This window comes from Pseudomonas sp. VD-NE ins (assembly GCF_031882575.1).
GTDB classification, from domain to species: Bacteria; Pseudomonadota; Gammaproteobacteria; order Pseudomonadales; family Pseudomonadaceae; genus Aquipseudomonas; species Aquipseudomonas fluorescens_BZ.
Window position 1 is genome coordinate 6,588,996 of sequence record NZ_CP134772.1, and the last position, 57,671, is coordinate 6,646,666.

The following is a 57,671-nucleotide window of genomic DNA, read 5'->3' on the forward strand; positions in this document are numbered from 1 at the left end:
CCGGTTTGACCCGTTCGGCCAATTGCTTGAGTTGGTTGAGATAGTCAGGGTCGAGGGCATGCGGCCCGCCGATGGACAGGGATACGCCGTGCATCACCAGCGGGTAGCGTTCGGCAATGGCGTCGAGGTAATACAGGGCCTTGCCGCCCTGCACCATGAAATTTTCCGAAACCACTTCGAACCAGTCGACGTCCGGCGACTGCTCAAGGATCTGCTGGTAATAAGCGCTGCGTAAACCCAGGCCATAACCCAGAAAAGGAAGAGAAACAGACATGTGCGGACTCCTGATAAAAAGTGGCCGCAGTGGCGCAAACCACTGCGGCTACACTTGCCGGTCAGTTATTCGCCGACCTTGCCACCGGCTTTTTCGCACGCCGCCTGAGTCATCGCCTTGAAGCCCTGGCCTTTGCAGGAACCCATGCCTTTGCAGGCGTGGTCTTTGGTTTTGCAGTCGTTCTGGCCTTTGCAGCCGTTCACGCCGTAGCAGTGAACGTTGGCATCGGCGGCCATCGCGTTGGAGGCAACACCGGCGAACATTGTCGCGGCGGCCAAAGCGAGAGCGGCACCAGCAGCAGCGGTCTTGATGGTCATTTTTCTTATCCTCGGTAATCGTCAGGGGTGTCGGCTGGAAGGTTGTTCAGTCCCGACATAGCACTAGAGAGAGCGGCCCCGACGGCGTTACAGAGGATCGAAAAATAATTTCAAAGGTCTTTCCGGAGCTTGAGCAACGGCTCTTGAAAGCGCAGCAAGCGCCCGGCATTACCGAGCACCAGCAACGTGCTGAGGTTATGCAGCAGCGCGGCAATCATCGCCCCGGCGGCACCCAGCCAGCCGAATGCAGCGAACACGACGATGGCCAGCGTCCAGCTCAGGCCGATGATCACGTTGACCTGCAACGTCCTTCGGCACTGACGGCTGAGCCGCACACAAGTACCGAGTCGGCGCAGGTCGCTGCCGATCAAGACGATGTCGGCCGAGGCCAGCGCGATATCCGCACCACCGGCCCCCATCGCCACACCGACCACGCCCGCCTTCAGCGCGAGCGAATCATTGATGCCGTCACCGACCACCATCGGCCGGAAACCATTGTCGATTTCCTTGAGCACACGATTGAGTTTGTCTTCGGGCAGGGCCTGGGCTTCAACCTCATGCAAACCGACCTCTTTGGCCAGCGACTGAGCCACGCTTTGGCGGTCGCCGGTCAGCAGCAATTGCCGGCCGAGACCCAGCTCGCGCAATTCGTCGAGGGCGAAACGGGCTTCCGGTTTAACCGTATCGGCGAGCAACAACCAGGCGAGGAACTCACCGTTCAATGCCAACCCGGCGATAGGCCCATCGTGATCGGGAACCGTTGTCGTGGTGATGCCCAGTTGCGCGAACAACTCCGGGCGGCCCAGCGCGGCTTCGCCCTGTGCGGTCATGGCTACCACGCCGAGGCCTTGGCGCTCGTGGATATCACTCAGGGGTAATGACTCTTCCTGACTGACCAACCCGGCGAGCGCACGACTGACCGGATGGCTGCTCGCCGCGCCAAGGCTGGCAGCGAGCGCAATGATCAAGGATGACTCTGCGCGCGGGTTATTGATCGACCGCAGGCGCAGGGTGCCGAAAGTCAGGGTGCCGGTCTTGTCGACCACCAGCGAGGTCAAATCGGCCAGCTCCTCAAGGAACGCCGAGCTGCGGATCAGAATGCCGTGGCGTGCGGCCACTGCCACACCGGCAATCGCCGTGGCCGGAGCCGACAGCACCAAGGCACACGGACAGGCGGCAACCAATACCGCGAGCATCGCTTGCGCATCGTGAGTGATAAACCAGGTCACCGCCGCCAACAGCAACACCAGCACCATGTAGCTGCCGGCATAGCGTTCGAGCAATCGCGTGATCGGTGGCTTCGAGCGCTCGGCGTTCTGCATCAACGCGATGACCTTGCCCAGCGTCGACTCGCCACCGGTGCGCGTCACCTCAATACGCAGCAGGCCGTCGAGGTTGATCGCCCCGCCGAACACCGACATGCCGACGCCCGCCTCGACCGGCACCGATTCACCAGTAATCGAAGCGGTGTCGAGACTGGCTTGGCCGGATAGCACTCGACCATCGGCGGGAATACGATCACCGGCGCGCACTTCAACGGTGTCGCCTGCTTTCAGCGTGCCGTTGTCCACTTCGATGATCGAGCCGTCAGCCTGAACCTTACGTGCATGGCTGCGCGTCAGTTGGCCAAGGGCATGGATCGCCTCCTGCGAACCGATGACGCTACGCTCTTCCAGGACATGACCGAAGATCATGATGATCGGCAGCAGCGCGGCCGTCAGCAGGTCACCCGTCGCCCAGGCGCCAAGCATGGCCAGGGCAATCAGTTGATCGGTAATGCCGTGCAGACTTGGATAGCGAAGGCTGTACCACGCCGAGCGCATCACCGGCACGGCGACCAACAAAGAAGCAACACCCAACAGCAACTGGCTGACCCCGGTTTGCTCCGGCACCAGCCAACGCCAGATCAGACCGAGACCAAGAAGGCCCAGCGCGAGCATGGCTAACGTCAATTGACGTGCAGCGCGGCGTTGTTCGGCCGAGGACAACAAGCTCGGTGCGGCGGTCGTCGCAGTCATTTACTGGCTCCCTGAATGATCAGGCGGGAATCGTCTTTCGGGTCGACCGTGGTGACCGATCCGGCCTGACCGAGAATCTTCGGCATGCGCTCGCGGTAAAGGCGCAGGAGCAATTGCGGATCGGTAGTTTTGGCCAGGCTCGACACTGTGGCCGTGTCGGCCGAGGCTTTGGCCAAGCGCTCACCAGCCTGCGCGTGAGCTACCTGCAACGTGCGGTCGGCTTGTTCGTTGGCAGTCTGGGTAAGTTTCTCGGCGTCGGTGCGTGCATTGGCCACCGCTTTGTCGGCCTGCTGACTGGCGGTCAGCACCGCATTAAAAGCGCTGACCGCCGGATCCGGCAGACTCGATTGCACATCGACTCGCGCCACTTCGATGCCGATGCCCTGCCCGCTTGCCTTCAGCGCGGCCAAGCGTTTGTTGATGCCCTGGACCAGATCACCACGAAGTTTTTCACGACGTTCAGCGGCCTGGTTGTCAGCGCCGATCAACTCCGGGCGAGCAACCAGAATGGTGTCCAGATCACGTGAGGCCGTCAGTGCCACCGCACTGCGGGTGACCAATCGGTCCAATGCCGGCAACACATGATCGCCTTGCAACACGAAATCGTAAGGGTCGGTGACTTTGTAGAACACCCGTACATCCAGTTGTACGACGCCGGCATCACCGGTCAATAAATAACCAGATCCGGCCAAGGCATCGCTCAGCGGTGTGGCGAAGGAAGCGACCCGATCCGCCTTCAGCGCCTCATCGCTGCGCAACAGATTATCGACGCGACGCTCGATCACCCGATCAGCTGCGGGCAGCAAAATCACCTGCTCGAATGGCTGCGGCCAGGCCAACAGCAGACCGGCATTCTGGATGCGATCCAGCGCGCCGAAATGCAACACCACCGCGCGATTCTGCGGATCAATTTGCCGAACATTGGAAAACACCCAAGCCAATGCGGCGAGGATCGTCACCGCGTACAAGGCAAAGAATGCCAACCGCCCAGCCTGAATCCACGGACTGTTCAGCGCATGTGTTCCACGTGGAACTTCTTCACTCATGGTTGCGATCCGGTTTTGCTGTCGAGTGTCGGCGGGCCATCGACCAATACGCGGAATGGCGCGGCGTCGGTACGCAGAATCAGTTTGGTGTCAGGCGTGACGATGGTGCCGAGGGTGTCCAGCGAACGCAGCAAGTTGTAGAGCTGCGGTGAACTGGCGTATGCACGACCATAAATCTGCGCCGCTTCGACGCGCGATTGCGCTTCGATTTCTGCCGCTTTTACCGTCGCGTCAGCCTGCACGATTCGCGCATCGCGCTCGGCTGCGGAACGGATTTGCGCGGCCTCACGTTTGCCGATGGCCGTGCGTTCAGTGGCGATTGTTTCACGCTCGGCGCGCATGCGATCGACCGTGGCAGTGAGCGTCACCGACGGCAAGGTCAAACGCTCTATGCCGACTTGCACAACCCGCACGCCATATGTCGCGAGCAATTGCTGATCGATCTGTTGACGTAGCTGCGCTTCAAAATCGGCGATACGCACCTGACGGGCATCAGTGTTCACCAGATTCGCCAGATCAAAACTGCTCGCGGTGGTTTCCAGCGCCGAACCGACAAAAGTACGAATCTGCCGCGCCGCTTCGTCCGGTTGATTCTGCACGGCGCGCATAAAACGCTGCACATTGTCCGCGTCGCCCTGCACCTGCCACGCCACGTAGGCCTGCACAATGATGCGCAATCCATCACGGGTGCCGACATCCTGCAAGCCACTGGACGTCGTGCGCAGACGCAGGTCCACCGGAATCGCCGCCTCGAACGGCGCCGGCCAGCGCCAGCTCAAACCCGGATCAAGCAACACCCGCGCTGGGTTACCAAACCGCGTAATAACTGTGGCTTCACCGGAGCGAACCTGCACCAGGCTCGCCGCCGCAATGGCAAACACCACCAACAAGACTGCCCAGCCCATCCGCCGCCAAGGAAAAGGCCCGGCCTCTTCCGGCGCACCGTGATGATGTCCGTGGTGATGGTGATGCCCGCCGTGACCGTGATCGTGGCCGCTGTGGTCATGATGATCGTGTGTGTGCGACTGGCTCAATGGGCGACTCCTGGTTGAGCGTTGGTGCGCGCGGGCGTCGGGTCAGCCGGCAGCGTGAACGTACGCAGGTCAATGGTCGGTGCATTGCTGCTGCCGCCCAGACGGTGGTCGAGGATCAACAATTTGGCTTTGCTCAGGCCTTGGCTGAGCTCGCCGAGGTATTGCTCCAGCACAAAGGCCTGGCCGGCGCTGGCGTAGGCTTTTTGCTCGGCGCCGAATCGCAGATCCGCTGCTTGCGCCGTGGCACGGGTTTCCCGCGCATTGGCGCTGGCCTGATCGCGAGCCAGGCTGGCCTGCAATTGCGCCTGATTACTCGCTTCAGCTGCCGCACCACGCTCGCGGGAAATCAATGCCTGCGCGCCGATCTGCGCGGCTTGCACACCGTGATAGGCATTGGCGGCACCGGCCGGGGGATGAATGGCCTCGACGACCGTGGCAAGGATCTCCACGCCGCTGTTAAGTTTTTCCAGATCACTCTGCACCGCGCGACCAATCTCCTCGCCCAGCCCTACCCGGTCTTGGCCGAGTAAACCGTCCAGCGTGCGCGAGGCGAAGTCATGTACCAGAATTCGGCTGGCGGTGCTGCGGATCAGCGTCGGCACATCCGCACTGTTGTACGTCGCGGCCAGTGCGGCCAGATCGCTCAGGCCGATGCGATAGACGAAACGCACGTCCATGTTGACGATCTGGAAGCTCTGCTGGTCGCCACGGCTGCTGGCAATAACTTGCGATTTGTCGTTGACGTGACTGGCGTCCCACAGACGGTTGGCGGTCACTGGTGCCGGGCCTTCAGCAGGGTCGGCTTGCAGCGGTATCGCATTCTCGCCGACGCTGGTGGCCAGTTCATGCACCACGCCATTTTCAACGATCAACACCCGCCCCAGCGGCCAAGGCAAACCGCTGTGCAACCCCGGACCGAATACCTGAACCGGTTTTCCAAAGCGCTCATAAATTCCTCGGCCCTGCAGCGGAATTTCATGAATACCGGTGAGCAACCAGCCCACTGCCGCGACCAGCGCCAACACCGGTAAAAAGGCGCGGCGCATGTAACTGAACGCCCAGATCTGGCGCAGATCGATGCCAAAACGGTTGCGCAATTCATGCTGCAGCGCGAGTAAAGGTTGTGGTGGCCAACGCAGCATATCGGCGACAAAACTGCGCGCCAGCAGTGTCGGCTCAAGCAGTTCACGGCGAGGACTGAAAATGGAAAGAACGGCGCGCAATAGCAACTCGATCGCAACCAATCCCGGCAAGATACCGATCAACACAGCAACGCGAACTGGCCATATGGCGTTGTCGCCAGCGAACAGCAAACACAGCGCGCCCAGCACCAGACTGATGATCGCCACACGCGTCAGTTGCGCGAGTGAACCCGCTTCGGGCCATTGCGCCGGGTTTTCCTGGGCCAGTTGCCGCTCCAACACCAGCAAGCCGAACGCCAGCAACAACGCTAACGCTGCACCCACCGTAGCGGATAAACCCATGGCGGCGGCCGGCAACGCCAGATTCCACGCCTGGTCGATACTCAGCACCACCAAAAGCGCCCAGCCACCCAACCACAGCGTCGCCGCACCGATCTGGCCGAGCAGGTGCAGGCTGCGTTGGCTCAAACGGTCCAGCAGCCGCTCATACCAACCCTGCGGCGCAGAATGTTCTTCCACGGCAAGCGGTGCCGGCGCAACAGGATTGATCACCTGCACCCGCCAACGCGTCACCCACCGCGCCGATTGCAGCCCGGCCACCAGCACCAGCAATGCCGCACTCTGATTGACCAACAGCGGCAGCCACAATGACTGCGGGGCAAACAGCCCGACAAAAAATGCCAGCACCCAGCCTGCCCCGGCCAATCCGCCGAAGCCGATTGCCCATCGTCGCAGACGACGGCTCTGCGCGGCCGCCTGCTGAAAGCGCGGCAGTGCGGTCACTTGCGTGCCATCCACTTCCAGATCGACTTGCATATCACCCCAAATTCATCAGCCCACACTGCATAGCGTTACGATATAACGAAAAGCGTGAAATATTCGTACACAATTGCGCTTATTCAAAGACGCCGATCCTGTCGCTTGCCTGAAGCCTTGACCGAAAAGCCGTGAAACGCACATATTACGTTCGTAATTTTCATCCGGAACTACTTTTAGCGATCCGCACTCTTCAATCAGGAGCAAGCGCATGAGCAACTATGACGTGATCATTCTGGGCGGTGGCCCCGGTGGTTATAACGCGGCGATCCGCGCCGGCCAGTTGGGCCTCAAGGCCGCTTGCGTCGAAGGCCGGGCGACCCTCGGCGGCACCTGCCTGAACGTCGGCTGCATGCCGTCAAAAGCGTTGTTGCATGCTTCAGAGCTTTACGATGCGGCGATGGGGGCGGAGTTCGCCAACCTCGGCATCGAGGTCAAACCGACGCTCAACCTCGCGCAAATGATGAAACAGAAAGACGAGAGCGTGGCCGGCCTGACCAAAGGCATCGAGTTTCTGTTTCGCAAGAACAAGGTCGACTGGATCAAGGGCTGGGGCCATATCGACGGCCCCGGCAAGGTCACGGTGACCGACGATCAGGGTGGCAAAGTCAAGCTGACCGCCAAGGACATCATCATCGCCACCGGCTCTGAACCCACTCCCCTGCCCGGCGTCGAGATCGACAACAAACGTATCCTCGATTCGACCGGCGCGCTTTCCCTGAGCGAGGTGCCAAAGCATCTGGTGGTGATCGGCGCGGGCGTGATCGGTCTGGAATTGGGCTCGGTATGGCGGCGGCTCGGCGCGCAGGTCACCGTGGTCGAATACCTCGACCGCATCTGCCCGGGCGTCGATGGCGAGGCCGGCAAAACCCTGCAACGCGCGCTGAGCAAACAGGGCATCGCCTTCAAGCTGAGTTCGAAAGTCACCAGCGCCACTTCTTCCGTCAACGGTGTACAGCTCAGCGTCGAGCCGGCCGCTGGCGGCACTGCCGAGTTGCTGGAAGCCGATTACGTGCTGGTAGCCATCGGCCGCCGCCCGTACACCCAGGGCCTCGGTCTGGAGAACGTCGGCCTGAGCACCGACAAACGCGGCATGCTCGCCAACAAACAGCACCGTACCGAAGCCGCTGGGGTCTGGGTAATCGGCGACGTGACCTCCGGGCCGATGCTCGCGCACAAGGCCGAAGACGAAGCGATGGCCTGCGTCGAGCAAATCCACGGCAAGGCCGGCGAGGTCAATTACGAGCTGATCCCCAACGTGATCTACACCCGACCGGAGCTGGCCAGCGTCGGCAAGACTGAAGAACAACTCAAGGCTGAAGGACGCGCCTACAAGGTCGGCAAATTCCCCTTCACCGCCAACAGCCGGGCGAAGATCAACCACGAGACCGAGGGGTTCGCCAAAGTCCTCGCTGATGAGCGCACCGATGAAGTCCTCGGCGTGCATCTTGTGGGGCCGAGCGTGAGTGAAATGATTGGCGAGTTTTGTGTGGCGATGGAATTCAGTGCGTCGGCGGAGGACATCGCGCTGACTTGCCATCCACATCCAACGCGGTCAGAGGCGTTGCGCCAGGCGGCGATGAATGTCGAGGGGATGGCGACGCAGATGTAGGGTTCGGAATTTTTATTGGCTGCCCCAGCGCTTTCGCGAGCAGGCTCGCTCCCACAGTTGACCGTGTTCCTTCTGAAGGACTGCGGTCGAATGTGGGAGCGAGCCTGCTCGCGAATGCGGACTACCCGATTTCAAGCGGGGAGATGCCCCAGCGGCAAGGCCCCCGGCGTCTTCACCGTGTGAATCGCAAAGTTGCTGCGAATATCGCTCACCCCCGGCAGCTTCAACAGGCAACCGCTAAGAAAGCGGTCATACGCGCGTAAATCCGGCACCACCACCTGCAGTAAAAAGTCGGATTCCCCCGACACCAGAAACGCAGAAATCACTTCCGGCAACGCCGTCACCGCAGCATAAAACGCCTCGGCCTGTTCATCGTTGTGGCGCTCGACCTTGACCCCGACAAACACCGTCAGCCCCAGCCCGACTTCATCGCGATCGAGATTGGCCTGATAACCGCGAATGACCCCGGCATCCTCGAGCATCCGCACCCGGCGCAGGCACGGTGAGGCCGACAAGCCGATTTCATCCGCCAGCTCGACATTGCTCAGGCGTCCGTTGCGTTGCAGCGCCGCGAGAATCTTGCGGTCGAAGGCGTCGAGTTTCATGGTTGGCAGATCCCGATAGTCATGGCACTGAGAACCAGCAGATTATGCCAATCCGGCGTGTTTTTGAAGCTGACTACACAAGCACCTGCCCTACCCTTCGGCTCTAGACTTGGCGCACCGAATCGACAACGAAAGGGCTGCAACATGGCGAGTCTCTGGCTGTTTTTCCTGGCATTGGCAGTGGTCTATCTGTTGCCTGGCCCGGACATGATCCTGCTGCTGCAAACCGGTGCCCGGCAGGGACGCGGCGCGGCGCTGGCCACCGCTGTTGGCTTGGGCATTGCCCGCGGTTGTCACGTGGCCTTGGCGGCATTGGGGCTGGCGGCGCTGTTCAAAGCGGCGCCGTGGACATTCGAGGTGGTGCGATTGGCGGGGGCGACGTATCTGCTGTGGATTGGCATTCAATGCCTGCGCAGCACGCTGCTGCCGAACCTGAATACGGGTGAGGCTGGTGAGGCGCACGGGCAATGGCGCGAAGCCGTCCGACGCGGTTTGCTGACCAACCTGCTCAACCCCAAAGCGTTGCTGTTCTGCTCGGTGCTGCTGCCGCAATTCATCGTCAATGACGGCGCACCGGTGCTGAGCCAGTTCGCCGTGCTCGGCATGTTGCTGGTCGGCGTCGGCCTGCTGTTTGACAGCGCCTACGCCCTCACCGGCGCCGCGCTGGGTCGTTGGCTGCAACACAGTCCAACGGCCCAGCGCGTACAACAATGGCTGTTCGGCAGCCTGTTGATCGGTTTCGCCGTGCGCCTGACGTTCGTCCAGCAGGCTTAGCCCTTGCGGGTCTTGCGCCGGCGACGGCTGATGAGCAGCAACGCGCCGGCCGTGAGCAGCACAATCGCGCCGATCTGCACCGGCGATTTGTACGGCCGCAACGACGAGCGCACAGCATCGGTGACCTGGGTGACGTAACGTTTGTCGGCGTTTTCGAAATCCGGGTACGGGCACTGATTGCCGAAATCCACCGCCCACGGTACGAATGGTCCTTCCTTGATGTAACGCTGATACAGCACGCTCTGATCTTCCAGGCTGCTGTTCCAGCCGGCGGCGTTGCACAACACAGCGGCAAACGCCTGGCTGGTGTGCGGCAGATTGTCTGCGGCGCGCCCGGCCAACTCGGTGGCGACAAAACGGTAGTGATAGCGCTGATCCGGTTTCGCTTCACTGGCGACCTGCCGTTGCACTTCGGCCTCACTCACCAGCGGGCCGACTTTCAGCTCCATGCTTTCCAGACTGTAATTGCCACCGAACGTGGCGTAGTCCGGCGACATCTCGTAACCGAGAATATCCATGCCCCACTCGCGGGCCGTCCACGCAGCGTTGTACAAGGCACTCGCGCGCTTGGTCGGCCACCACGCGGCATCGGCTTTCAGCCGTTGTTCGCCGTAGAGTCGAGCTTTGTTTTGCAGGTCGGGATTATCGAAATAAGCGACCGCATCGGCGTAATGCCCCTCACGCAGCAAGCGCCGACCAAGCAGATTGCGCAGGCTGGCGGCGACCGGCAGCGGCACGTAGTTATCGCGCTGCTGCTGGGTCAACACTGGCGGTGCCGGCACGTTTTCATCGACGTAGCGTTTTAGTTCCTCAACCGTCAGCACACGCTCGGCCACGGTTGCGGCGTCGAACCAATAGGTGCTGTTGCTGCGATACAACTGCACGAAAGCTTGCAGATATTCCCCTCGCTGCAACGCGAGAATCGCACTTTCACCTTCAACCCGGCATTTCGGCTGAACGCTTTCAAACGCCCAGTCTGGCGTACGGCGGTAACCCCAGTCTTCGCTCTGCGGGAAGGCCTGCGCGGCCTTGGAATAGGCCGCTGCGGCAGCGCTCTTATCGCCGTCACGCACCGCCAGCTTCGCCCGCAGCCACCACGCCAGCCCGCCATCACCGGCGTTTTCCAGGAAGGCTTTGGCACCGGCGTAGTCACCTTGTTGATAACTCATCGCCGCCAGACGATCGGCATTTTCGAGGCTGCCACGGGTGCTGTTTTGCAACAACTTGACGAGCTTTTTCTCGCTCGGTGGTTCATCGCCATACGACCAGCCTTGACGGCTGACCAGCGATGCCGTTACCAGTTGCTGCACCGCTTTGTGTTGCAGCAACTCGGCCAGTTCGGCCTCGGGCAACTCCGCCAGCTCATTCATCACTTGCTTGAGCGAGGTGTAACCCACCGCCGAGCCATGCAGGTTCTGCGCTTCATACAATTCGATGGCGCCGCTCCAGTCGCCCGCCGCGCGCAACGCCCGCGCCTCTTCACCGAGGCTGGCAACGCCCAATTCCAGCGGATCGCTGAAACCGTCGATGCTCATCTGCCGGGCCTGACGGAACGCAGCCAGCGATTGCTCCAGCGCTTCGATCGCATCGCCGCCTTCGCTGCTCATGGCAAACCACGTGCGGCCCAGCGAATACGCGGCCCAAGTGCTGCGCAACGGACGCTGTTCCACCGGCAAGGCCAGCAGCTTGTCGAAATAGGCGATGGCGAGTTGATGATCGCCCGTGGCAAACGCCACCGCACCGGCGACGTACAAACGGATTTCCGCCGGCAGACTGGCGCCTTGCGCCTCGGCCTGACGTGCGTCTGTCAGACCGCGCAATTGTTTGACCAACGCTTGCTGCTCGGCACTCAGGCCGGCTTGTTCGGCGATTTCCCGAGCCTCGGCGGCCGCGTTTTCCTCACCGTATTCGTTGGGATTGTGCGTCGCAGCGGTGACGTTCTTCAGCCCGGCAATGGTTTTGCCGAGACGACTGAGTTCGAAGTTGAAGTTGCCCTCAGGCAGATCCGCGAGGGTCTGCCCACGATTATCGAGCAGGCGCATCGGGAAATCCGGTCCGCAGGCCAGCGCCGAACCCAGCGGCAAGCAGAGGCTCAGGCAGAGCAGATGGCGGGGCCAGTTACGGGTCAACATGCGAACCTCCTTGATCAATATGTGCGCAACGCGCCCAACCGATGGCGCGTTGTCCGCCCGCCGGCAAGCGGCCGGCGCGCAGGCGGGTGAAGGTAAGCAGATCCGGGCTCTGTTGCAACGAGTAACCGGCGAGCGCATCGGCACCTTCACAGCTTTGCACCTGCAGCGTGATCCGCACCGGCCACGCACTGTCGAGATTGCCGGGGTTGTCGAGCCTGATGTCGTAGAGGCCCTCGCGTTCGCTTAACGTCACGCCGAGCTGACTGGCGAGTTGATCACCGCGGGCAACCGCCCTAAGGGTGGTCAGACTCCAGGCACGACGATCATTGGCCAGCGGCAAGCGAAACCAGATCAACCCGGCCAGATGCGCCGGCGGATCTTCGCGCAACGTCTTGCCGAGTTGGCTCAATTGCAGCGGATCGGCGAGCAGTTCCCGGCGCTCGCCACCGCGCTCAAGTTGCACCTCGCTTTCCACCACCGGCGCACCGCCGTCATCCGGCAATAGCGCGACGCCGTAAGCCGGCAGCGCGAGGTAAAAAGGTTTATCGGTGATACGCGCCCAGGCCTTGGCCCACTTCAACGCCTGATCGGAATCGAAGAGCCCTCGACGCGGGTCACTGACGGCGTGGACTTGCAACACGCTGCTGTCGACGGTTTGCAGGAGTACGGTCAATTGCGAACTATCGAGCCAGGCTGGCAGCGCGGTGATGCTTAACAGGATGTCCGTAGGCAATGCCACGCGCAGATGTTTGAGGAATTCAGCGTAAGCCGGCAAGCGTGCGTTACCGGCGTCGTGATCGATCTCGACGCCGCTCAGCGTCAGACCTTGCGCCTGCCAGTCGGCGAGCACCTGCAGAATCTGCGCGGTGACCTGATCCTGAGCCAGCGACTTGAGTTGGCCGTCGAGACGAATCACTGCAATCAACGGACGACCATCGGCTTTCAATAACGGCGCATCGATCCGCGCCCGGCTCCATCCGGCATTTGGAAAGGCTTGCAGGGCGAGGACGCGTAGCGTTGAGAAATCCTGGCGACTGTCACGCAGCGCCGCCTCGTGGGCCGGCGTCCATTGGCGTTGCCAGATGTAGAGTTGTTGGTCGAGGGGTGGCGCGTCCTGCTGCTTGCAAGCCACAAGCAAGATGCCCAAGAACAGACCGACAATAAACCGCATACCTTCCAACCCCCTGACACCACAAGGCTGCAAGGTTACACAAAAACCCTGTAGGAGCTGTCGAGTGAAACGAGGCTGCGATCTTTTGCTCTTTTTTTCAGGATCAAGATCAAAAGATCGCAGCGTGCCGCAGCTCCTACAGGGGTGCGGCGGGTTTACGGGCAATGATCACCTGGCTTTTCGCAACCACCGCATCCAGCGCCTGTTTGATCTGCGCACCACGCGGCGAGTCCAGCACCGCTTGCCAGGTGTCGGCCCAGTGATTGAGCAACGGATGATCCGGGTTGCTGAAATCGACCTTGGCTTCCCAGAACAGCAACATCCACATCGACCAGTAAAAACCGTACTGGCTGTGGCTGATGATCTCCAGCCCCGCTTCACTGACCATCGCCTTGAACTGTTCTTCGCTGATGATGCGAATGTGGTTGGGCTTCTGGAAATACTCGGCCGCGGCGATGTCTTTTTGCAGGTCTTCAGAGCTTGGATGCGGCACGCTCAGCAGGTACAGGGCCCCCGGCTTGCCGACGCGTACCAGTTCGGCAAGGAACTGCGCCGGGTCGTCGACGTGCTCGATGACTTCCGTGGAGACCACACGCGTGGCTGTGCCGTCGGCAATCGGCAGTGGATTGCAGTCGGTGACGTGGCATTCGATGTCCCGCGCTGGCGTATCGCTGAGACGCTGCCGGGTCGCTTCGACCTTCGCTCCGTCGATATCGGCAATGATGATCTTCGCCCCGCGCATGCCGCAGAAATGCACATTGCCGCCATCACCGCAGCCGACGTCGAGCAAGGTGTCGGCGGCGGTCACCGGAAAGCCTTTGAACAGCTCGCCGGTTTCCTGGTTGAACCAGCCACTGAGCATCGCATCGTGCAGGCCGAGCATGTACGGATCGGTCTTCTCGGCGACCGCCACGACAGGCTGCGCGGCGACCGGAGCAGGCGTGCCCGCCGTGAGTTTCTTCAAAAGGCTCAGCATGAGGTGGCTCCAGAGGATGGGATGGCGGTTCGGGACGTGCCGAGGCGTTTGACCAGCGCAGCGCCACGGTTGCGCATCGGCATTTCGATAAGGCGATAATTCAGTTCGCTAAGCAGTACGATCAGGCTGAACGCCAGCAGCAGTGTGACGATCGGATGCCCGGCGGGGCTGGGCAAACCGGCGCTCTGCAAACGGAAGATCAGTTCACGCACCAGTTGATAGGCCGGAATGTGGATCAGGTACATACCGTAGGAGCGACTGCCGATCCACGCCAGCACACGCTGCATAGCACCGGCAGGCATCAGGTAGTCGCGGTTGTACGAAGCGATCCACACGAGCAAGGCGCCGAGTACGGCAATCGAGCCGATGCGGTAAGGAGCGAAGGTGAAACGGTCGGTGGCCATGAAGCTCAACAGTGATCCAATGGCGATCAACGCCGAAATTCCGGCCCACGGTCGACGCAGGAAGGTCGGCTGCCAGCGTTGATAACTCGGCTGCGCGCTCCACATCGCCAACAGCACGCCGAGGGCCAGCGCGTCTGTACGCACGACCATCAGCAACGGCGTGCGCACGGTCAGAATCTGCACCGCCACCAGCGCCAGCAACGCCCAGACCAGACGCTGGCGAAACAGCAGAATCAACAGCGGGAACAGCAGATAAAACTGCTCCTCCAGCGCCAGGCTCCAGTAAACGAAACTGCTGCCGTACTCGTAATGAAAGAAGCTGTCGGCAAAACGGAAGTTCGCGTACTGCAGCACCCCGGCCAGCGTCGCTTGCAGGTTGGCGCTCAGCGTGCCGAACGCCCCGGAGCGGTTGAGAAACACGCAGGCCAGCAGCATCAGCGCCAGCCACAACCAAGCTGACGGCAACAAGCGAAACGCCCGGCGCAGCCAGAAATTGCGGGTCTCCTGCCAGTATTCCTGGCGCGTCGTACAGCCTTGCAGCGTCGGGATCAGGCTACGGGCGATGACAAACCCGGAGATAGCGAAGAACAGATCGACGCCCCACCACGGCTGCGCCCAGCCATGAATCTTCTCCAGCAACGGCACCGGGTCGGTGAACAGGCTGCCCTGCATGTGGTGGAACAACACGCCCAACACGGCAATCGCGCGCAGGACTTCAATGTCCATGATCCGTTTGCTGCTCATGCTTCGGGGGTTTCCAGGGCCATGGTGCGCTCTTCGAACAATTGCGCGAGGAACACTTGCAGACGCTGTTCCGCCACAGCCTGACTGCAGAAACCTTGCAGGCTGCTGACGGCTTGCGCCGACATCTGTGCGTAACGCGCCGGGTGGTTTTTCGCCACGTCGTAACTGGCCTTGTAGGCTTCACACAACGACGCCCAGTTGGTTACGTAACGCAAGGTGCGAAAGGCTCGACGCGGATCGTGCGGCCAGGCGGTGAGTTCATCCGTGGACTCGATCAGAAAGGCATTGTCGGCGCTCAGGTAATCGATCATCGCCGTGGTGCGCGGCGCCACCGCCGGTTTGCCGCAGGACATGAATTCCATCAGCGGCAAGCACTGGCCTTCGCCATACGAGGTGTTGACCACATAACGGGTGGCCTGCACCAGACGCTCGTAATCCGGATCAGCGAGGTAGCCATAAATCAGCACGATGCGGCAACGGTAGGACTGGTTTTTATAGAGGTGATGGAGGATGTCGCCGAGCGCTTCTTCGGCATCGTGATGGGTCAGTTTGAGGACCAGCGTGGCGTCTTCGACGTCGCGGAAACTGACACAGAAAGCGCTGAGCATGTCTTCCCAGTTCTTGCGCCCGTCGCCGGGATTGAACACCGAGGTGTACACCACGCCGTCGAGCAACAGCTCTTGTTCGGTGACCGGCGCAGTGAAATCGATGCCCTCACCACTGCGCAGATGCGCTGGACCAAAGGCATTCAAGTCGAGCTTGCGACTGTCCGCCACCAGCCCTTTGATAGTCAGGCGCAGCGGCCCCGTCGAGGTTTGCCCCTGCAACTGCGCGCCACGGGCCGCAAAGCGATCCCACACCGGTGCCGGCACCGCAACGATCGGGTAGTCATCCGTCATCGCTTCGCGCACGGCGTTGACCGTGTAATTGGAATGGGTGATCGCTGCGCCACAGGCTGCCAGCACCGTACGCCAGTCGTTGCGCGATTCACCGGCGAACGGCTCGTTGGGGATGGTGCTGAATTCCCATGCAAACACCGGCAACGTCGGACACGCCAGGTGCACCGGGGTGCGATGCGGCGGCGAGAACGACAGAAATACACACGGCTCACCACGGCTCAGGCATTCCCGGTACAGCGCATCGATCTCGGCTTGCGGATCGAGCACTTCCACCACCCGCCCGAGCCGTTCGAGCACCGGACGGTATTCCTTGAGCACGAAGTAATAGCTGTACTCCGAACGCCCGAGGTTCTGCGCGATGGTGTGCTGGTTGGTTTCTGAATGAATGATGATCAGCATGAGGCGTTATCCGTCACGGGCGCGGCATCGGCAGCCTCGGGGGCCAGCGCGAAAAAATCCGCCATGCGTTTTTGTACCGGGGCGAACGCGCAGTAATCGTGCATGCGTTCGATGGCGGCCGCCGACATCTGCTGATAATCCAGTTGCCGGGTCTTGGCCATCCGATAACTGTTTTCGTAGGCGTTTTTCAGCGAGCCCCAGTCCGGGCGATAGCGCAAAGTACGGTAGATGATGCGCGTGTCCTGCGGCCAGATTGTCAGCTCTTCGCTGGACTTGATCACGAATGCCACCGAATCATCGATGTAATCTTCCATCGCCGTGTGATCAGGGGCGATCACCGGTGTGCCGCTGGACATGAACTCCATCAGCGGCAGGCACAGGCCTTCACAGCGCGAGGCGTTCACGTAGAAACTCGCGGCCTGATACAGCCTGGCGTACTGCGCGTCGTCGAGGTAACCGTGCATCACCACCACCCGGCAGGCGAACGGTGTGAGTTGCGCAAGCAATGTCATCAACTCGCAGTAGTAGGAAGCCAGATCGTTCTGGGTAATCTTCAACACAAGCGTCGCGTCGGACGTTTCGCGAAACGCCCAACAGAATGCGGTGATCAGTTGATGCCAGTTCTTGCGGCCATCCTTGGGGTTGAACACGGTGACATAAACCACACCGTCGACCGTGGTTTCGACCACCGAAGTGGTGTCCGGCAAGCTCAGCGTCACCGGTTCGACGACGGGTACCGGCAGCGGCCCACACACCGCCGGCAAGCGTTGTTCGAGCCAGCCGTGCAGCGTGTCTGGCACCAGATCGCGAATGCCTTCCCAATACCAGTTGTAGAGAAACTTCACCCGTGGCACCGGTTCTGCCTGCTCGAGTCCTAGATCCAGCGCCCATAGACGCAGGTAATGCCGGGCAATGACAAAGCGGCGTTTGAGGGTCAGCGGTGGCGGACGCGCGGCTTCGATTTCGGCCGCCAGCGCGGCTTCTTCTTCCGGCGTGATCGGTGTCGGGATCAGTGCATCGGCGCAGAGTCCGAGGGTGCGAGTATCGAAAATGCAGCCCTTGATCGCCAGCGAGGTGCCTGGATTGACTGGCGCACCCTGTGCCTGCTGACGGATCGCCGCGAAGTTTTCCCACAGCGGCGTGGGCAATACCAACACCGGGAAGTCTTCGCCCATGGCACGACGGATGGCTCGAGCGGTGTGGCTCGACAGCGTGATAACCCGCCCATGGCGAGCGAGCATCTGCGTCCAGTCCTGACGCGGGTCGTTGTCCCACTGTTCGTCAGGAATCGAGTCGAACTCCCAGGCCACCACACACACCGTCGGGCATTCGAGGTCGACCGGGGTTTTCTGCGGCGGAGTGAACGACAGGAACAGGCTGTCTTCGCCAGCGACGAGCAGTTGTCGATACAGCGGATCGACGTCGGCGGTGGACGCGACCACGTGCACGCGCCCAAGGCTTTCCAGCACCGGGCGATAGGCCTTGAGCACGAAGTAGTAACTGTATTCCGGACGGCCGAGACTCTGGCCGATGGAACTGTCATTGACGTCCGAATAAAGAATGAAATTCATGGCATCCCACGATGAAGGCGCCATCCCGGTACCTTCATGCTATGACGGCCGTGCGCTGGATCGAGTCGGCATGGCCGGCCCTCGTCCTTCGTCATCGGGTACGTCTTCGTTCTTGTTTTAGTGGTCGGTTTCACCCTGCGTCGCGGTTCTCGAATCAAAGCCCGGGATTTGGCGACGAGGGGCATTCTAAACACATCCGTCAGGGATTCGTGAACCGCCCGGCGAGAATAAATCCGCTACGCTGACGAGAACTGACCAGTCACGGTATGGCCAGTTGAAATTGCTCGGCAATTGGCACAGATTGACAGCAAATAACTACAACAACGTTTTCGCCTGTCGTCTTAGCGGTTTTTTCCAACCGATCTGACAGACCCTTCTCTAAAGCCTGTAGGAAGTGCTGCGAAAACCAAGACCAAGGGGTCGCTGTTTGAAAAAGCGTCTGTTCGTCACGGGTCTCAGTGGATTCGTTGGACAACATATTCAGTCACGTCTGGCCTCGCCTGACTCTGCGTGGGAACTGCTGCCTGCAGCTTCACGTTACGACCTGACGGCTCCAGACAGCCTTGTCGACCTGTGGCCGCAAATGCCTGACGCGGTCATTCATCTGGCCGGCCAGACGTTCGTTCCCGAAGCCTTCCGCGACCCGGCACGTACCTTCGACATCAATCTGCTCGGTACCCTCAATCTGTTGCAGGCTCTCAAGGCCCGAGGTTTTCAGGGCACCTTCCTGTACGTCAGCTCCGGTGACGTTTACGGCCAGGTCAGCGAAAGCGATCTGCCAATCACCGAACAACAAGCGCCCTGCCCGCGCAATCCGTATGCGGTGAGCAAACTCTCGGCCGAGTTTCTCAGCCTGCAATGGGGTTTGAGTGAGGACTGGCCGGTGCTCGTCGCGCGGCCGTTCAACCACATCGGCGCAGGACAGAAAGAAGGTTTCGTCATCGCCAGTGCTGCCCGTCAGATCAATCGCATCAAACAGGGCCTGCAAGCCCCGCAACTGGAAGTCGGCGATATCGACGTCACGCGGGATTTCCTCGATGTCGGCGATGTGATTTCGGCCTATTTCGCGCTGCTGGACAAAGGTCTACCGGGACAGGTTTACAACATCTGCTCAGGGCGCGAGCAGAGCATCCGCAGTCTGATTGAACAACTGGCCGATCTGGCCGAAACGCCAGTGCAACTGGTTCAAGATCCGGCACGCATGCGCCGCGCCGACCAGCGTCGCGTTTGCGGCAGTCACACCAAGCTGACCCGGACCACCGGATGGACACCTGAAATCACAACACAACAATCCCTGCGGGCGATCCTGTCCGACTGGGAGAAGCGAGTAAAACAAGAATGACTAAAAGTGCACTGATCACAGGGATTACTGGCCAGGACGGCGCCTATCTGGCCAAACTGTTGCTCGACAAGGGCTACAAGGTTCATGGCCTGGTAGCACGACGCAGCAGCGATTCGCGCTGGCGCCTGCGCGAGATGGGTGTCGAAGCCGACATCGTTTATCTCGATGGCGACATGGCTGATGCCTGCTCGGTGCAGCGTGCAGTCATCAAGTCGGCGCCGGACGAGGTCTATAACCTCGCCGCGCAAAGCTTTGTCGCCGCCTCGTGGGATCAACCGGTGACCACCGGCATCGTCGACGGCCTGGGCGTTACCCATCTGCTTGAGGCGATCCGTCAATTCAGCCCGCACACCCGCTTCTATCAGGCTTCGACCAGTGAAATGTTCGGTCTGATCCAGGCTGAGCAGCAGGACGAAAACACACCGTTTTACCCACGCAGCCCTTACGGGGTGGCCAAGCTGTACGGCCACTGGATCACCGTCAACTACCGCGAAAGCTTCAACCTGCACGCCAGCAGCGGCATTCTTTTCAACCATGAATCGCCACTGCGCGGCATCGAGTTCGTCACCCGCAAGGTCACCGACGCCGCCGCACGCATCAAACAAGGCAAACAGCAGGAGCTGGCCTTGGGCAACATCGATGCGAAACGCGATTGGGGTTTTGCCGGTGATTACGTCGAAGCCATGTGGCTGATGCTGCAACAAGACAAGCCTGACGATTTTGTGGTCGCCACCGGCGTCACCACCACCGTACGGGAAATGTGCCGCATCGCCTTCGATCACGTCGGCCTCAACTACCGCGATTACGTGAAGATCGATCCCGCGTTCTTCCGTCCGGCCGAAGTCGAAGTGCTGCTCGGCAATCCGGCCAAGGCTCAGCGCGTGCTGGGCTGGAAGCCGAAAACCGACCTGGATACCTTGATCCGCATGATGATGGATGCGGACATGAAACGCGTCGCCAAGGAGTAGGCCATGCTGATCCCCGTGATTCTGTCCGGCGGCGCCGGCACCCGTTTGTGGCCGGTGTCCCGCGAGGGCCATCCGAAACCGTTCATGAATCTGCCCGACGGCCAATCGCTGCTGGGCAAGACCTATCAGCGTGCGGCAGCGTTGCTCGACGGCTGGGGCGACATCGTCACGGTGACCAACCGCGAGTACTACTTCCAGAGCAAGGATCACTATTGCGCCGCCCACGTGTCGCGCCATCGCGGGCACTTCCTGCTGGAGCCGACCGGGCGCAACACGGCGCCGGCCATTGCTGCTGCCGCGTTGTCGCTGCAAGCACTGCACGGTGACGACGCGATCATGGTGGTGATGCCCGCCGACCATTTGATCGTCAATCAGGACGCGCTGAAAACCGCGGTCGAGCACGCCGTCAATCTGGCCAAAGACGGTTATCTGGTGACCTTCGGTGTGATCCCGACGGCGGCGGAAACCGGCTTCGGCTACATCGAGACCGGCGCCCCGCTGGACGCCAAAGGCGCGGCGAAAGTACAGCGTTTCGTCGAGAAACCCGACCTGCAAACCGCTACGCATTATCTGGAGAGCGGCAACTTCCTGTGGAACTCAGGCATGTTCTGCTTCACCACCGCCACCGTGATTGCCGAGCTGCAATTGCACGCGCCCGAACTGCTCGAGCAGACCCGCGCCTGCCTGGCCGCCAGCGCGCCGATCGAAACCGTCGGTTGCCTGCAGCAAGAACTGTCGCCGGCGCTGTTCGCGGAAATCACCGACATTTCCATCGACTACGCACTGATGGAGCGCTCGGAAAAAGTCGTGGTCGTGCCGGCGGGTTTCGACTGGAGCGACATCGGTTCGTGGGGCGCCGTCGCGGCATTGGTGCCGGCCGACGCCGACAACAACCGCGCCAGCGGCGAAGCGATTTTCATCGACAGCCACAACAACTTCGTCCAGAGCGAAGGTCGTCTGGTGGCAACGGTGGGTGTGGATAATCTGATCGTGGTCGACACCGCCGACGCCGTGCTGGTGGCCCATGCCGACCGTGCGCAGGACGTACGCCGCGTGGCCAAGCAACTCAAGGACAAATCCCACGAAGCCTATCGGTTGCATCGTACCGTCAGCCGTCCGTGGGGTACTTACACTGTTCTCGAAGAAGGGCCGCGCTTCAAGATCAAGCGCATCGTGGTCAAGCCTGGCGGCAAGTTGTCGCTGCAAATGCACCATCACCGCAACGAACACTGGGTGGTGGTCGAAGGCATGGCCAAGGTCACCAACAATGGCAGCGGTACGACGCTGGTAGCCAAGAACGAATCGACCTTCATCGCCGCCGGCCACAAGCATCGCCTGGAAAACCCCGGGGTGATCGATCTGGTGATCATCGAAGTGCAAAGCGGCGAATACCTGGGAGAGGACGACATCGTTCGCTTCGAAGACCAATACGGCAGGACGGTTTAAATGCTGCTTTCCCTGTTCCGCTCATTGCATGGCTACCGGGGTTTCATCTTCGGCAGCGTGCAGCGAGAGTTTCAAGCGCGGTACCGCAATTCGTTGTTCGGCGCGCTGTGGCCGATCTTCAATCCGCTGTCGATGATCGTCGTTTACACCGTGATCTTTTCCCACATCATGCGCGCCCGTTTACCCGGCGTGGATGACAGCATGGCCTACAGCGTCTACCTCTGCGCCGGGCTGCTGGCGTGGGGACTGTTTTCCGAAATTACTCTGCGCAGCCAGAACATGTTTCTGGAAAACGCCAACCTGCTGAAGAAAATCAGCTTCCCGCGCATCTGTCTGCCGGTGATAGTGCTGTGCAACGCCGGGATCAACTTCGCGATCATCATCAGCCTGTTTCTCGGCTTTCTGCTGATCACCGGACGCTGGCCGGGCATGGCCTTGTTGGCGCTGATTCCATTGATCGCCCTGCAAATGATGTTCTGCGCCGGACTGGGCATGGTCCTCGGCGTATTGAACGTGTTCTTCCGCGATGTCGGTCAGCTGTTCGGCATCTGCCTGCAATTCTGGTTTTGGCTGACGCCGATCGTTTACCCGATCACGATCCTGCCGGAATGGGTACAGCGCCTGCTGCAACTCAACCCGCTGACCAACCTGTTCAGCAGTTATCAAAACCTGTTTCTCTACGGTCAGTGGCCGGTCTGGAGCTCGCTGCTGCCGATCTTCGTCACGGGTGTGCTGTTTTGTCTGATCGGTCTGCGGCTGTTTCGCCAGCGCGTCGGCGAAATGGTGGATGAACTCTGATGGGACATATTCGCGTCACCGGCCTGAGCAAGGCCTACAAACAATACCCCAACCGCTGGAGCCGACTGGCCGAGTGGCTGCTCCCGTTTTCGCCGATCCGCCACCGCCAGCACTGGGTGCTGCAAGACGTCGAATTCGAAATCGCCCCCGGTGAAGCGGTGGGCATCGTCGGCGCCAACGGCGCGGGCAAAAGCACTTTGCTGAAGATGATCACCGGCACCACCCAACCCACCACCGGCAAGATAGAACTGCAAGGCCGCGTGGCAGCACTGCTGGAACTGGGCATGGGTTTCCACCCGGATTTCACCGGTCGCCAGAACGCCATCATGGCCGGCCAGTTGCTGGGCATGCAGCTCGAAGAAATCGAAGCACTGATACCCGACATCGAGCATTTCGCCGAGATCGGCGACGCCATCGACCAACCGGTACGCACTTACTCCAGCGGCATGCAGATGCGCCTGGCGTTCAGCGTTGCCACGGCGCGGCGCCCGGACATCCTTATCGTCGACGAGGCACTGTCGGTGGGCGACGCCTACTTCCAGCACAAAAGCTTCGAACGCATCCGCAGTTTCCGCAAATCCGGGACCACGCTGCTGATCGTGTCCCACGACCGTTCGGCCATTCAATCGATCTGCGATTCGGCGATTCTGCTCAAGGATGGCCGCATGGCCATGTACGGCAAACCGGAGCCGGTGCTCGATTATTACAACGCGCTGATGGCCGAACGCGAAGGTCAGATCGTGCGACAGGAAATGCTCGCCGGCGGCGAAGTGCAAACCGTCTCCGGGACCGGCGAAGCAGCGATTCTCGGCGTGCGCCTGCTCGACGAAAACGATCGCAGCATCGACGCCGCCGAAGTCGGCCAAGCGGTGGTGCTCGAAGTGAAAGTTGAAGTGCGCAAGGACATCGAACGGCTGGTACTGGGCTTTATCCTCAAGGATCGTCTGGGCCAGATGATGTACGGCATCAACACCCATCGCCTCGACAAGGCGCTGACCGACCTGCACGCCGGCGAGCGTTTCACCTATCGCTTCGCTTTCGTCATGGGGTTGGGCAAAGGCAATTACTCCGTGTCGCTGAGCCTGTCGCGCCTGGACTCTCACCTCGATCGCAATTTCGAATGGCGCGATTACGGGCTGGTGTTCCACGTCATCAACAATCGACAGGAAGATTTCGTCGGCTGTTCATGGCTGGGTGCCAAGACCACCATCTTGCGCGACACCGAAGCCCGGCCTGTCGAGCGCTTGCCATGACCCGCTTGCTCGTCGAATGCACCCATGTGTTCAAACACCCGACCATCAACTCGGGGATTCAGCGGGTGGTGCGCAACGTCATCAAGCAACTGCCTGCCAGCGCCGCAGGCGTCGAGTGCATGCCGGTGGTGGTGCTGAATGGCGAACTCTATCGCGTACTGCAACTGGCATCGCTCGATACGCCTTTTTTCAACAGGCTGGAAACCTTCGGCGGTCGCCTGGAGCGCCTCGCCCATCGCTTCTGGCAATGGCATCAGCGTCGTGATGCGCAACTCACCTCGAAACTGGCACGGCGGATTCTGTATGTCGGCTACCGGCTGACGATCTTCGGCGCGTTCGGCCTGCCGATCCGCCTGATCCGACGAATCAATCGCAGGCAACTGCTCAAACGTTGTTCACCGTTACAACACCAGCCGGGCGATCAACTGGTGTTGCTGGATTCATCCTGGCACTCGGATTTTTTCGCCCACGTCGAGCGACTCAAACGCGACGGCGTCGGCATGATCGCGGTGATCTACGACCTGATACCGCTGACCCATCCGCAGTTTTACGACACGCGTCTGGTCGAGGTTTTCAGCGAGTGGTTCGACTGGATCACTCGCACGGCCGATGGCTACATGGCGATTTCCGCCACGGTGCGTGATCAGGTGCGTGAAGAATTGCAGCGCAGAATCGGTGTCGAGCAGACCAGCAAGCGCTGGTTCGATTTCTTTTACCTGGGTTCCGAACTGGATCTGCATACCGACCAGGCAACGGTCGAGCCGCGCCTGAAGCAATTGTTCACGACAACCGAGCCGGTTTACCTGATGGTCAGCACCATCGAGCCACGCAAAAACCATGCGTATCTGCTCGATGCCTTCGAGCGCGCCTGGGCCACTGGCTCAACGGCCCGGCTGTGCATCGCCGGGCGGATCGGCTGGAAATGCGAGGCCCTGCTCGCCCGGGTGCGCAATCATCCCGAGCTGAATCAGCGTCTGTTCATGTTCAACGACCTCAGCGACACCAGTCTTGAACACGCTTACGCTCACGCCAGTGCGCTGGTGTTCCCCTCATTCGTCGAAGGCTTTGGTTTGCCCTTGGTGGAAGCCATGCAGCGTGGCCTGCCGGCGATGGGCAGCGATATCGCGGTGTTCCGCGAAATCGGCGGCGAGTTCATGGCGTATTTTGATCTGCAGGATCCGCAAAGCCTTGCCGACCTGATCAACCAATTCCAGCGCAACGGCCAGTTCCCCGCTGCTCGCGAGGTCGCGGACTGGCAGTGGATCGGCTGGCGCGAAGCCAGTCTGCAACTGGCCGAACGCAGTGTGCGTAATGTTCTGCAAGCGCCGGCGGCGCCAGCGAGGCAACATGCGCATAGCGCTTAACGCACGCATTCTTCAGGCACCGCGCACCGGCATCGGCCATTACGTTGCCGAACTGGTCAACGCCTTGCGCAGCGAACCCGACATTGACGTGACATTGTTCCACGGCTGGGGCTGGAGCTCGGCACTGCCGGAAGCGGCGATGCCCGGTTACTCGCGCCTGACGCCACTGCTGCGGCAGATTCCCGGGGCCTATCAGGCACGTCGCTGGCTGGAGCAGAAACGCTTCGATCAGGGTCGCACGCAAGGTATCGACCTCTATCACGAACCGAGTCTGTGGCCGCTGGCCTTCGACGGCCCGACCGTGATCACCCTGCACGACCTGACTCACCTGCATTTCCCCGAAACCCAGCCACCGGCACGGCTCAAGGAAATCGAGCGGCGATTGACCGTGGGTGTGCAACAGGCGCAGGTCATTCTCACCGACTCGCAAGCGATTGCCGAAGAAGCTCAGGATTATTTCGGCCTGCCTGCCGAGCGTTTCGTCGTCGCGCCACTGGGGGTCGCCGAGCGCTTTCATCCGCGCGAGGCGAGCGCCATTGACGCGGTGCTCAAGGCGCACGCGGTTGAGGCGCGGGAGTATTTCCTTTGCGTAGGCACGCTGGAGCCGCGCAAGAACCTTGGCTTGGCCCTGCGCGCCCATGCCCTGCTGCCGGAGGCCGTGCGCCAGCGTTATCCGCTGCTGATCGTCGGCATGGCCGGCTGGGAACGCGAGCAGTTCAGCGAACCCTTGCGTCAGGCGTTGGCCAGCGGGCATGTGTGCCTGCTCGGTTATTTGCCCGATGACCAGGTGGCGCAACTGTTGGCCGGCGCCCGCGCCCTGATTTTTCCGTCGCTGTATGAAGGTTTTGGTCTGCCAGTGCTGGAGGCCATGGCCAGTGGCACACCGGTGGTGCTCACGCGTTCTTCGGCAATGCCGGAAGTCGCGGGCGCAGCGGGCAACTATATTGAAGCTGACGATGCAGAAGGCCTGCGTGATGCGCTGAGCCAACTGATCGACGATCAAGCGCATTGGCAGGCATGCCAAGAAGCCGGGTTACAGCAGTCACGGCTTTTTTCCTGGGAGCGTTGTGCACAGGCCACCGCCAGTGCCTACCGCCAGGCCATGGGAGGTTGAATGCGAGTTCTTCATTTTTTCAAGACGTACCTGCCTGACTCGGTCGGCGGCATTGAGCAAGTGATCTTCCAACTGTGCGAAAGCGGCGCCCAGCACGGTATCGACGGCCAGGTGCTGACGCTCAGTGCCGACCCGACACCGCCCGTGGTGAAATTGGGCCAGCACGAAGTGCACCGCGCCAAACTCGACATCCAGTTCGCCTCCACCGGTTTTTCCTGGAGCGTGTTCAAACAGTTTCGCGAACTGGCGGCCGAGGCCGATGTAGTCAACTACCACTTCCCGTGGCCGTTCATGGACCTGGTGCATTTCGCCAGCACGATGAATAAACCGAGTGTGGTGACTTACCACTCGGACATCATTCGCCAGAAGCACCTGCTCAAACTCTATCGCCCGTTGATGAACCGCTTCCTCGCCAGCGCCGACCGCATTGTTGCCGCTTCACCGAACTACCTGCACACCAGCGATGTGCTGCAGCAGTTCCAGGACAAGACCCGGGTGATTCCCTATGGTCTGAACAAGGCAGGTTATCCACAACCCGATACCGAGCGGATGAATCGCTGGCGCCAGCAACTTGGGGATAAGTTTTTTCTGTTTGTCGGGGTGATGCGTTACTACAAAGGCCTGCACATTCTGCTCGAGGCGCTGAAAGACGTGGATTATCCCGTCGTCATTGTCGGTGCCGGGCCATTGGAACTGGAGCTGCACGCTCAGGCACAGGCGTTGGGCCTGCGCAATATTCATTTCCTCGGCCGCCTCGGTGACGAGGACAAAGTCGCGCTGCTGCAACTGAGCTACGCGATTGTTTTCCCGTCACACCTGCGCTCCGAAGCTTTCGGCATCTCCCTGCTGGAAGGCGCGATGTACGGCAAGCCGATGATCTCCAGCGAGATCGGCACTGGCACCAGCTACATCAATATTCACAACGAAACCGGGCTGGTGGTCCCGCCCAGTCATCCACAGGCATTTCGCGAGGCGATGCGCACGCTCTGGGAAGACCCGGTGCGCGCCGCAGCGATGGGGGTGAAAGCCGAAGCGCGTTACCGCCAGCTATTCACAGCCGATGAAATGGGGCGCAAATGGACGGCGTTGTATCAGGAATTGCTGGAGGAGAAAGACCTGTCTTACGCCTGAACCCTGTTTTGGAACGTATACCAACTGTGGGAGCGAGCCTGCTCGCGAAAGCGGTCTGTCAGCAACAATGATGTTGACTGATCCGACGCATTCGCGAGCAGGCTCGCTCCCACAGGGTATTTGTGGCGGGGTCGGAATTACAGATCCAGCACTAAAGGGTGGGTACTATGTGCCGGAACCGCGCAGCAAATCAGCACATGCCCCGCTTCCGGAATATCCGCCGGCGGCTGTGGATAATTCACCGCGCCGCTGACCAGCCGGGTCTTGCAGGTACCGCACGAACCACCCCGGCAACTAAACTCCGGACGCAAACCCCGGCTTTCCGCCAGCTCCAGCAAACTCCCGCCATCAGGCTGCCAGCGCGCCTCTTTTGCCGAGCGCTCGAACACCACCGGCACCGATGTGGTCGCTGCGGGCGGTTGTTCGATCACGATCGCGTCCGGATCGGCCTGGCGTTTCAGCGTCGACGGGCCAAAGGTTTCCGCATGGATCTGCGCATCGCGCACATCCAGTTCGCGCAGGGTGTCGTAAAGCCCTTGGGTAAAACCACCGGGGCCGCAGAGCACAAAGTCGAGCTGGTCGAAATCCTCGGCATTCAGCAGGTTTCTCAGCACAGTGCCGTCGATGCGCCCACGCACATCGAAATCCTCGCCCTCTTGCAGATCGGCTTCCGGCTGGCTGAGCAAGCGCAGGACTCGCACAGAGTCGCCTGCGGTTTCGAGCAAACGATCCAGCTCCCTGCGAAACGGCTGATCGGCGAGGCTGCGCGAACTCTGCAGCAACAATGTCGGACGAATCCCCCGAGTGCGTAAGCCTTGGTACACCACTTCGCGCAACATCGACAGCAATGGCGTGATGCCTACTCCGGCCGCCAACAGCACCAACGGTCGGTGCTCCAGTGGCGCCACCGTGAAATGCCCTTGCGGTGCCCGCGCCTCCAGTACGTCACCGACGCGAATCTGCTCATGCAGATGCGAGGAAATCAACCCTTCGCGCTTGACGCTGATCCGGTAAAAACCGTCCGACGGCGCACTCGAAAGGCTGTACGTGCGGATGTGTACCTCACCGTCGAGGGTGAAACGCAGCGGCAAATGCTGACCGGCAAGAAACACCGGCAAACCGGCGCCATCGGTCGGCTCCAGATAGATCGAGCGAATGTGGCGGCTCTCCGCTTCGATCTTCGCCACCCGCAGCGGCCGCCATTGGTTGCCCAGCGCCTGCGCCTGCAAACGCGCGTCGGCTTCGGCCCAGTTACCGGTCAAAAGACTGGTCGGCGACATGCCGTCGAAGCGCCAGCGCAACGCCAGGGCGGCCGGGCGCCGCACCAGTTTTTCCACTTCAAACGTCCACAGGCGTTCCGCGCCTTGAAAGGCCTCGATCTGCGGATCATCGAGAAGAATCTCGGTGCGCCCGCTGAGTTGCAGCAGATCACCTGTGGAAAAGTCGATGAACAGCAAGCCAGCCTTGGGGTTGAGCAGCAGATTGCCAAGCGTGTTGAAGTGCAGATTGCCAGCGAAATCGGGGATGGTCAGACGATTGCCTTCTACCCGTACGAAACCGGCCTGGCCGCCACGATGAGAAACATCCACCGCGCGCTCGCCCTCGACATCCACAAAACTGGCGACAAAAAACGTATCGGCGCCAGTGATCAGCGCGATGGCCGCGTCATCGAGGCCGTTCAGATGCTCAGCCGGGCGTGTCTGCGGATCCGTCAGCGGCACGCGCTGAAACTGGCGCAGTTGAATGTATTGCGGGCAGTTGCCGAAGGCCTGATCCACGCTCACATCAAAACCGTGAGCGCTCAGATTGCCGACATGACCGTTGAGGCGATTGCGCCGACGGGTGTGCAACTCGATGCCAAGCAAGCCGATCGGTTCGCCGTTACGCAGCTGCGCAGGGTCATCGGCAGCAGGCTGACTGGCGAAATGCAGGTGCTCGGGATCCGGCGAATGGGCAAAACCCGGCGCGCCTTCGAGCACACTGGCCCACGGGCGCCCATCTGCATCGACTGCGCCGTACAACATGAAGGGTAATTGCTGATAGAACTCACGGTGCTGGTCCGGCATCCAGGTGCGAATCACCTTACGCCCGAAGGCTTCCATGCGTTCGGCAACCCCGACTTTCGCTTGCAACTGTTGCTCGCCAGCGTGCCACGGTGAACGTTCCATCACGACCTCTCCCCTGCACCCTCGGCACAGTGTGGATTGCGAAAATCAGGCGGTGGTTTGCAGACCGGCAATCGTGCGCGGCATGCCGACGAAACCAGGCAGGGCCTCGACCCGGGCCAGCCAAGCGCGGACGTTACCGTAGTCGTCCAGCGACACATTGCCTTCCGGTGCATGAGCGATGTAACTGTAGGCCGAAACGTCGGCAATGCTCGGTTCGTTGCCGGCCAGATACGGTGTTTTGCCCAACTCGATGTCCATCACCTTGAGCAGGTTGTGCGCACGGGTAATCGCTTCTTCTGCATTCAGTTGGGCACCAAACACTGTGACCAATCGCGCAGCGGCAGGGCCGAATGCAATCGGCCCGGCGGCCGCCGACAACCAGCGCTGCACACGTGCCGCACCGACCGGATCGGTTGGCAGCCAACGACCGTGGCCGTATTTCTGCGCCAGATAAACCAGAATTGCGTTGGAGTCGGCCAGCACCACGCCGCCGTCATCAATGGCCGGTACTTGGCCAAAACTGTTGATCGCCAGATACGCCGGCTGCTTGTGCTCACCTTTGGCCAGATCGACGAGGATCAGCTCGGTCGGCAGTTGCAGCAGGGACAACATCAGCTCGACACGGTGGGCGTGGCCGGAACGTGGAAAGTTGTAGAGTTTGATTGCTTGCATGGTCGACTCCGCTGAGCAGGGGCGCCGCTGCGGGGATGAGCGCGCCGATGGAGGCCATCTTGCGCTGATCGCGAAAACAACAGAATCACCAGTAAACGCAATCGATTATTTCACCGAGAGCAATAACGCTGCATTTTTCAACGCTGGATGTTCGCGCAAAGCCTCTGCCGTGAAATCGACAAAACTGCGGATCCGCGCTGGAGCCTTGCGCCCGCCCTGATACACGACATGGATCGGCAGCGGCGGCAGTTCGAATTCGGCGAGGACGATTTCCAGTGCGCCGGCGGCAACCTGGCTCGCCACTTGATAGGACAACACCCGGGTCAAACCCAAGCCTGTGCAAGCTGCTGTAATCGCAGCCTGATTGGCGGTAACGATCAGACGCGGCTCGGGACGCACACTCAGCGGTTCGCCAGCGTCGAGAAACGGCCAGGTGCGTTGCTGACCAATCGCTGAAGTCGCCACTACTGGCGCTCCCGCCAGCGCGCTGGGATGAGCCGGTCGACCATGTTTGGCAAAGTATTCAGGCGAGCCGCAAATGACTCGACGCACCTCACCCACCCGAATCGCATGCTGGCTGCTGTCCGGCAGATCACCGATGCGCACCGCCACATCGATGCCCTCCTCGACCATGTTGACGATCCGATCAACCAGCACGGCATTAATCGTGACATCCGGATACTGCGCGAGATAACTCGCCATCACCGGCGTCACAAACAAATCACCGAACAACACCGGCGCCGTCACCGTCAGTTGCCCACGCGGCTCGGCATGACTGCCCGCCGCCGAATCCTCGGCTTCCTGCACCTCGGCGAGAATCCTCCGACAATCCTCCAGATAACGCTGCCCGGCTTCGCTCAAATGCACACTGCGCGTGGTGCGAATCAGCAATTGCGTGCCGATGCGCAACTCCAGCGCCGCCACCGCCCGCGTGACGCTGGCCGCTGACAAACCCAGACGCCGCGCCGCCGCTGAGAAGCCTTGCTCTTGGGCGACAGTGGTGAAGATGTGCATTTCCTGGAAGCGATCCATTCCTTGACTCCTACGTCGCAGCGTTCATCCGCTGGTGCAAATCCGGGAACAACAACTGAGCAAACCAAATCGGTAGACCCGGATAAAGATCACGCGCTTTCGGTGTCGCACTTTCCACCAACCCCAACTGCACCAAACCTTTCAACTGATCCGTGGCTACGCGATCCGACAGTCCGGTGAAAATCTTGAAGTCGGCTCGACTCAACGTTCCCTGAGTCAGCAGAACATGCAATGCCCGTGCAGCCTCAGGTTTGATTCCCGCCATTTTTACACGCTCGTGCCACACAAAAATGCTGTGCAATCTTTCGCGCATATTCGATATGTTCAACGCCCGCTCGGTATAACGCATTTGGTCGAGACAGGTTTCCAACATGAAGCCGACAAACTCGAACAAGCCTGCTTGAGTCAGCTGACCACGACCGTCCAGATCTCCGCGGCGGGGTTTGTCGGCATTGGCTAATCGGGCGTAATAGGTTCCCTGCTGTCGAGCGAGACCGCGAGATAACGACCAGAGAGGTGAGACCAGCCCAAGTTTTTGCAGTTGAAGATGAGTAAGTAACCTGATGGTTCGCCCGTTGCCATCGATAAATGGATGTACCCAAGCCAGTCTGTGGTGATACGCCATCACCGAAAGCAATCGACTCCGCGCATCCGGCAAACGCCCATACACATTCTGCATTCGAGCGAGCATCGGACTCACGGATTGACAGGGTGGTGCAGAATGGTTGCCGACCAGAACTTCTCGTCCCCTTACATCACGCAATTCGCCGGGTACCAAGGGGCTACCGTCGCTCAACATCAATTGATCTTCGCGGGCTCCGTAGAAGAGTCTTTTGTGCAAACGCGCAACAAAAGCCGGGCTGAAGAGAACTTCCCAAGGAAGGCTCTTATGCATGGACAACGCGCGCTCGAAAGCCTGTTGCGTACCGATGTGCGTCATCGCCAGTTCGGTCAGCTCCTTGCGTTGCCGTTTGGGAGACGTCGGGGCGAGGGTCACCGGCTCGGTGAACTGGCCTTCAATCAAGTTACTGTAAAAGCTGCTGGTAACCCGAAGTAACCCGCCGACCCGCTGCAACATGGGGGGAGAAACCATCGCACTGAGCTTCCCAGCCTGAAACGGCACCTGCTCAGCCAAATGCAGTATTTCATTCGGAAATACCGGCATAAGCGGCTCAAGCCAATGGGTTCCCAAGACTGTTTCAGCACACATTCAACCTCCAGAATCGCGGATTTATCTGCGGATTCAAGAATACGCTCAAGGCCCCTATTTACCTAGCCTTGAGTTCTGTAGGAGGTTTCTCATACTGATGTAATACGCGGATTATTTTGCGGATTTTTTTTACAGAAAAAAACGCAGTAGTGAGAGTCTGGTTCCAATGTCCTACATGAGAGCGCGAAATCTCGCGCTCTCGTGCAAAAACCGTTACTCCACCGTCACCGACTTCGCCAGGTTACGCGGCTGATCGACGTCCGTGCCTTTGAGCACCGCGACGTAGTACGACAGCAGCTGCAGCGGAACCGTGTAGAGGATCGGCGAGAGGATGTCGTGGATATGCGGCATCTGCACCACGTGGGTGCCTTCGCCGTTGGTCATCCCGGATTTTTCGTCGGCGAATACGATCAGCTCGCCGCCACGGGCGCGGACTTCCTGCAGGTTGGATTTGAGCTTTTCCAGCAGTTCGTTGTTCGGCGCCACGGTAACCACCGGCATGTCGTTATCCACAAGCGCCAGCGGGCCGTGTTTCAGCTCGCCGGCCGGATAAGCTTCGGCGTGGATGTAGGAGATTTCCTTGAGTTTCAGCGCACCTTCCATCGCCACCGGGAATTGCGCACCACGGCCAAGGAACAGGGTGTGGTTTTTCTCGGCGAACAGCTCGGCGATCTTCTCCACAGTGCTGTCCATGGCGAGTGCTTCGCCGAGACGGGTTGGCAGGCGACGCAGTTCTTCGACCAAACGGGCTTCAACGCCTTCGGCCAAGGTACCGCGCACTTGACCCAGCGACAGCGTCAGCAACAACAGGCCGACCAACTGCGTGGTGAAGGCTTTGGTCGAGGCCACGCCGATTTCGCGGCCGGCCTGAGTCAACAGGGTCAGATCCGACTCGCGCACCAGCGAACTGATGCCGACGTTGCAGATCGCCAGACTGGCCAAGAAGCCCAGCTCTTTGGCGTTGCGCAGGGCCGCGAGGGTGTCGGCGGTTTCGCCGGACTGCGAGATGGTCACGAACAGCGTGTCCGGCTGCACCACGACTTTGCGGTAACGGAATTCACTGGCCACTTCGACCTGGCACGGGATACCGGCCAGTTCTTCGAGCCAGTAACGCGCGACCATACCGGCGTGATAACTGGTACCGCACGCGACGATCTGCACGTTACGCACTTTGGCGAACAGCTCGGCCGCTTGTGGGCCGAATGCTTGCACCAGCACCTGATCATTGCTCAGGCGACCTTCGAGGGTGCGTTGTACAACGGCCGGTTGCTCGTGGATTTCCTTGAGCATGTAGTGGCGATATTCGCCCTTGTCGGCGGCTTCGGCACCGTCGCTGTACTGCACGGTCTGGCGCTCGACGGCGTTGCCGTTGATGTCCCAGATCTTCACGTTATCGCGGCGAATTTCGGCGATATCGCCTTCTTCCAGGTACATGAAGCGGTCGGTGACCTGACGCAGCGCCAACTGGTCAGACGCGAGGAAGTTCTCACCCAGACCCAGACCAATCACCAACGGACTGCCACTGCGCGCGGCGACCAGACGATCCGGCTGCTTGGCATTGATCACGGCCAGGCCGTATGCACCGTGCAGTTCCTTGACCGTCGCTTTAAGCGCAACGCTGAGGTCAGGCTGATCCTTGAGTTTGTGGTTGAGCAGGTGAGCGATAACTTCGGTGTCGGTGTCCGACGTAAACACGTAACCCAGCGCTTTCAGTTGTTCACGCAAGGCTTCGTGGTTTTCGATGATGCCGTTGTGCACCACCGCGATGTCGCCGGAGAAATGTGGGTGGGCGTTACGCTCGCACGGTGCGCCGTGAGTCGCCCAACGGGTGTGGGCAATGCCGAGACGGCCCACCAGCGGGTGTTCGGCCAGCGCCGCTTCGAGCTCGCTGACTTTACCCGGGCGACGCATGCGCTCGAGGGTTTCGTCGTTGGTGAAGACCGCGACACCGGCGCTGTCATAGCCGCGGTATTCCAGGCGCTTGAGGCCTTCGAGCAGGATGGCGGTGATATTACGTTCAGCAACTGCGCCGACAATTCCACACATGCTTATTTCTCCTGACTGACAGCCGCGCAAATCAAGTTGATACCGCGGGCCTGAATCTGATCGCGTGCGTCATTGGGCAGGCGATCATCGGTAATTAGGGTATGGACGCTGCTCCATGGCAGCTCCAGGTTGGGAATCTTGCGACCGATCTTGTCGGCCTCGACCATGACGATGACTTCCCGCGCCACTTCGGCCATGACCCGGCTCAAACCGAGCAGCTCATTGAAGGTCGTGGTGCCGCGCACCAGGTCGATACCGTCGGCGCCAATGAACAATTGGTCGAAGTCGTAAGAGCGTAGTACCTGCTCGGCGACCTGGCCCTGAAAGGATTCCGAATGCGGATCCCAAGTGCCGCCGGTCATCAACAGCACCGGCTCGTGTTCGAGTTCGCTCAAGGCATTGGCGACGTGCAGGGAGTTGGTCATCACTACCAGACCGGGCTGTTGGCCAAGCTCCGGGATCATGGCGGCGGTGGTGCTGCCGCTGTCGATGATGATTCGCGCGTGTTCGCGGATGCGTTTCACCGCTGCACGGGCGATGGCCTGTTTGTACTTGGAAACGCTCTGCGCGGTTTCCGCGACCAGTTCCTGCGGCATGGTGATCGCCCCGCCGTAGCGGCGCAGCAACAGACCGTGGCTTTCCAGCGCGGCGAGATCCTTGCGAATCGTAACTTCGGAGGTTTCGAAGCGCTTGGCCAGTTCATCCACACTGACTTCGCCCTGCTCGTTGAGCAAGGCGAGGATGTTGTGGCGGCGTTGCGGCGTGTTGCGTTTCGACATGGCGGCTTAAGTTTCGTTTCGAAAGATAACGTAAGCAATCAAAACCTATCGGCCATAAATCGTCAAGCTGTCGCCCAAAAAAAATCGCAACCCCAACAGTCCCCGTAGGAGCTGCCGAAGGCTGCGATCTTCTGATCTTCAAAAAGCCGCTGTGGATAACTCAGCTCTTCTTGATCTTCTCCGGCCGCTTCCAGCCATCGATATTCCTCTGCCGCGCTCGGCCCACGGCCAACTGCGCGTTATCCACATTCTGCGTAATGGTCGAACCGGCTGCCGTGGTCGCACCGGCAGAGATATCCACAGGCGCGACCAACGAATTATTGGAGCCGATGAACACATCCGCACCCAGCACGGTTTTCCACTTGTTGGCGCCGTCGTAGTTGCAGGTGATGGTGCCTGCGCCGATGTTGGTGCGCGCACCGATTTCGGCATCGCCCAGATAAGTCAGGTGTCCGGCCTTGGCGCCTTCGCCCATGTGGGCATTTTTCAATTCAACAAAGTTACCCACATGCGCACGCGCTTCGAGCACGGTGCCTGGACGCAGACGCGCGAACGGGCCGGCATCACTGCCCTCGCCCAGAACGGCACCTTCAATGTGCGAGTTGGCCTTGATCACCACGCCTTTGCGCAGAGTGCTGTCCTTGATCACGCAGTTCGGGCCGATCACCACGTCGTCTTCAATGACCACATTGCCTTCGAGGATCACGTTGATGTCGATCAGCACGTCGCGACCGACGGTCACTTCACCGCGCACGTCGAAACGCGCCGGGTCACGCAGAGTCACGCCTTGCGCCATCAACCGACGGCCGGCGCGCAACTGGTAGTGACGCTCCAGCTCGGACAGTTGCTTGCGATCGTTGGCGCCCTGCACTTCCATCGGGTCGTGCGGTTGTTCGGTGGCGACAACCAGGCCATCACTCACCGCCATCTCGATCACGTCGGTCAGGTAGTACTCGCCTTGGGCATTGTTGTTCGACAGGCGACTCATCCAGTCGGCCAGACGATTGGCCGGTACCGCGAGAATGCCGGTATTACCTTCAGTAATTGCGCGTTGCGCTTCGCTGGCATCTTTGTGTTCAACGATGGCTACGACCTTGCCGTCGGCATCGCGCACGATGCGGCCGTAACCGGTCGGGTCATCCAGCTCGACGGTGAGCAAACCCATCTGTCCAGGCACGACGTGCTTGAGCAGACGCTGCAGGGTTTCGACTTCGATCAGCGGCACGTCACCGTAGAGGATCAGCACGGTGTCGGCAGTAATGAACGGCACCGCTTGAGCAGTGGCGTGGCCGGTGCCGAGTTGCTTGTCCTGCAGGACGAAATTCAGATCATCAGCAGCCAGACGTTCGCGCACCACATCCGCGCCATGGCCGATGACCACATGGATGCGCTGTGGATCAAGTTGCCGGGCGCTGTGGATAACATGACCCAGCATGGAGTTGCCGGCAATCGGATGCAGCACTTTCGGCAGCGCCGAACGCATACGGGTGCCTTGACCGGCCGCGAGGATAACGATTTCAAGAGACATGACTGGCTACCAATCCTGGGTGGTCAGCAACTGCGACCGGGTTTCGGGAATTCGGAAAAGAAAAAAGGGTAGCCGAGGCTACCCTTTTTTATCAATCGCACAACAAGCGGCTGACGGATTAACCGCCAAACTTCTTGCGGATCTGCTGGACGGTGCGCAGCTGTGCTGCAGCCTCGGCCAGACGTGCGGACGCAGCTCCGTAGTCGAAATCTGCGCTCTTCTCGTGCAGAGCAGCTTCGGCAGCCTTGAGAGCTGCCTGGGCTTGAGCTTCATCCAGGTCGGCGGCGCGTTGCACGGTATCGGCAAGCACCTTGACCATGTTCGGCTGAACCTCGAGGAAACCACCGGAGATGTAGAACACCTCGGCTTCCCCGCCTTGCTTGATCAGGCGGATCGGACCTGGCTTCAGATTAGTGATCAGCGGCGCGTGACCCAGAGCGATACCAAGATCACCCAGTGCACCGTGCGCAATCACCATCTCGACCAGGCCGGAAAAGATTTCCCCTTCCGCGCTGACGATATCGCAATGGACTGTCATAGCCATCTGATTGCCTCAACCTAAATGAGCGCCCGTTGCCGGGCGCCGGGATTACAGTTTCTTGGCTTTCTCGATCGCTTCTTCGATGCCGCCAACCATGTAGAACGCTTGTTCTGGCAGGTGGTCGTAGTCACCGTTGAGGATGCCTTTGAAGCCAGCAATGGTGTCTTTCAGGGAAACGTATTTACCCGAAGCACCGGTGAAGACTTCAGCCACGAAGAACGGCTGCGACAAGAAGCGCTGGATCTTACGAGCACGGTTTACCAACTGCTTGTCGGCTTCCGACAGCTCGTCCATACCCAGGATCGCGATGATGTCCTTCAGCTCTTTGTAACGTTGCAGAACGTACTGAACGCCGCGAGCGGTGTCGTAGTGGTCCTGGCCGATTACGTTCGGGTCCAGCTGGCGCGAAGTCGAATCCAGTGGATCTACCGCTGGGTAGATACCCAGGGAGGCGATGTCACGGGACAGAACGACGGTGGCGTCCAAGTGGGCGAAGGTGGTCGCTGGCGACGGATCGGTCAAGTCATCCGCAGGTACGTATACCGCTTGGATCGAAGTGATCGAACCTTCCTTGGTCGAAGTGATACGTTCTTGCAGAACGCCCATCTCTTCAGCCAGGGTCGGCTGGTAACCTACTGCCGAAGGCATACGGCCCAGCAGTGCGGATACTTCAGTACCGGCCAGGGTGTAACGATAGATGTTGTCGACAAACAGCAGAACGTCGTTACCTTCGTCACGGAACTTCTCGGCCATGGTCAGGCCGGTCAGTGCTACGCGCAGACGGTTACCCGGCGGCTCGTTCATCTGACCGTAAACCAGTGCCACTTTGTCCAGAACGTTGGAATCCTTCATCTCGTGGTAGAAGTCGTTACCCTCACGAGTACGCTCACCCACACCGGCGAACACGGAATAACCGCTGTGCTCGATGGCGATGTTACGGATCAGTTCCATCATGTTTACGGTTTTGCCTACACCGGCACCACCGAACAGACCGACTTTACCGCCTTTGGCAAACGGGCAAACCAGGTCGATAACCTTGATGCCGGTTTCCAGCAGGTCGTTGCCGCCTGCCTGTTCAGCGAACGAAGGCGCTGGACGGTGAATGCCCCAACGCTCTTCGGTGTCGATCGGGCCAGCTTCGTCGATCGGGTTACCGAGGACGTCCATGATCCGGCCCAGGGTCGCTTTACCGACCGGTACGGAGATGGCTGCGCCAGAGTCGGTAACTTCCAGACCGCGCTTCAAGCCTTCGGTGGAACCCATCGCAATGGTGCGAACCACGCCGTCGCCCAGCTGCTGCTGAACTTCCAGGGTGGTTTCAGCCGCGCTCACTACTTTCAGCGCGTTGTAGATGCTCGGTACGCTGTCGCGTGGAAATTCCACGTCGATAACGGCGCCGATGATTTGAACGATACGTCCGCTACTCATAGCTGGATCCTCTGAATATTTGAACCGTTAAACCGCGGCAGCGCCGCCGACGATTTCCGAGATCTCTTGGGTGATCGCAGCCTGACGCGCCTTGTTGTAGATCAGCTGCAAATCGCTGATCAAATCACCGGCGTTGTCGGTAGCGTTCTTCATCGCGATCATCCGCGCAGCTTGTTCAGCCGCGTTGTTCTCGACCACCGCCTGGTAGACCTGCGACTCAACGTAGCGGACCATCAAGCCGTCAAGCAGCTCTTTGGCATCCGGTTCGTAGAGGTAGTCCCAGTGGTGCTTGAGATCCTGATCCGGGGTCGCCACCAGTGGAATCAACTGCTCCACGGTAGGCTGTTGCGTCATGGTGTTGATGAACTTGTTGGACACCACGGACAGGCGGTCAATACGGCCGTCCAGGTAGGCATCCAGCATCACCTTGACGCTGCCGATCAAGTCATTGATCGACGGCTCTTCACCCAGGTGGCTGATAGCTGCAACGACGTTACCGCCGAAGTTGCGGAAAAAGGCCGCACCCTTGCTACCAACGACACACAGATCAATCTCGACGCCGTTTTCGCGGTTTACCGCCATGTCCTTGACCAGGGCCTTGAACAGGTTGGTATTCAAGCCGCCGCACAGACCACGGTCACTGCTCACCACAACATAACCAACGCGCTTGATAGCGCGGTCGATCATGAACGGGTGGCGGTATTCCGGGTTGGCGTTGGCCAGATGCCCAATAACCTGGCGGATACGCTCCGCATAAGGACGGCTAGCAGCCATGCGCATTTGTGCCTTGCGCATTTTGCTGACCGCCACTTTTTCCATGGCGCTGGTAATCTTTTGCGTGCTTTTGATGCTCGCAATCTTACTGCGAATCTCTTTTGCGCCTGCCATGTAACACCTATCAGGTTAGCAAGCGGGAGCCTCGCGGCTCCCGCTGCGGCTTACCAGGTTTGGGTGGCCTTGAACTTCTCGATACCGGCTTTCATGCCAGCGTCGATTTCGTCATTGAAGTCACCTTTAACGTTGATCTTGGCCATCAAATCGGCGTGATCGCGGTTGAAGAAAGCAATCAGCGCTTGTTCGAAGCTGCCGATCTTGGCGATTTCAATGTCAGTCAGGAACCCACGCTCAGCGGCATACAGCGACAGCGCCATGTCAGCGATCGACATTGGTGCGTATTGCTTCTGCTTCATCAGCTCGGTAACGCGCTGACCATGCTCAAGTTGCTTACGGGTCGCTTCGTCCAGGTCAGAAGCGAACTGGGCGAATGCCGCCAGTTCACGGTACTGAGCCAGAGCGGTACGGATACCACCGGAGAGCTTCTTGATGATCTTGGTCTGAGCGGCACCACCCACACGGGATACCGAAACACCGGCGTTCACTGCAGGGCGGATGCCCGAGTTGAACATGGCCGATTCCAGGAAGATCTGACCGTCGGTGATGGAAATCACGTTGGTCGGAACGAACGCGGAAACGTCGCCAGCCTGGGTTTCGATGATCGGGAGTGCGGTCAGGGAACCGGTTTTGCCGGTCACTGCGCCGTTGGTGAACTTCTCTACGTATTCTTCCGAAACGCGGGATGCGCGCTCCAGCAGACGGGAGTGGAGATAGAACACGTCGCCTGGGTAAGCTTCACGGCCTGGTGGACGGCGCAGCAGCAGGGAAATCTGGCGGTAAGCCACTGCTTGCTTGGACAGATCGTCATAAACGATCAGTGCGTCTTCACCGCGGTCGCGGAAGAATTCACCCATGGTGCAACCGGAGTACGGTGCCAGGAATTGCAGCGCAGGAGATTCCGAAGCACTGGCAGCCACGATGATCGTGTTGGCCAGGGCGCCGTTTTCTTCCAGCTTGCGAACCACGTTGGCGATGGTCGATTGTTTCTGACCAATAGCTACGTAGACGCAGAAAATGCCGCTGTCTTTCTGGTTGATGATCGCGTCGATCGCCAGAGCGGTTTTACCGATCTGACGGTCACCGATGATCAGCTCACGCTGGCCACGGCCGACAGGGATCATGGCATCGACAGCCTTGTAGCCAGTCTGTACAGGCTGGTCTACCGACTTACGCCAGATCACGCCCGGAGCAACTTTCTCGACCGCGTCGGTCTCGGTGTTGCCCAGTGGACCTTTGCCGTCAACAGGGTTACCCAGTGCGTCGACTACGCGACCCAGCAGTTCCTTACCAACCGGAACTTCGAGGATGCGGCCGGTGCACTTGGCGCTCATGCCTTCAGCCAGAGACTGATAAGCGCCCAGTACAACGGCACCTACGGAGTCTTGCTCCAGGTTGAGGGCCATACCGTAGACGCCGCCCGGAAACTCGATCATCTCGCCGTACATGACGTCGGCCAGACCGTGAATCCGCACGATGCCGTCAGATACGCTGACGACAGTGCCTTCGTTACGGGCTTGGGAGGTCACATCGAGTTTGTCGATGCGGCCCTTGATAATTTCACTTATTTCGGAAGGATTGAGTTGCTGCATTGCTCTGCTGCCCCTTCAAACTCAAGATTTCAATGCTTCGGCAAGTTTCGCGATTTTGCCGCGAATCGAGCCATCGATAACCAGGTCGCCGGCGCGGATAACGACACCACCTATAAGGGCAGCATCCTCCGCAACTTGCAGGCGCACTTCCCGGTTGAGTCGTGCACTGAGAACCTTGGCGAGTTTGTCTTGCTGTTCTTGGTTCAATGCAAAAGCACTGGTCACTTCAACGTCTACCGATTTCTCTTGTTCGGCCTTGTACAGGTCGAAAAGAGCGGCAATCTCCGGCAAAAGCGGGAGACGGTCGTTTTCGGCAACGACATTGATGAAGTTCTGTGCCTTGGCATCAAACTTGTCGCCGCACACGTCAATAAACGTGGCGGCCTTTTCTGCGCTCGTCAGTCGCGGGGCCTTGAGCACGCGCTGCATGGTGTCATCTTGTGACACCGCTGCAGCCAGGCCGAGCATGGCTGACCAATTGGCCAGTTGCTGGTGGGCCTGAGCGTGCTCGAAGGCCGCCTTAGCGTAAGGTCGGGCCAACGTGGTCAGTTCTGCCATGATCGCCCTCGCTTAGATTTCAGCAGCCAGTTGGTTAACCAGCTCTGCGTGCGCGTTTTGATCGATTGTGGCACCCAGGATCTTCTCGGCGCCGCCGACAGCCAGCAAACCCACTTGGGCGCGCAGCTTGTCTTTGACACTGTTCAGTTCCTGTTCGATCTCGGCTTGAGCCTGAACCTTCACACGGTCAGCGTCGACACGGGCCTTTTCAACGGCCTCTTCGACAATCTGGTTACCGCGTTTCTTGGCTTGCTCGATGATTTCAGCTGCCTGAGCTTTCGCTTCGCGCAGTTGCTGACCCGCTTTCTCTTGGGCCAACTCCAGGTCGCGAGCTGCACGGCTGGCAGCGTCCAGACCATCAGCGATCTTCTTTTGACGTTCGTGCAGAGCAGCGATGACCGGAGGCCATACATACTTCATGCAGAACAGTACAAAAATCAGGAACGCAACGGACTGGCCAATCAGGGTCGCATTAATGTTCACGCCAACACCTCGCAGTTACGTTGTCCATCACATCAAATTACTCGGAAGAATCCGGGTAATTAGCCAGCGATCTGACCAACGAACGGGTTCGCAAAGGTGAAGAACAGAGCGATACCAACACCGATCATGGTTACGGCGTCGAGCAGACCGGCAACGATGAACATTTTAACTTGCAGCATTGGAACCATTTCTGGCTGACGCGCTGCGCCTTCCAGGAACTTGCCGCCCAGCAGGCCGAAACCAATTGCGGTACCCAGTGCGCCCAGGCCGATCAACAGTGCAACAGCGATAGCGGTTAGACCAACTACAGTTTCCATCTTTCCTCCCGACTTTTACGTCGTATGGTTTAGGTTTTTTAGATTAAAGCGGTAAAACAAATCGTTTCAGGTGCCCTGTGAAGAGCCCCTTCCCGTTTGACCGGGAAGGACATCAGACTAGTCGAGACTGGCCTTAATGGTTTTCTTCGTGCGCCATCGACAGGTAGACGATGGTCAGCATCATGAAGATGAACGCCTGCAGGGTGATGATCAGGATGTGGAACACAGCCCACGCCCACTGCAGAACAACGCCCAGGCCGCTCAGCCAGAGCAGACCGCTGCCGAACATCACAGCGATCAGAATGAACACCAGCTCGCCGGCATACATGTTGCCGAACAGACGCAGAGCCAGAGAGATCGGTTTGGCGATCAGGGTCACGAATTCCAGCAGGAAGTTCACCGGGATCAGCAGGGCTTGAACGAAGATGTTCTTGCTGCCGAACGGGTGCAGGGTCAGCTCGCCGATGAAGCCGCCGAGGCCCTTGACCTTGATGCTATAGAAAATGATCAGTGCGAAAACCGAGAACGCCATGCCCAGGGTCGCGTTCGGGTCGGTAGTCGACACGGCACGGAACGGGATGTGGTGGTCGCCGGTGATCAGGATGGCCAGTTGAGGAATCCAGTCGACCGGTACCAGGTCGACGGCGTTCATCAGGAACACCCAGACGAAGATGGTCAGTGCCAGCGGTGCAATCACCGGGCTACGGCCATGGAAGCTGTCTTTCACGCTGCCATCGACGAATTCGACCAATACTTCAACGAAGTTCTGCAAAGCACCCGGCTGACCCGAAGTCGCTTTCTTTGCCGCCATGCGGAAAAGAAGTACGAAGATCAGACCCAACGCGACCGACCAGCCGAGAGTATCGACGTGGAAAGCCCAGAAGCCCATTTCTTTGGCTTCTGCTGCGGTATGGGCAAAGCCCCAGCCGCCGTTAGGTAGCTGACCGAAGGTCAGGTTCTGCAAGTGGTGCTGGATATAGCCCGAAGCGGTTGTTTCTGCCATGGTTGCCTCAAACGCCCTAAGGTCTCGAAAGTCTTGTTCTCATCAGCAGGGGAGCGAACCAGCTGACCGACTGAGTCAGCACGAACGCGCCGAATACAGCTATCGGCGCCAGTGGCTTCACACCTGCAAACACCAGTGCAAAGAGCACTGCCGTCAAAATCAGTTTGCCTGCCTCGCCGGCATAAAAAGACCGGACGATGGACTGGGCTGCTCGGGCGCCGGAAAACCGAAATGCCTTGTGAGCGAAATAAACATTGGGCAGCAAGGCTATCAGGCCTCCGCAAAGTCCCGAGTATCCGGCAACGACTCCGTGCCATTGCCAGAGCGCCAAAGCGGCAATGAGCAAAATGACAAATTGAGCCATTAACACCGGAAAAACCGCCAGGCGATGGAACGGCAGGCGGTTTGGCTTGCTGGTTTCCATCACTATTGCTCTCCAATGGTCGGCTGCCAGAATTCAATAACTTGGCATAATTTGTGCCGACAAAATGCGCGCAGAGTATAGGGGCGGTTCTGCCCCTATTCAACTGTCAGGTAGTGATTTCCGACTGCGCGCTACATGAGGAAATGTTTCAGCGGATGTGTGCGAGCACACCTTGAAGCTCATCGAGGGAGTTATAACCGATCACCAACTGCCCCTTTCCCTTCTTGCCGTGGCGAATCTGCACCGCAGAGCCTAGGCGCTCGGCCAGACGCTGTTCGAGACGGGCGATATCCGGGTCGGGTTTGGTCGCTTCCACAGGCTCCGGTTTACCACTCAACCACTGGCGAACCAGTGCTTCAGTTTGGCGCACGGTGAGCCCGCGTGCGACAACATGTCGCGCCCCTTCCACCTGCTGATTGTCCGGCAGACCGAGCAAAGCACGGGCATGACCCATTTCCAGGTCGCCGTGGGACAACATGGTCTTGATGACTTCCGGCAGTGCAATAAGCCGCAACAGGTTAGCCACAGTGACGCGGGACTTACCCACAGCCTCGGCAACTTGCTGCTGAGTCAGCTGGAATTCCTGCTGCAAACGCTGCAGGGCCACTGCTTCTTCGATCGGGTTGAGGTCTTCACGCTGGATGTTCTCGATCAGCGCGATGGCAATCGCGGTTTCATCCGGCACATCGCGAACCATTGCCGGGATGGTTTCCTGCCCGGCTTGCTGGCTCGCGCGCCAGCGGCGTTCACCGGCGATGATTTCAAAGCGGCCACCGCCAATCGGGCGCACCACGATCGGCTGCATCACGCCTTGCGCTTTGATCGAGGCCGCCAGTTCTTCCAGCGCCTGCGGATCCATGTCCCGGCGCGGCTGGTATTTGCCACGCTGCAGCAGATCAAGCGGCAGGTGTTGCAATTCACGGGTGTCAGCCTGCGCGGCTTGTTCTTCCAGCGCGCTGACGGTCGGACCACTCAGCAGTGCATCCAGTCCACGTCCGAGACCTCGTTTCTTGACGGCCATGGGGATTCCTTAAGTTGCCTGAGCGGCGGCGATGCGTGAATTTTTGCGCTGACGACGAACCATCTCGCCGGCCAGGGCCAGATAAGCCAGGGCGCCACGCGATTGCTTGTCGTAGGCCAGCGCCGGCATGCCGTAGCTCGGCGCTTCGGCCAGACGGATGTTGCGCGGGATCACCGTGTCGTAAAGCTGCTCGCCGAAGTGTTCCTTGAGCTGCGCCGAAACGTCGTTCATCAGGCTCAGGCGCGGGTCGTACATGGTCCGCAGCAGGCCTTCGACTTTCAGGTTCGGATTGAGCAGTTCAGCGATGCGCTTGATGTTATCCACAAGGTCGCTGAGACCTTCGAGCGCAAAGTATTCGCACTGCATGGGGATAATGACCCCATCAGCGGCGACCAAGGCGTTCAGCGTGAGCATCGACAGCGACGGCGGGCAGTCGATCAGAATGTAATCGTAGTTTTCACGGATCGGCGCCAGCGCGCTGCGCAGACGGCTTTCCTTCATCTGCATTTCCAGCAGCACCACTTCAGCCGCCGTCAGATCGCGGTTGGCCGGCAGCAGTTGATAACCGCCGTGCTCGGAATAGTGCATGGCCTGGGCCAGATCGCATTCGCCGATCAGCAGGTCGTAGACCGAGTTTTCCAGGCCGTGTTTATCCACACCGCTACCCATGGTGGCGTTGCCCTGTGGATCGAGATCGATCAACAGCACCCGGCGCTTGGTCGCGACCAGGGATGCTGCGAGGTTGATGCAGGTGGTGGTCTTGCCCACACCACCCTTCTGGTTCGCTATCGCGAATACCTTAGCCATTCTTGCTTGTGTTCCCAATCATGCCGTGCGGCGCAGTATCAGCAGATGGCGTTGGCCTTGGCAACCGGGTACGGCCAGGGCGTGTTCGCTATCGAGTTTGAAGTCTGCCGGCAATGCTACCAGCTCATCGGCCGGATGAACGCCCTTCATTGCCAGCCAGCGTGTATCGGCGTCGCCTAAGTGGCGAGTCCAGTTGGTGAAGTTTTCCATGCTGCTGAACGCCCGGGAAATGATCCCGTTGAACGGTTGAGCAGGCTGGAAGGCTTCGACACGACTGTGGATAACTTGCAGGTTATCCAGTTTGAGTTCGAGTTTGACCTGGGTCAGGAAGCGGGTTTTCTTGCCGTTGCTGTCCAGGCAGGTCACTTGCGAATCCGGATACAGGATCGCCAACGGGATCCCCGGCATGCCGCCGCCACTGCCGACGTCGAGCCAGCGACCGTTTTCGATGAACGACATGACGCTGAGACTATCGAGCAAGTGCCGCGAAACCATTTCGTCCGGATCGCGCACCGCAGTCAGGTTGTAGGCCTGGTTCCATTTGATCAACAGGGCCAGATAACCCAGCAGCAATTCGTGCTGGGTTTCAGTGAGATTGACACCGAGCTCGCGGGCTCCTGTGGATAACTCTTCGGCGTGTTGCGAAGTGACCTTAGAACTCAAGCGCTTTGCTCCAACTGACGGCCCGCGCCGCGTTTTTTCAAATGAATCATCAACAGCGAAATCGCTGCCGGGGTCACTCCCGGGATCCGCGAAGCCTGGCCGAGCGTCTCTGGTCGAGTCGCGCCGAGCTTGCTCTGGATCTCCTTGGAGAGACCGGAAATGTTGGTGTAATCGATATCCACAGGCAATTTCGTGTCTTCACTGGCGCGCAGACGGGCGATTTCGTCCTGTTGACGATCAATGTAACCGGCGTATTTGGTCTTGATTTCAACCTGCTCGGCGACCTGTGGATCTTCGGCGCCATTGCCGGTCACTTCGACCAGACCAGCGTAGTCGATTTCCGGACGGCTCAAGAGGTTGAGCAAGTTGTATTCGTGGGTCAGCGGCGTGCCGAATTTCTCGGCAATCGCATCGCCCTGCTGCGTATTCGGACGAACCCAAGTGCTTTTCAGGCGCTGCTCTTCGAGTTCGATGCTTTCGCGCTTCTTGCAGAAGGCTGCCCAACGGGCGTCATCGACCAGGCCGAGTTCGCGACCTTTTTCGGTCAGACGCAGGTCGGCGTTGTCCTCACGCAGAATCAGGCGGTACTCGGCACGGGAAGTGAACATGCGGTACGGCTCTTGGGTACCGAGCGTGATCAGGTCGTCGACCAACACGCCGATGTACGCTTCATCGCGACGCGGACACCAGGCTTCTTTGCCCTTGGCGCGCAATGCGGCGTTGGCACCAGCGAGCAAACCTTGGGCGCCAGCTTCTTCGTAACCGGTGGTGCCGTTGATTTGCCCGGCGAAGAACAGACCGCCGATGACTTTGGTCTCGAGGCTGTACTTCAGGTCGCGCGGATCGAAGTAGTCGTACTCGATCGCATAACCCGGACGCACGATGTGCGCGTTTTCCATGCCGCGGATCGATTGCACGATCTGCAATTGCACGTCGAACGGCAAGCTGGTGGATATCCCGTTCGGGTACAGCTCATGGGTAGTCAAACCTTCCGGTTCGATAAACACCTGATGGCTTTCCTTGTCGGCAAAGCGGTGGATCTTGTCTTCGATCGACGGGCAATAGCGCGGGCCGATGCCTTCGATTTCACCGGCAGCGGAATACATCGGCGAACGATCGAGGTTCGCCGCGATGATTTCGTGAGTGCGGGCGTTGGTGTGAGTAATCCAGCAACTGACCTGGCGTGGATGCTGTTCCTTGTTGCCCATGAACGACATCACCGGGATCGGCGTATCGCCCGGCTGCTCGGTCATCACCGAGAAATCCACAGACTTGCCATCAATACGCGGCGGTGTACCGGTTTTCAGGCGACCGACACGCAGTGGCAGTTCACGCAAACGGTGAGCCAGGGCAATCGACGGCGGATCACCGGCGCGACCGCCGGAAAAATTCTGCAAACCGATGTGGATAAGTCCGCCGAGGAACGTACCGGTGGTCAACACCACGGAATCGGCGAAAAAGCGCAGACCCATTTGCGTGACAACACCACGGACTTGTTCCTGCTCGACGATCAGGTCGTCAGCGGCTTGTTGAAATATCCACAGGTTCGGCTGATTTTCCAGAATTTCGCGGACAGCAGCTTTGTACAGAATCCGGTCGGCTTGCGCACGGGTCGCCCGTACGGCTGGGCCTTTGCGGCTGTTCAACACGCGAAACTGGATGCCACCCAAATCGGTAGCCGTGGCCATCGCGCCGCCGAGGGCATCGATTTCCTTGACCAGATGGCTTTTGCCAATGCCACCGATGGCCGGGTTGCAACTCATGGCACCGAGGGTTTCCACGTTATGCGTCAGCAACAGGGTTTTTGCCCCCATACGTGCTGAGGCCAGTGCTGCCTCGGTACCGGCATGACCGCCGCCGATGACGATCACTTCAAAACGGGAAGGGAAATCCACCACGCACCTCGTGCCTGCTTAAGTAGGTAATTCAGGAATAGTTTGAGATCAGGTTTCTGGACCTGGTCGACAAGTATAGGGACTTCGCCCTTCCTAAAGAACCCTTTGCACAAAATTTAACCAGCTGTGGAGAACTCGAGGTTAAAAGAATAAAAAAGAGAGAAATTTATAAAACCTTTGTTTTTATGTTTATTCTTACTGAGCAGCGTTTCTGTGGATAGATCTCTACAAGCCTTTATATTCAATATGTACAGAGTTTTAAAACCCTGTGCTCATGTGCCAATAAGGCCCTTGGATAACCGGTTTAAGCCTGTGGATGAAAGGGGTGGTTATCCACAGACGGGGTTATGTCCAGTTTTCAGGCCCTGTTATCAACTGCCCTTAGTGGCAGTTATTCACAGGGCTTAATCCACAGAAAATCGACCAAATGGTTTTTTCAGGACGCGAAAAAAAGCGCCACCGATGATCCGGTGACGATGAGGAAGCCGATGGAGGGAAGTGAAAGGGCTATTGTGAGAGAACGTAACAGAGGCTAATAATAGCCATTATCATTAACTTGCCAGTTCTTCCCATGTCCTTACCCGCCCATAACGCTGCGATCGAGCAAATCTACGAGCAACACCATTCGTGGCTATATGGATGGCTCAAGGGCAAATTGCATGACGCCTGCGATGCGGCCGATGTAGCGCATGACACGTTTGTGCGGATTCTGGCGGCCCGAAATGCCACACAGATTCGCGAGCCACGGGATTATCTGGCGACCATCGCGCGCGGCCTCGTCATTGATCGTTATCGCAGGCAGGCTATCGAAGCCGCTTATTTGCAGACCCTGGCAGCTCGGCTGGAAGCCACCGCCATCAGCGAGGAAGACAAGGCGCTGATCATCGAAACCCTGGTCGCTGTGGATAAAGCCTTGGCGGGGCTCGGTGCCAGAAGCCAACAGATCTTCATGCTCTCGCAGATCGACGGCCTGACTTATCAACAGATCGCCCTGAAGTTGAAGGTTTCATTGACCACGGTGAAGAAACACATGATCCGCGCCCTGACGGAATGTGCCCTGATCATGGCGCAGCGTTGATGGCCATCGCCCCCAATCGCCAGGTTTTCGAAGCGGCCGCCAGTTGGTACGTACAGTTTCAGGCGGATCCACCAACACTCGCTGAACAAAAGGCTTGGCAGCTGTGGATAGATAGCGACCCGGCGCATCTGGCGGCGTGGCATCAGATGGAACAATTGCAGCGCCACCTCGGCACCCTGCCGCAGGATCTCAAACGTCGCGCGCTGCACACCGGACAGCAACGACGACAGGTGCTGAAGATGTTGCTGCTTGCTGCGGGGACAGGGTTCGTTGGCTGGAATGTTCAGCAACACACATCTGTGGGGAATGTCTGGGCGGACTATAAAACCCCTGTCGGTCAGCGTCGCAACCTTACATTGACCGATGGCAGTCAGATTCAACTCAACACCGACACCGCTATTGATGTTTCTTTCGACACGGCACAACGGCTGATTCGCCTGCGCTCCGGCGAGATCCTGATTCAAACCGGCAAGCTGGGCGATCAGCGGCCCTTTTTCGTCGAAACCCGTGATGGCCGGATTCAAGCGCTGGGTACCCGATTCTCCGTTCACCAGTTATCGGGCTCGACCCGGGTTGGGGTGCTGGAAGATCGAGTCAGCGTTCAGCCCGCTGATGCATCAACGACCGCAAGAATTCTGCAGGCAGGCGAAGGCGCGGATTTTGATCGTCAGCACATCGGGCTCATTCATCCCTTCAAATCCTCGGAAGTGGCGTGGATCAACGGCCAGTTGATCGTACTCGATGCACGTTTGGGCGATGTCATCGAAGAATTGGGCCGTTATCGCAGCGGGGTTTTGCACTGCGATACGCGTGCTCGGAATCTGCGGGTTTCCGGGACATTCCGCCTCAATTCAACCGACGCTGTACTCGCCAATCTTCAGGCGTCGCTGCCGATCAACGTGCGTTATTTCACCCGTTACTGGGTCTCGATCAGCCACAACGCTTGAACGAAATTTCACTTGGGGAAAATAAATCGACAACAGGGTTATCTTTTTTTGCCCTGACCCGGCCCTAAAGGTAATCGCGATAAACGCGGCTCTTTGTCACCTTCAGGGCTTATCCACACATGCGTCTTCCCACGTTTCGTCAGCGTTTTTCCTACCACTGCATTGCCTGTAGCTTACTGATGACCAGCGCCGCGTCCTGCCTGGTGATTAGCCATAACGCCGTCGCTGCATCGGTAGCCCTGCGTTACGCCATCGCCGCCGGCCCGCTGGCTAATGCGCTGAGCCAGTTCGCCTCGGCCGCCAACGTGATTCTGTCGTTCTCGCCGCAACAGACCAGCCGCTTGCGCAGCGCCGGGTTGAGCGGCAATTACACCGTCGATCAGGGGTTCGCCCAACTGCTTCAAGGTTCAGGTTTGCAAGCCGTACCGCAGGCGCCGGGCAGCTACATCCTGCAGGCACTGCCGAACGGCGATTCACTGGAGCTGGCCCCGACCAACATCAACGGTCAGTTGGCCAATCCGATGAATCTGGATTACGCGGCGGACGTCGGATACAAGGCGCAGAACAGCCGAATCGGTACAAAAACCAGTACGCCGTTGTCGGAAACACCGCGTTCCGTGTCAGTCGTCACGGTCCAACGCATGAAAGATCAGAAATCTCAGACACTCACTGAAGTACTCGGCTACGTGCCGGGGATCTTTGCCCCACCGTTCGCCGCCGGCGACAGCCTCGCCGGGGACCTGTTCTACATTCGCGGTTTCAACGCCACCGATTACGGCTACGGTCTGTTGCGCGATGGACTACGCGTACAGGGCAACCGCTATGACACCAGCACCGAGCCTTACGGTCTTGAGCGAGTGGAGATTTTCCGCGGCCCGTCTTCTCTGCTGTACGGCGAAAACGCCCCCGGCGGTCTGGTCAATCTGGTGAGCAAACGCCCGACCGCGGCACCGCAAGGTGAAGTGCAATTGGGTTATGGCTCGAACAATCGCCGGCAGATCGGCGTCGACGTCTCCGGGCCACTCAATGACAGCGGCAACGTTCTCGGGCGAGTGGTGATGCTTGGGCGCAAGTCCGACACCCAGACCGATCATGTCCCGGATGACCGGATCTACATCGCGCCAACGCTGACCCTGAATTTCGACGACTTCAACACCCTGACCCTGCTGGCCAACTACCAGAAGGATCACACCAACATGGAACTTGGCCTACCGGCCGCCGGGACTTTGCTGACCAACCCCAACGGCAAGTTATTCAAAGGCACCATGCTCGGTGATCCGGACTGGAACACCTTCGAACGGGAAACCTGGAGCAGCGGTTACGAGTTCAGCCACTCGTTCAACGACGACTGGCAGTTCCGCCAGAACTCGCGCTACATGCAGTCGCGCATCACCCGCCACGAAACCTGGCCAGGCAACCTCAACAACGCTGGGTTCGGTACGCGTCTGAACATGACCGCCTACGATCGCTTCAACAAATCGATGGTGTATTCGCTGGATAACCAACTGGAAGGCAAATTTCAGGTCGGCGGTCTGGAAAATACCGTGCTACTCGGCGCCAGCTACGACCGGACTTCGTTCAATCAGGATTGGAACGCCGGCATCGTCGGGCCGATCGATGTGTATAACCCGGTTTACCTGCGCGACCCGACCACGCCGATTGCGGTGCAAAACACCTTGCTTGAGCAACAGATGAAAGGGGTTTATGCACAGATCCAGAGCAAGTACGACCATTGGCTGTTCCTGCTCGGCGGCCGTCAGGATTGGGTCGACAGTGATTTCCGCGACAAGGTGGCCCAGTCGAGCGACATCAGCTCCGAGGATAAGAAATTCACCTATCAGGGCGGCGTGATGTACCAGTTCGACAACGGCATGACGCCGTATGTCAGCTATTCCACCTCGTTCGTGCCGGTGCAGCAGATTTCCAATGCCGGCGCACCGCTCGATCCGATCACCAGCAGCCAATATGAAGTGGGCCTGAAGTACGAGCCGATCGGTTGGGACACCGCCTTCACTGCATCGGTGTATGACCTGCGTAAAAAAGACGACACCTACTTCGACGCCACCACGTCGAGCTATCGCCAAGTGGGTGAAAGCCGTTCCAAAGGTGTGGAACTGGAACTCAACAGCAACCTGACCCAGAACCTCAACGTCACGGCGGCCTACACCTACACCGACGCGCGAATCACCAAGGATGCCGCGACGTCATTGGTCAAAGGCCATCAAATGACCGGCGTGCCGCGTAACCAGGCTTCGGTCTGGGCGAAATACCGTTTCCTCGATGGCGATCTGAAAGGTTTGTATGTGGGTGGCGGTGTGCGTTACTTCGACAGTGCCTTCGCTTACACCTCGCCTTCTCTCTACGGGAAGCTGGATGCCGGCGACGTCACCTTGGTAGATGCGGCTATCGGTTATCAGATCGATACGCACTGGAGCGTCGACCTGAATGCAAAGAACCTGTTCGACAAGGAATATGTATCTGGATGCAACGATGCCGGCCGTTGCTACTGGGGTGAAGACCGCACCTTGCTCGGTACGGTTTCGTACAACTGGTAAAACGAAAAAGGGGCTGTGGATAAATTGTCCACAGCCCCTTTTTTCATTTGCCGATACAGAAACTGGAAAAGATCCGTCCCAACAGATCATCAGAGCTGAAAGCCCCGGTGATTTCACCCAGCGAATGCTGGGCCTGGCGCAAATCTTCGGCGAGCAACTCTCCAGCGCCAGCCAAGGTCAGCTGGGCCCGGCCGTGTTCCAACGCCGCACTGGCGTGGCGCAAGGCTTCCAGATGTCGGCGACGTGCGCTGAAGCTACTTTCCGACGTCTGCTCGTAACCCATGCAGGCCTTGAGATGATCGCGCAGCAGATCCAGACCTTCACCAGCCGACTTGGCGCTGAGACTGATCGTCACATGCCCGTCTTCGCTGGTTTCCAAAACAATGGCTTCGCCCGTTAGATCGGCCTTGTTGCGGATCAACGTAACTTTGGCCGGATCCGGCCGGGTTTCGAGGAATTCAGGCCACAGGGCAAACGGATCCAGTGCTTCCGGAGCGGTTGCATCGACCACCAGCAACACTCGATCTGCCTCGCCAATGGCTTTCAACGCGCGTTCAACGCCGATCTTTTCCACATGATCATCGGTATCGCGCAAACCAGCGGTGTCGACAACGTGCAGCGGCATACCATCAATGTGGATATGTTCGCGCAGGATATCGCGGGTGGTACCGGCAATCTCGGTAACGATCGCCGCTTCACGACCGGCCAACGCATTCAGCAGGCTGGATTTACCGGCATTCGGACGCCCGGCAATCACCACGGTCATGCCATCACGCAACAACGCGCCCTGCCCGGCTTCGCGCAGCACTGTGGATAATTCATCGCGGACTTTGTCGAGCATGCTCAGCACGTGGCCATCGGCGAGGAAGTCGATTTCTTCTTCCGGAAAGTCGATGGCGGCTTCGACGTAGATACGCAAACCGATCAGTTGCTCGGTCAAGTTATGCACACGCTGGGAAAACGCACCCTGCAGAGAACGCAGAGCATTACGCGCAGCCTGTGCAGAACTTGCCTCGATCAGATCGGCAATCGCCTCGGCCTGGGCCAGGTCGAGTTTGTCATTGAGGAACGCGCGCTCGCTGAATTCACCCGGACGCGCCAGACGGCAGCCCAGTTCCAGGCAGCGCTTGAGCAACATGTCCAGAACGATCGGCCCACCGTGGCCCTGCAGTTCCAGCACATCTTCGCCGGTGAACGAGTTCGGTCCCGGGAAATACAGCGCCAGACCTTCATCGAGCACTTGCTGGTCATCACTGAAAAACGGCCCGTAATGGGCGTAACGCGGTTTCAGTTCGCGGCCGCTTATAGCTTTGGCTGCAACGCTGGCCAGCGGCCCGGAAATACGGACGATGCCCACACCACCACGACCTTGAGCGGTGGCGACAGCGGCGATGGTTTCACGAGGTACGCTCATTAACCGGAATCCAGACAAAAATGACAGATAGCAAAACGCCCCACTAGGGGGCGTTTTGAGTGGTTATCCACAGTGTAAATCAAGCGGCTGCTTTGGTAGCCCGTTCGATCTTACGCGTGATGTACCACTGTTGGGTGATGGACAGGCAGTTGTTCACAACCCAGTACAGCACCAGACCCGCCGGGAACCACAGGAAGAAGAAGGTGAAGATGATTGGCATCATTTTCATGACCTTCGCCTGCATCGGATCCGGAGGAGTCGGGTTCAGCTGCTGCTGGATAAACATGGTTGCGCCCATGATGATCGGCAGAATGAAGAACGGATCCTTGATCGACAGGTCAGTGATCCACAGCATGAACGGCGCCTGGCGCATTTCCACGCTTTCCAGCAGAACCCAGTACAGCGAAAGGAAAACCGGCATCTGCACGAGGATCGGCAAGCAGCCGCCCAGTGGATTGATCTTCTCTTTCTTGTACAGCTCCATCATGGCCTGCGACATTTTCTGCCGGTCATCGCCATGTTGCTCTTTCAGAGCAGCCAGTTTCGGCGCAACGGCACGCATACGCGCCATCGATTTGTAGCTGGCAGCCGACAGAGGGAAGAAAAGACCCTTGATCAGCATGGTCAGGAAGATGATCGACCAGCCCCAGTTACCGACAATGGCGTGGATGTGTTGCAGCAGCCAGAAGATTGGCTGGGCAATGAACCACAGGATGCCGTAGTCGACGGTCAGTTCCAGACCTGGGGACAACTCTTTCAGCACCGCCTGGCTTTTCGGCCCGGCGTACAGCACAGCGCTGGTTTCAACTTTGGCACCCGGTGCAGCGGTCAATGTCGGACCGGTGTAACCGATGATGTAGTTGCCTTTGCTGTCTTTACGGGTCTGGACGACATTGTTCTCGCCCTTCGCCGGAATCCACGCGGTCACGAAGTAGTGCTGCAGCCAGGCTACCCAACCACCGGTGACGGTTTCTTTCAGCTGCGCCTTGTCCATGTCCTTCATGGACACTTTCTTGTACGGCTCCGAACTTGTCCACAGGGCAGCGCCCAGGTAAGTCGCGGTGCCAGTAGCAGTAGTGGACGAAGGATCAGCGCTGTTGTCGCGCTTCAACTGAGCAAACATTGCGCCATTCCAGGGCTGAGCGCTCTGGTTATCCACAATGTAGGAAACGGCTACGTCATACAGGCCGCGTTTCAGAGTGAAACGCTTGATGTAATTGACGCCGTCCTTGCTGAACTTCAGGTCTACGACCAGTTGGTCCTGACCGTCAGCCAGTTGATAAGTCTTTTTCTCCGAGGAGTAGACCGGACGACCGGCCGGATTTGCATCCGGGCCATTGGTGCCGATCAGACCGCTTTGTGCCAGATAAACTCGTTCACCGCCGTTATCGAACAGCTGGAACGGAACATCAGGACGATCCTGACGACGTGGATACAAAGGCAAGGTCAGTTGAGCAACATCACCACCTTGTGGATCGATCGCGAGATCGAGCACGTCGGTTTTGATCTGGATCAGATCCTTGCTGGCGGCTACCGGCGTTTCGGCAGGTGCACTGGTATCGCTAGCGGCGCGCGGAATATCGTCACTGGCGGCAGCATTATTGCCAGTGGCGGTGTCCGGCAAACCGGATGTAGTCGTACTGGAAGCAACATTCTGAGTCGGCAGGGCAGCCTGACCATAGTCCTGGTTCCATTTAAGGACCATAACGTAGGCCACGATTGCCAGGGCGACGATCAGGATCGTGCGTTTGATATCCATGATTACTCGGCCATCGAAGAAGAACGGGAGGTAGGGATAGGTGGAACCGGGTCATAACCACCGGGATTCCACGGATGACAGCGACCTAAACGACGAAAGGCCAGCCAGCCACCGCGCAGAAGGCCATGATTTTCAATGGCTTCATACGCGTAGCAGGAACAACTGGGGTAGAAACGACAGTGACTGGCCATCAAAGGACTAATGGCATAGCGATAAAACTGGATCGGAACGAGGGCCAGTTTACGCATCGGTACTGTCTACCCCTACAGTTTCGGTTTTGACTTCTGGAACTGGCTTGCTGCGTGCCAGACGCTTCCAGAGCTTGCCGAAATGCTGAATCAATTCGGGGTTTTCTACATCGCCCAGACCTTTGCGCGCGACGATAACGATATCCCAGCCGACCAGTGAATCCTGGTGCAGACGGAACGATTCGCGCATCAAACGTTTGAGGCGATTGCGCTCAACGGAGAGCTTTACGCTCTTTTTCCCGATAACCAGCCCGAGACGGGGGTGATCAAGATCGTTGTTGCGTGCAAGGAGCAGGAGATTTTTCCCCGGAACCTTGCCGGTAGGGGAGTCAAAGACTGCCTTGAAATGCCGGGGAGTAAGCAGACGCTTTTCCCGACTGAAGTCCTGACTCACCTCCAGTACCGGATTATCAAACTGCCAGACGCGCACGACCTTTGGCGCGACGACGCGACAGGACTGCGCGGCCGTTCTTGGTAGCCATGCGAGCACGGAAACCGTGGGTACGAGCGCGTTTGATAGTGCTTGGTTGGAAAGTACGTTTCATGTCGTGTTACCTGGTTCGTCCACAACGGGCCGGAATGGCCCCCGTTTTAAGAGACCGGGGATTCTAGAGAAAGCAAGCCTTCAGGTCAATTTCCAACCAACGTTTCCTTATAAATAGATCTCAAGGTGTTCTTTGCCTGATCACCTGTTCGCCATACATAAAAATAAAGAAGGGAATTATTTAAAGCTTTTCTGTAAAGCTTATAAAAGCTAGACACGCCTTCTTCTGTGGATAAGTGACAGCAGCCCATGTTTTACCTGCTGTACAGAGAATGACAACTACAGTGGAAAACCGTGTTCAGCCTGTGCTGCGCTGTCGGATAACCTGTGCGTGGAATGGACTGTTATCCACAGGCAGGTTATCCACCGAGTTCAACCCCCAGTTGTCCAGTGCCCTTAGGGGCGGTTATCCACAGAGCTTATCCACACACCGTTGGTCGCCTTTTTCTGATTTAACGCATTGATAAATCATGGTCACCGGGCAACCTGCATGTGGATAAGTGGACGGCTCGCCGCTACAATGGCCGCTTGTTTTTGCCTCACCGGCTTTCAACTTAGGGGATATCCGTGTCAGTGGAACTTTGGCAGCAGTGCGTGGAGCTTTTGCGCGAGGAGCTGCCTGCCCAACAATTCAACACCTGGATCCGTCCACTACAGGTCGAAGCCGAAGGCGACGAGTTGCGCGTCTACGCACCGAACCGTTTTGTGCTGGACTGGG

General features: G+C 59.0%; 52 protein-coding genes (2 of these 52 cut by a window edge). 14 read left to right on the forward strand and 38 right to left on the reverse strand.

Going from position 1 to position 57,671, the window contains the following annotated elements:
- The 6 genes from RMV17_RS29555 to RMV17_RS29580 form a co-directional block, all read right to left on the reverse strand.
- Nucleotides 1-274, reverse strand: the 5' portion of a protein-coding gene (locus RMV17_RS29555) for a DUF692 domain-containing protein (RefSeq protein WP_311884496.1). It extends 572 nt beyond the left edge of the window; the window shows 274 of its 846 coding nt (coding positions 1-274); it begins with the start codon at nucleotides 272-274; its stop codon lies beyond the left edge, outside the window.
- Nucleotides 275-339: 65 nt separating this feature from the next.
- Nucleotides 340-591 carry a membrane protein gene (locus RMV17_RS29560; protein ID WP_034152154.1) on the reverse strand — a complete coding sequence of 84 codons (252 nt, stop codon included), beginning with the start codon at nucleotides 589-591 and terminating at the stop codon, nucleotides 340-342.
- Nucleotides 592-701: 110 nt separating this feature from the next.
- On the reverse strand, nucleotides 702-2,609 hold the full coding sequence (locus tag RMV17_RS29565; RefSeq protein ID WP_311884498.1) for a heavy metal translocating P-type ATPase: 1,908 nt from the start codon (nucleotides 2,607-2,609) through the stop codon (nucleotides 702-704).
- Nucleotides 2,606-3,655 (reverse strand): protease modulator HflK, encoded by a 1,050-nt coding sequence (locus RMV17_RS29570; protein ID WP_311884500.1) that lies wholly within the window; start codon nucleotides 3,653-3,655, stop codon nucleotides 2,606-2,608. The genes RMV17_RS29565 and RMV17_RS29570 overlap by 4 nt, the downstream gene beginning before the upstream one ends.
- Nucleotides 3,652-4,689, reverse strand: a complete 1,038-nt coding sequence (gene hflC / locus RMV17_RS29575; protein WP_108224918.1) for a protease modulator HflC — start codon at nucleotides 4,687-4,689, stop codon at nucleotides 3,652-3,654. The genes RMV17_RS29570 and hflC overlap by 4 nt, the downstream gene beginning before the upstream one ends.
- On the reverse strand, nucleotides 4,686-6,647 hold the full coding sequence (locus RMV17_RS29580; RefSeq protein ID WP_311884504.1) for a protease modulator HflK: 1,962 nt from the start codon (nucleotides 6,645-6,647) through the stop codon (nucleotides 4,686-4,688). The genes hflC and RMV17_RS29580 overlap by 4 nt, the downstream gene beginning before the upstream one ends.
- Nucleotides 6,648-6,858: 211 nt before the next feature.
- Here RMV17_RS29580 and lpdA point away from each other — a divergent pair, with 211 nt between their 5' ends.
- Nucleotides 6,859-8,259, forward strand: a complete 1,401-nt coding sequence (gene lpdA, locus RMV17_RS29585) for a dihydrolipoyl dehydrogenase (protein WP_311884506.1) — start codon at nucleotides 6,859-6,861, stop codon at nucleotides 8,257-8,259.
- A 131-nt stretch (nucleotides 8,260-8,390) separates the two neighbouring features.
- Here lpdA and RMV17_RS29590 read toward each other — a convergent pair whose 3' ends face one another.
- Nucleotides 8,391-8,864 (reverse strand): Lrp/AsnC family transcriptional regulator, encoded by a 474-nt coding sequence (locus tag RMV17_RS29590; RefSeq protein WP_034152160.1) that lies wholly within the window; start codon nucleotides 8,862-8,864, stop codon nucleotides 8,391-8,393.
- Between the two features lie 144 nt (nucleotides 8,865-9,008).
- On the opposite strand from RMV17_RS29590, the gene RMV17_RS29595 reads away from it, so the two are divergent.
- Nucleotides 9,009-9,638, forward strand: a complete 630-nt coding sequence (locus tag RMV17_RS29595) for a LysE family translocator (RefSeq protein WP_311884508.1) — start codon at nucleotides 9,009-9,011, stop codon at nucleotides 9,636-9,638.
- Here RMV17_RS29595 and RMV17_RS29600 read toward each other — a convergent pair.
- The 6 genes from RMV17_RS29600 to RMV17_RS29625 all read right to left on the reverse strand — a co-directional run bounded on the left by RMV17_RS29600 (nucleotide 9,635) and on the right by RMV17_RS29625 (nucleotide 17,934).
- Nucleotides 9,635-11,770, reverse strand: a complete 2,136-nt coding sequence (locus tag RMV17_RS29600; protein WP_311884510.1) for a hypothetical protein — start codon at nucleotides 11,768-11,770, stop codon at nucleotides 9,635-9,637. The two genes, RMV17_RS29595 and RMV17_RS29600, sit on opposite strands and share 4 nt — an antisense overlap.
- Nucleotides 11,757-12,941: a DUF3142 domain-containing protein gene (locus tag RMV17_RS29605; RefSeq protein WP_311884512.1), complete on the reverse strand. Its 1,185-nt coding sequence runs from the start codon at nucleotides 12,939-12,941 to the stop codon at nucleotides 11,757-11,759. The genes RMV17_RS29600 and RMV17_RS29605 overlap by 14 nt, the downstream gene beginning before the upstream one ends.
- A 136-nt stretch (nucleotides 12,942-13,077) precedes the next feature.
- Nucleotides 13,078-13,917 carry a class I SAM-dependent methyltransferase gene (locus RMV17_RS29610; RefSeq protein WP_034152164.1) on the reverse strand — a complete coding sequence of 280 codons (840 nt, stop codon included), beginning with the start codon at nucleotides 13,915-13,917 and terminating at the stop codon, nucleotides 13,078-13,080.
- Nucleotides 13,911-15,065 (reverse strand): acyltransferase, encoded by a 1,155-nt coding sequence (locus RMV17_RS29615; protein WP_311884516.1) that lies wholly within the window; start codon nucleotides 15,063-15,065, stop codon nucleotides 13,911-13,913. Before RMV17_RS29615 ends, RMV17_RS29610 begins: the two co-directional genes overlap by 7 nt.
- Complete coding sequence (locus RMV17_RS29620) at nucleotides 15,062-16,363, reverse strand: glycosyltransferase (protein ID WP_311884518.1); 1,302 nt, start codon at nucleotides 16,361-16,363, stop codon at nucleotides 15,062-15,064. Before RMV17_RS29620 ends, RMV17_RS29615 begins: the two co-directional genes overlap by 4 nt.
- A complete protein-coding gene (locus tag RMV17_RS29625) occupies nucleotides 16,357-17,934 on the reverse strand; it encodes a glycosyltransferase (protein WP_311884520.1) in 1,578 nt (525 codons plus the stop codon). The genes RMV17_RS29620 and RMV17_RS29625 overlap by 7 nt, the downstream gene beginning before the upstream one ends.
- A gap of 427 nt (nucleotides 17,935-18,361) precedes the next feature.
- Here RMV17_RS29625 and RMV17_RS29630 point away from each other — a divergent pair, with 427 nt between their 5' ends.
- The 8 genes from RMV17_RS29630 to RMV17_RS29665 are packed head-to-tail and all read left to right on the forward strand — an operon-like array spanning nucleotide 18,362 to nucleotide 27,350.
- Complete coding sequence (locus RMV17_RS29630; RefSeq protein WP_311884522.1) at nucleotides 18,362-19,276, forward strand: GDP-mannose 4,6-dehydratase; 915 nt, start codon at nucleotides 18,362-18,364, stop codon at nucleotides 19,274-19,276.
- Complete coding sequence (gene gmd, locus RMV17_RS29635; RefSeq protein ID WP_011336673.1) at nucleotides 19,273-20,244, forward strand: GDP-mannose 4,6-dehydratase; 972 nt, start codon at nucleotides 19,273-19,275, stop codon at nucleotides 20,242-20,244. The genes RMV17_RS29630 and gmd overlap by 4 nt, the downstream gene beginning before the upstream one ends.
- A 3-nt stretch (nucleotides 20,245-20,247) precedes the next feature.
- On the forward strand, nucleotides 20,248-21,690 hold the full coding sequence (locus tag RMV17_RS29640; RefSeq protein WP_034152169.1) for a mannose-1-phosphate guanylyltransferase/mannose-6-phosphate isomerase: 1,443 nt from the start codon (nucleotides 20,248-20,250) through the stop codon (nucleotides 21,688-21,690).
- Complete coding sequence (locus RMV17_RS29645; protein WP_311884525.1) at nucleotides 21,691-22,488, forward strand: ABC transporter permease; 798 nt, start codon at nucleotides 21,691-21,693, stop codon at nucleotides 22,486-22,488. It abuts the gene before it with no gap.
- Entirely contained in the window at nucleotides 22,488-23,741 is a 1,254-nt protein-coding gene (locus tag RMV17_RS29650; protein ID WP_311884527.1) for an ABC transporter ATP-binding protein, read from the forward strand. The genes RMV17_RS29645 and RMV17_RS29650 overlap by 1 nt, the downstream gene beginning before the upstream one ends.
- Nucleotides 23,738-25,105: a glycosyltransferase family 1 protein gene (locus RMV17_RS29655; protein WP_311884529.1), complete on the forward strand. Its 1,368-nt coding sequence runs from the start codon at nucleotides 23,738-23,740 to the stop codon at nucleotides 25,103-25,105. The genes RMV17_RS29650 and RMV17_RS29655 overlap by 4 nt, the downstream gene beginning before the upstream one ends.
- Nucleotides 25,089-26,219 (forward strand): glycosyltransferase family 1 protein, encoded by a 1,131-nt coding sequence (locus tag RMV17_RS29660; RefSeq protein ID WP_311884531.1) that lies wholly within the window; start codon nucleotides 25,089-25,091, stop codon nucleotides 26,217-26,219. Before RMV17_RS29655 ends, RMV17_RS29660 begins: the two co-directional genes overlap by 17 nt.
- Nucleotides 26,220-27,350, forward strand: a complete 1,131-nt coding sequence (locus RMV17_RS29665) for a glycosyltransferase family 4 protein (protein ID WP_311884533.1) — start codon at nucleotides 26,220-26,222, stop codon at nucleotides 27,348-27,350.
- A gap of 137 nt (nucleotides 27,351-27,487) precedes the next feature.
- On the opposite strand, the gene RMV17_RS29670 is transcribed toward RMV17_RS29665, so the two are convergent.
- The 20 genes from RMV17_RS29670 to mnmG all read right to left on the reverse strand — a co-directional run bounded on the left by RMV17_RS29670 (nucleotide 27,488) and on the right by mnmG (nucleotide 48,408).
- Nucleotides 27,488-29,518 (reverse strand): pyridoxamine 5'-phosphate oxidase family protein, encoded by a 2,031-nt coding sequence (locus RMV17_RS29670; protein WP_311884535.1) that lies wholly within the window; start codon nucleotides 29,516-29,518, stop codon nucleotides 27,488-27,490.
- A 45-nt stretch (nucleotides 29,519-29,563) separates the two neighbouring features.
- Entirely contained in the window at nucleotides 29,564-30,190 is a 627-nt protein-coding gene (locus RMV17_RS29675; protein ID WP_311884537.1) for a glutathione S-transferase, read from the reverse strand.
- 105 nt (nucleotides 30,191-30,295) lie between these two features.
- Nucleotides 30,296-31,222, reverse strand: coding sequence for a LysR family transcriptional regulator (locus RMV17_RS29680; protein ID WP_034152177.1), 927 nt, complete (start codon nucleotides 31,220-31,222; stop codon nucleotides 30,296-30,298).
- Nucleotides 31,223-31,232: 10 nt separating this feature from the next.
- Nucleotides 31,233-32,432, reverse strand: coding sequence for a Fic family protein (locus RMV17_RS29685; protein WP_240998049.1), 1,200 nt, complete (start codon nucleotides 32,430-32,432; stop codon nucleotides 31,233-31,235).
- Between the two features lie 213 nt (nucleotides 32,433-32,645).
- Nucleotides 32,646-34,478 (reverse strand): glutamine--fructose-6-phosphate transaminase (isomerizing), encoded by a 1,833-nt coding sequence (gene glmS / locus RMV17_RS29690; protein ID WP_311884543.1) that lies wholly within the window; start codon nucleotides 34,476-34,478, stop codon nucleotides 32,646-32,648.
- Nucleotides 34,479-34,480: 2 nt separating this feature from the next.
- Nucleotides 34,481-35,257: a DeoR/GlpR family DNA-binding transcription regulator gene (locus RMV17_RS29695; RefSeq protein WP_034152180.1), complete on the reverse strand. Its 777-nt coding sequence runs from the start codon at nucleotides 35,255-35,257 to the stop codon at nucleotides 34,481-34,483.
- 160 nt (nucleotides 35,258-35,417) lie between these two features.
- Nucleotides 35,418-36,785, reverse strand: a complete 1,368-nt coding sequence (gene glmU / locus RMV17_RS29700; protein WP_034152181.1) for a bifunctional UDP-N-acetylglucosamine diphosphorylase/glucosamine-1-phosphate N-acetyltransferase GlmU — start codon at nucleotides 36,783-36,785, stop codon at nucleotides 35,418-35,420.
- 118 nt (nucleotides 36,786-36,903) lie between these two features.
- The gene (locus RMV17_RS29705; RefSeq protein WP_007954164.1) at nucleotides 36,904-37,329 is read right to left on the reverse strand and encodes a F0F1 ATP synthase subunit epsilon; all 426 of its coding nucleotides are present in this window, start codon (nucleotides 37,327-37,329) and stop codon (nucleotides 36,904-36,906) included.
- 45 nt (nucleotides 37,330-37,374) lie between these two features.
- Nucleotides 37,375-38,754, reverse strand: a complete 1,380-nt coding sequence (atpD, locus tag RMV17_RS29710; RefSeq protein ID WP_007911961.1) for a F0F1 ATP synthase subunit beta — start codon at nucleotides 38,752-38,754, stop codon at nucleotides 37,375-37,377.
- Between the two features lie 27 nt (nucleotides 38,755-38,781).
- The gene (gene atpG, locus RMV17_RS29715; protein ID WP_008084419.1) at nucleotides 38,782-39,642 is read right to left on the reverse strand and encodes a F0F1 ATP synthase subunit gamma; all 861 of its coding nucleotides are present in this window, start codon (nucleotides 39,640-39,642) and stop codon (nucleotides 38,782-38,784) included.
- A gap of 50 nt (nucleotides 39,643-39,692) precedes the next feature.
- Entirely contained in the window at nucleotides 39,693-41,237 is a 1,545-nt protein-coding gene (atpA, locus tag RMV17_RS29720; protein ID WP_016984064.1) for a F0F1 ATP synthase subunit alpha, read from the reverse strand.
- Nucleotides 41,238-41,258: 21 nt separating this feature from the next.
- A complete protein-coding gene (locus RMV17_RS29725; RefSeq protein ID WP_007911956.1) occupies nucleotides 41,259-41,795 on the reverse strand; it encodes a F0F1 ATP synthase subunit delta in 537 nt (178 codons plus the stop codon).
- Nucleotides 41,796-41,807: 12 nt separating this feature from the next.
- Complete coding sequence (locus RMV17_RS29730; RefSeq protein ID WP_003229781.1) at nucleotides 41,808-42,278, reverse strand: F0F1 ATP synthase subunit B; 471 nt, start codon at nucleotides 42,276-42,278, stop codon at nucleotides 41,808-41,810.
- 59 nt (nucleotides 42,279-42,337) lie between these two features.
- Nucleotides 42,338-42,595 (reverse strand): F0F1 ATP synthase subunit C, encoded by a 258-nt coding sequence (gene atpE / locus RMV17_RS29735; RefSeq protein WP_003097235.1) that lies wholly within the window; start codon nucleotides 42,593-42,595, stop codon nucleotides 42,338-42,340.
- Between the two features lie 133 nt (nucleotides 42,596-42,728).
- Nucleotides 42,729-43,598, reverse strand: a complete 870-nt coding sequence (atpB, locus tag RMV17_RS29740; protein ID WP_034152183.1) for a F0F1 ATP synthase subunit A — start codon at nucleotides 43,596-43,598, stop codon at nucleotides 42,729-42,731.
- Between the two features lie 16 nt (nucleotides 43,599-43,614).
- The gene (locus tag RMV17_RS29745) at nucleotides 43,615-44,022 is read right to left on the reverse strand and encodes a F0F1 ATP synthase subunit I (protein WP_311884551.1); all 408 of its coding nucleotides are present in this window, start codon (nucleotides 44,020-44,022) and stop codon (nucleotides 43,615-43,617) included.
- Nucleotides 44,023-44,170: 148 nt separating this feature from the next.
- Nucleotides 44,171-45,043, reverse strand: a complete 873-nt coding sequence (locus RMV17_RS29750) for a ParB/RepB/Spo0J family partition protein (protein ID WP_034152184.1) — start codon at nucleotides 45,041-45,043, stop codon at nucleotides 44,171-44,173.
- A 9-nt stretch (nucleotides 45,044-45,052) separates the two neighbouring features.
- Nucleotides 45,053-45,850, reverse strand: a complete 798-nt coding sequence (locus tag RMV17_RS29755; protein ID WP_007911909.1) for a ParA family protein — start codon at nucleotides 45,848-45,850, stop codon at nucleotides 45,053-45,055.
- A gap of 18 nt (nucleotides 45,851-45,868) precedes the next feature.
- Nucleotides 45,869-46,513, reverse strand: coding sequence for a 16S rRNA (guanine(527)-N(7))-methyltransferase RsmG (gene rsmG / locus RMV17_RS29760; protein ID WP_007911906.1), 645 nt, complete (start codon nucleotides 46,511-46,513; stop codon nucleotides 45,869-45,871).
- Nucleotides 46,510-48,408, reverse strand: coding sequence for a tRNA uridine-5-carboxymethylaminomethyl(34) synthesis enzyme MnmG (gene mnmG, locus RMV17_RS29765; RefSeq protein WP_016984066.1), 1,899 nt, complete (start codon nucleotides 48,406-48,408; stop codon nucleotides 46,510-46,512). Before mnmG ends, rsmG begins: the two co-directional genes overlap by 4 nt.
- Before the next feature lie 571 nt (nucleotides 48,409-48,979).
- On the opposite strand from mnmG, the gene RMV17_RS29770 reads away from it, so the two are divergent.
- The 3 genes from RMV17_RS29770 to RMV17_RS29780 all read left to right on the forward strand — a co-directional run bounded on the left by RMV17_RS29770 (nucleotide 48,980) and on the right by RMV17_RS29780 (nucleotide 52,988).
- Nucleotides 48,980-49,486, forward strand: a complete 507-nt coding sequence (locus RMV17_RS29770; RefSeq protein WP_311884555.1) for a sigma-70 family RNA polymerase sigma factor — start codon at nucleotides 48,980-48,982, stop codon at nucleotides 49,484-49,486.
- A complete protein-coding gene (locus tag RMV17_RS29775) occupies nucleotides 49,486-50,433 on the forward strand; it encodes a FecR domain-containing protein (protein WP_311884557.1) in 948 nt (315 codons plus the stop codon). The genes RMV17_RS29770 and RMV17_RS29775 overlap by 1 nt, the downstream gene beginning before the upstream one ends.
- A gap of 119 nt (nucleotides 50,434-50,552) precedes the next feature.
- Nucleotides 50,553-52,988 carry a TonB-dependent siderophore receptor gene (locus RMV17_RS29780; RefSeq protein ID WP_311884559.1) on the forward strand — a complete coding sequence of 812 codons (2,436 nt, stop codon included), beginning with the start codon at nucleotides 50,553-50,555 and terminating at the stop codon, nucleotides 52,986-52,988.
- Nucleotides 52,989-53,031: 43 nt separating this feature from the next.
- Here RMV17_RS29780 and mnmE read toward each other — a convergent pair whose 3' ends face one another.
- The 5 genes from mnmE to rpmH form a co-directional block, all read right to left on the reverse strand.
- Nucleotides 53,032-54,402 (reverse strand): tRNA uridine-5-carboxymethylaminomethyl(34) synthesis GTPase MnmE, encoded by a 1,371-nt coding sequence (gene mnmE / locus RMV17_RS29785; protein ID WP_034152189.1) that lies wholly within the window; start codon nucleotides 54,400-54,402, stop codon nucleotides 53,032-53,034.
- 79 nt (nucleotides 54,403-54,481) lie between these two features.
- A complete protein-coding gene (gene yidC / locus RMV17_RS29790) occupies nucleotides 54,482-56,161 on the reverse strand; it encodes a membrane protein insertase YidC (protein ID WP_034152190.1) in 1,680 nt (559 codons plus the stop codon).
- Between the two features lie 2 nt (nucleotides 56,162-56,163).
- Nucleotides 56,164-56,409, reverse strand: coding sequence for a membrane protein insertion efficiency factor YidD (yidD, locus tag RMV17_RS29795; protein ID WP_080761984.1), 246 nt, complete (start codon nucleotides 56,407-56,409; stop codon nucleotides 56,164-56,166).
- Entirely contained in the window at nucleotides 56,402-56,803 is a 402-nt protein-coding gene (rnpA, locus tag RMV17_RS29800; protein ID WP_016984072.1) for a ribonuclease P protein component, read from the reverse strand. The genes yidD and rnpA overlap by 8 nt, the downstream gene beginning before the upstream one ends.
- Nucleotides 56,804-56,819: 16 nt before the next feature.
- On the reverse strand, nucleotides 56,820-56,954 hold the full coding sequence (rpmH, locus tag RMV17_RS29805) for a 50S ribosomal protein L34 (RefSeq protein ID WP_003213577.1): 135 nt from the start codon (nucleotides 56,952-56,954) through the stop codon (nucleotides 56,820-56,822).
- A gap of 566 nt (nucleotides 56,955-57,520) precedes the next feature.
- Here rpmH and dnaA point away from each other — a divergent pair.
- A protein-coding gene (dnaA, locus tag RMV17_RS29810) for a chromosomal replication initiator protein DnaA (protein WP_034152191.1) crosses the window boundary here: on the forward strand, nucleotides 57,521-57,671 show its start. 1,379 nt of this gene lie beyond the right edge of the window; 151 of the gene's 1,530 nt are visible here — the first part of the coding sequence; the start codon lies at nucleotides 57,521-57,523; its stop codon lies off the right edge, out of view.

Coding starts and splice junctions, on each gene's coding strand:
- RMV17_RS29560 (WP_034152154.1), bottom strand. CDS start 591: ATGACCATCAAGACCGCTGCTGCTGGTGCCGCTCTCGCTTTGGCCGCC.
- RMV17_RS29565 (WP_311884498.1), bottom strand. CDS start 2,609: ATGACTGCGACGACCGCCGCACCGAGCTTGTTGTCCTCGGCCGAACAA.
- RMV17_RS29570 (WP_311884500.1), bottom strand. CDS start 3,655: ATGAGTGAAGAAGTTCCACGTGGAACACATGCGCTGAACAGTCCGTGG.
- RMV17_RS29580 (WP_311884504.1), bottom strand. CDS start 6,647: ATGCAAGTCGATCTGGAAGTGGATGGCACGCAAGTGACCGCACTGCCG.
- lpdA (WP_311884506.1), top strand. CDS start 6,859: ATGAGCAACTATGACGTGATCATTCTGGGCGGTGGCCCCGGTGGTTAT.
- RMV17_RS29590 (WP_034152160.1), bottom strand. CDS start 8,864: ATGAAACTCGACGCCTTCGACCGCAAGATTCTCGCGGCGCTGCAACGC.
- RMV17_RS29595 (WP_311884508.1), top strand. CDS start 9,009: ATGGCGAGTCTCTGGCTGTTTTTCCTGGCATTGGCAGTGGTCTATCTG.
- RMV17_RS29600 (WP_311884510.1), bottom strand. CDS start 11,770: ATGTTGACCCGTAACTGGCCCCGCCATCTGCTCTGCCTGAGCCTCTGC.
- RMV17_RS29605 (WP_311884512.1), bottom strand. CDS start 12,941: ATGCGGTTTATTGTCGGTCTGTTCTTGGGCATCTTGCTTGTGGCTTGC.
- RMV17_RS29610 (WP_034152164.1), bottom strand. CDS start 13,917: ATGCTGAGCCTTTTGAAGAAACTCACGGCGGGCACGCCTGCTCCGGTC.
- RMV17_RS29615 (WP_311884516.1), bottom strand. CDS start 15,065: ATGAGCAGCAAACGGATCATGGACATTGAAGTCCTGCGCGCGATTGCC.
- RMV17_RS29620 (WP_311884518.1), bottom strand. CDS start 16,363: ATGCTGATCATCATTCATTCAGAAACCAACCAGCACACCATCGCGCAG.
- RMV17_RS29625 (WP_311884520.1), bottom strand. CDS start 17,934: ATGAATTTCATTCTTTATTCGGACGTCAATGACAGTTCCATCGGCCAG.
- gmd (WP_011336673.1), top strand. CDS start 19,273: ATGACTAAAAGTGCACTGATCACAGGGATTACTGGCCAGGACGGCGCC.
- RMV17_RS29640 (WP_034152169.1), top strand. CDS start 20,248: ATGCTGATCCCCGTGATTCTGTCCGGCGGCGCCGGCACCCGTTTGTGG.
- RMV17_RS29645 (WP_311884525.1), top strand. CDS start 21,691: ATGCTGCTTTCCCTGTTCCGCTCATTGCATGGCTACCGGGGTTTCATC.
- RMV17_RS29650 (WP_311884527.1), top strand. CDS start 22,488: ATGGGACATATTCGCGTCACCGGCCTGAGCAAGGCCTACAAACAATAC.
- RMV17_RS29655 (WP_311884529.1), top strand. CDS start 23,738: ATGACCCGCTTGCTCGTCGAATGCACCCATGTGTTCAAACACCCGACC.
- RMV17_RS29660 (WP_311884531.1), top strand. CDS start 25,089: ATGCGCATAGCGCTTAACGCACGCATTCTTCAGGCACCGCGCACCGGC.
- RMV17_RS29665 (WP_311884533.1), top strand. CDS start 26,220: ATGCGAGTTCTTCATTTTTTCAAGACGTACCTGCCTGACTCGGTCGGC.
- RMV17_RS29670 (WP_311884535.1), bottom strand. CDS start 29,518: ATGGAACGTTCACCGTGGCACGCTGGCGAGCAACAGTTGCAAGCGAAA.
- RMV17_RS29675 (WP_311884537.1), bottom strand. CDS start 30,190: ATGCAAGCAATCAAACTCTACAACTTTCCACGTTCCGGCCACGCCCAC.
- RMV17_RS29680 (WP_034152177.1), bottom strand. CDS start 31,222: ATGGATCGCTTCCAGGAAATGCACATCTTCACCACTGTCGCCCAAGAG.
- RMV17_RS29685 (WP_240998049.1), bottom strand. CDS start 32,432: ATGTGTGCTGAAACAGTCTTGGGAACCCATTGGCTTGAGCCGCTTATG.
- glmS (WP_311884543.1), bottom strand. CDS start 34,478: ATGTGTGGAATTGTCGGCGCAGTTGCTGAACGTAATATCACCGCCATC.
- RMV17_RS29695 (WP_034152180.1), bottom strand. CDS start 35,257: ATGTCGAAACGCAACACGCCGCAACGCCGCCACAACATCCTCGCCTTG.
- glmU (WP_034152181.1), bottom strand. CDS start 36,785: ATGTCTCTTGAAATCGTTATCCTCGCGGCCGGTCAAGGCACCCGTATG.
- RMV17_RS29705 (WP_007954164.1), bottom strand. CDS start 37,329: ATGGCTATGACAGTCCATTGCGATATCGTCAGCGCGGAAGGGGAAATC.
- atpD (WP_007911961.1), bottom strand. CDS start 38,754: ATGAGTAGCGGACGTATCGTTCAAATCATCGGCGCCGTTATCGACGTG.
- atpG (WP_008084419.1), bottom strand. CDS start 39,642: ATGGCAGGCGCAAAAGAGATTCGCAGTAAGATTGCGAGCATCAAAAGC.
- atpA (WP_016984064.1), bottom strand. CDS start 41,237: ATGCAGCAACTCAATCCTTCCGAAATAAGTGAAATTATCAAGGGCCGC.
- RMV17_RS29725 (WP_007911956.1), bottom strand. CDS start 41,795: ATGGCAGAACTGACCACGTTGGCCCGACCTTACGCTAAGGCGGCCTTC.
- atpE (WP_003097235.1), bottom strand. CDS start 42,595: ATGGAAACTGTAGTTGGTCTAACCGCTATCGCTGTTGCACTGTTGATC.
- atpB (WP_034152183.1), bottom strand. CDS start 43,598: ATGGCAGAAACAACCGCTTCGGGCTATATCCAGCACCACTTGCAGAAC.
- RMV17_RS29745 (WP_311884551.1), bottom strand. CDS start 44,022: ATGGAAACCAGCAAGCCAAACCGCCTGCCGTTCCATCGCCTGGCGGTT.
- RMV17_RS29750 (WP_034152184.1), bottom strand. CDS start 45,043: ATGGCCGTCAAGAAACGAGGTCTCGGACGTGGACTGGATGCACTGCTG.
- RMV17_RS29755 (WP_007911909.1), bottom strand. CDS start 45,850: ATGGCTAAGGTATTCGCGATAGCGAACCAGAAGGGTGGTGTGGGCAAG.
- RMV17_RS29770 (WP_311884555.1), top strand. CDS start 48,980: ATGTCCTTACCCGCCCATAACGCTGCGATCGAGCAAATCTACGAGCAA.
- RMV17_RS29775 (WP_311884557.1), top strand. CDS start 49,486: ATGGCCATCGCCCCCAATCGCCAGGTTTTCGAAGCGGCCGCCAGTTGG.
- RMV17_RS29780 (WP_311884559.1), top strand. CDS start 50,553: ATGCGTCTTCCCACGTTTCGTCAGCGTTTTTCCTACCACTGCATTGCC.
- mnmE (WP_034152189.1), bottom strand. CDS start 54,402: ATGAGCGTACCTCGTGAAACCATCGCCGCTGTCGCCACCGCTCAAGGT.
- yidC (WP_034152190.1), bottom strand. CDS start 56,161: ATGGATATCAAACGCACGATCCTGATCGTCGCCCTGGCAATCGTGGCC.
- yidD (WP_080761984.1), bottom strand. CDS start 56,409: ATGCGTAAACTGGCCCTCGTTCCGATCCAGTTTTATCGCTATGCCATT.
- rpmH (WP_003213577.1), bottom strand. CDS start 56,954: ATGAAACGTACTTTCCAACCAAGCACTATCAAACGCGCTCGTACCCAC.